Source organism: Pseudoalteromonas sp. T1lg24 (genome assembly GCF_002964745.1).
Classification (GTDB): Bacteria; Pseudomonadota; Gammaproteobacteria; order Enterobacterales; family Alteromonadaceae; genus Pseudoalteromonas; species Pseudoalteromonas spongiae.
On the sequence record NZ_PQCB01000033.1, the window covers coordinates 474,507 to 532,177 of the forward strand.

A 57,671-nucleotide genomic window follows, 5' to 3' on the forward strand; every position below is an offset into this window, starting at 1 on the left:
TTTCTACTGTGTTATCGGCTGACTCGCATAGAATAACTATACCACGCAGCCTCTGACTTGTATAAAACCCAATCAAACTGCTGTAAAAACGAACTTGAAAGGTCAACAGACCCTCGTGTTATTCAGTTTAGCGAAAGTACCTGCAAGCTGCATTGCAAAATGCAAATAAAGTCATATTTTCACCCATTTTTGGCTGGTACATAACTTGTATCACTTTCTGTAGAGAATTTGGTGAGGGCGTATTATGAAAATTGTATGTATAGGTGGTGGTCACGGTCTTTCACAGGTGCTCGATGCGCTAAAAAATATGCCATGTGAACTCACAGCAATTGTAACTACAACAGACAACGGCGGAAGCACAGGCCGACTGCGCCAAGACCCAAGCCAAATTGCCTTTGGTGATATTCGTCGCTGCGCTGAAACACTTGGCAACCCTGAAAATATGCTCACTATTTTGAGCGAACAACGTTTTGAACAAAACAACGACTTAAATGGTCACAGTTTTGGCAATATATTATTAAGCGCGCTAAGCCAAGTCACGCATAACACCAGCGACGCCATCAAGATTTTTTGTGCCATGCTGGGGGTAAAACACACCATTTTACCCATGGCTAACGGCCCAGTAGATTTAGTGGCAACAAGTGAAAGTGGCGAGCGTGTTTTTGGCGAGTGCCACGTCGATGCGCTTTCAACCTTTCCTAAGCACTTAAGTTTGTCTAAAGCGGTGGTTGCCAATCAACAAGCGGTAGAGGCAATTCTTCACGCAGATTTAATTTTACTCGGCCCTGGTAGCTTATTAACAAGTGTTATGCCTCCGCTTTTACTGAGCGATATTCGTGACGCGTTATGTCGCACTTCGGGCTGCCGTATTTTTATTGAAAATTTGGTACCTGAACACAGCGCTGTTGACTCAATTCCGGCAAATGAACAAGTAACGAAAGCCGTGGAAATTCTTGGTTATAAGTTTTTTGATGTGTGCTTAACCCCAGACGCATTTGAAGCGATGGACTTAAGAGCAATTGAAAAAGAACAGCACAGTAGCACACACAATAAGTCGCAGTTAAAGCACATTATTGAGCAATTACTGCCGTATCAAGATGACACACAGCCGAACTACAGTATTAAAGTGCATTAGGAAATAGGTATTGCAGCCATAGTGGCACTGTGTATTTCAGGTAGTAATGCACGCTCCGCAAAAAAGGCAGTGTCGTTATTTTTGGCATGGGCCTCAAGGGTTTCTGCAAGGGCACCAAGTTGGTCTGCACCGTATGAACGGGCACAGCTTTTTAAACTGTGGCTAAAACGCACAGCGTCGTTATCGAGGGTAGTAACGGCCATAATCTGTTCGGTGAGTTTGGTTGCTTCACTTTTAAATACTGCGAAAAGTTGGCCTAAAACATCTTTACCAACGTCGACTTCAAGTTGTTTTACAGTTGTTTGATTAAACATAGCATTCCTTATTGGGGAGGTATTTATGCGAAATCTTGTGCTCTTCTTAGATTCTAGCCTATTTGGCGGCATTGAATCGCATATTGTTGAATTAGTGAAACTAATGCAGCGTAACAACGTACCTGTGTCAGTACTGTTTTACCAAGACCATCACAATATGCAACTCTATAAATTACTTGAAGCCTTAAATTGCACTTACCAATGTTTAGATGGCAAACCACTTAGCTTGCATCAATATTTAAAACAGCACAGCAACACAGTGTTGCATACCCATGGTTACAAAGCGGGCATTATTGGTAGACTTACTTGCAAAGTAACCGGAAACTTATGTATTTCAACATATCATGCCGGTGAAAAAGGCGCAGGCCGAGTAAGGTTATACAATTGGCTTGATCATCTCACCAGTGGCTTTTCGCAAAATCTAGTTGTTGCCCAACATCTTAAAAACACGGTTAAAAACAGTGAATTTATTGCTAATTTTATCGTGCCAAATAACCCTAAACTTAAACCGTCCAATAGCGTATTGAATATTGCCTTTGTTGGACGACTATCATATGAAAAAGGGCCTGACCGTTTTGTCGCGCTGGCGCAGCATTTCACTCAGCAACCGCGTTTACAATTTCATGTCTATGGTGACGGCGATATGGCGTCTGAGCTTAAACGTAATGCACCAAAGAACATACAGTTTCACGGTCATCAAAGTGATAAGTCACTTTGGCAATCAATTGATGTATTGGTTATTTGTTCACGTGAAGAAGGGTTGCCAATGGTGCTGTTAGAGGCCATGGACAATAAAATAGTGTGTATTGCTAACCGAGTAGGGGCCATCGACAGCGTAATTGCACATAATCAAACCGGGCTGTTAACCGATGATCAAACCCAAGTCGCACTGGTTAATCGCTTAAAAACATTATTGTTTATGTCGCAGCAAGAACGTAATTACTTGATTAAAAATGCTACCAGCAAATTGCACCGTTTTTACTCAGGTCGCGAGCAATTTACTCAACTCAGTAAACTGTATTTCAAACCGTAAAGGTCAACATGCTCTCATTAACTAGTAACACCTTGCTCTTCCATTTGCTCCCAAGTTTTCATTTTTCGGTAGATGGTGGAAGGGCTAATATCTAAAAGCGCTGCGGCTTTTGGCACATTATCGTTGCACGAAGCTATCGCTTTTTCGATATAACGCTTTTCAACTATCCACAAAGGTTCAATATCGGAGCTGCGTAAAAGGTTAGTGGTTTCGATACTCGCGGCAGTTGATTGCGGCGTCATATTTGCCATTGGCTGCGCAGCAACCACTGGCTCTGTTGACATACTACTTTGTGGAAATGGCGGAAACATCCGCTTTTCTATCCATGGCTGGCTATTCAATACCACGGTGTTGCGGATCATATTTTCAAGCTGACGTACATTGCCAGGCCAACTATAGGCCATTAAATGTTGTTTAGCGTCATCACTTAGCCCTTCGAACGTTTGGCCTTCTTCTTTAGCAATACGTGAAAACAACGCCTCGGCTATTTGAATCACATCAGTACCGCGCTGACGCAGTGGCGGCAACTGAACAGGGATCACATAAAGTCGATAATACAAGTCTTCGCGAAAACGCCCTGCTTGCACTTCAAGCCATGGGTCGCGATTGGTTGCGCAGACAAATCGTACATCAACCTGTTGTTGTTGCTCACTGCCGACCTTTTGAAAGCAGCCAGTTTGAATAAAACGCAGCAATTTACTTTGTAAATTGAGATCCATTTCACACAATTCATCAAGAAACAGGGTGCCACCGTCGGCCATGCCTGCGGCACCTTCACGAGAGTTTGTTGCACCGGTAAACGCGCCTTTTACATGACCAAAAATTTCACTTTCAATCAAATCTTTTGGAATCGCCGCACAGTTTATCGCGATAAATGGTTTTTTACTGCGTTCACTGCATTGGTGTACCGCGCGAGCGCACAGCTCTTTACCGGTGCCACTTTCACCTGTAATAAATACCGTCGCTTTACTGTTAGCGGCATTGCTGATGATTTGATAAACCGATTGCATTGGCGCTGAGCTGCCAATCAATTCGCAAAATCGACCGTTTTCAAACCGTGATTGGTATTTTTCAACGGTTTCACTTAGCGAATTAAGCTTTAATGCGTTATTAACTGTGATACGAAAACGCTCAGCATCAACGGGCTTTTCAATAAAATCGGCGGCACCATAGCGAATAGCATCAACTGCTATTTCTTTACTGGCATGGGCGGTTAGCACCACGACTTTTGGTCTATCGTTAACGGGAAGTTGCGCTAAAATGTCCATACCGCTCATATCGGGCAGCATCACATCTAGCATGATCAGATCAGGTTTATTGCTTGCTAAATAATCTAAGGCCTCTTGTCCTGTGTACGCTACATCGCTGTGCATGCCAGTGGGAATAAGGTATGACTGGTACAACAGCGCTAACGATTCCGTATCTTCGACAATTAAGATCTTATTTGGCATAGGCAAACTCCTGATCACATTTAAGTATTTCCTTATTCTAATTAAGTACTAGTAGAGACGAATCGTCAATTTCTTTTGATAATCTTGGCAAACATTTATACCAAAGTTGACTTAAATCAGTGCCTATTGCGCTTATATTGGCAGTGTTAATCGCCTCAACTAGCTGCTGTAGCTCAAAGCAATTTTCATGATTTTCAAACAAACCATCGGTCGCCATTACCAGTGAATGGCCGTGCTCGAGCTGATAACATTCGCTGTGATATTCATAGTCTCGGTCGAGCCCAAGTAAGGGCTGGCTGTTACCGATGTTTGTTACTATTTGCTGCTGTGATAATACAATCGGTAGCGGATGCCCTGCGTTAATCAGTGAAATATGCCGCTCGTTAATTTCCAATGCGATAAACGTGACAAGACTCTGCTGCATAAAATCTTGGTTAGGTAAGCTCTTTGCCAATCCGTTAACAAAATCAGCAAGTGAATCCAATGGGCAGTTAAATAAACCCAGTACGTACCCTTTTAGTTGCAGCGCAACGCGGTTTGCACTTTCGCCATGACCCATAACATCGCCAAAGAACACATAGCTGCGATCTTGTTTGTTTACCGATACTAAAACATCACCGCCACTACCCGCAGCAACATTGCCAAATGAAATTGCCGATAGCGCTCCGAGCTCAAATTTATCTTTGTGGGCTGCCAACTCGCCTTTTGAAATATTAACCGAACGCGAGACACAACGGCTTTTAACTCGCTCACAAACAATTTCTAATTGCTCTTTTTTTACAGGCTTAACTAAATAGTCATCAACACCACATAAATGGGCCTTTAGCATGGTCTCTCGACTACCATCGCCCGAAATCACCACAATACCAATATTGTTTAGGTGACTTAGCTGTTTAATATTAGAGATAAATTCATCGGCCAACATGGCGTTTAAGTTCATATCAATTAATAGCAAATCAACGTTATGCGCCATCAAATATTGATACGCTTGATGCTCGTCCGTAAAAGCGTGACAGTCATAATCACGCTCTAAATAGGCGTTTACTAGCTGTAAGCTGGCGTGTTCATCATCAATAATCACGACACGGTTTTTCACTTTTTTAAGCGGTAAGGCAAAGCTAAAATGATTTTTACCGTGTTTTTCAAAATAACGAAAATCAGGAAAATAATGTTCGATTAACGCAAGCCCCATTCCCCCCTCGCGCAGTTCGCCATCTGCGAGGTCGGTATGTTGGCCTTTTGAATTAGCTGGGTGAAAATAACTAGTTGGATCGATTAACTCAATTTTAATGCTGTTGAGTGTGCGCCCTATGACTAAGGTAACCGCTTCGTCTTCCCCTTCACTGTGACGAATAAGATTAGTTAAATATTCGGTGACAACAAGGCCGGTGTTATCAATATCGTCGTTTTCAACATCCATAGTTGCAAGCAAGGTAAGTAAAATTTCACGCACTGAATGTAAGGTCGACCAAATTAAGTTAAAGCGCCTGTAAAACAATACATTCATTATTACACCCCTTGAAACAGCCACTGCTGACGATTAACGATATTGATCAAACGATGTTTCACTTTAGGTAATCGTCTAAAGCGACGATTAATGCTATCAATCAAACGCTCCCCAAGTGGTGGCATATACATTTGACTCACCACTATTTCAAAGCGCCTGCAGTGGGCTGATTTTAATTCACTAATTACCGCATCGAGTGTCTCTTGTGTTGTTTTACCAAGGGCAATATCTAACAGCAATAAATCGGTTACCGACATTAACAAGTGAAGCGGAAAATTCGCGTGATTGCGTTTACAAATTGGCGACATATCAAACAAAATATAGTCGAACTCTTGTTTCAGCATCAGAATCGCCATATCAAACACGTCTTTTTCGCGTACTAGCGCTAAGTCTTGTAATTGCGTGATGCTTAAAAAATAAAAGTCATCTATCGATTGCGCATTTAGCTGACAGCTAATATCACCAAATGACCATTTGGCTAATGCATTTGGCATACTAACAAGATCTTTCCCTGTTAGTGGGTTACAGGTATTCAGATCAATCACCAAAACCCGTTCGTTACGCCCGCTTAAACGTTTCGCCACACTGATTGCCAAAGACGTGGCACCTGAGTGACCATTAGGTGATGCAAATGCAATACAACGCGCTTTTTCACTATTAATGGACTCAAAAATAAGCTCAAGTTCTTGATACTGTTTTGGAATAATTCTCATAAGCTCACCGCCAATGCAATTACTGTTAAAATGTCGACTAATGAGTTTTTAGCACGCTGAGTAAAATCTTGACCTTGATCTGGAATATAGACCGTATCACCTGCACGCAGCAGCGGAATATTCGCTGAATTAGGCTGTTTGATAAACTTCTCTAAATCGAAGCGGCGCGATTGCTCTTTGCAACAGCCATGGTTAATCACCACAATTTTACTGATTAAGGCATCGGAAGTCGGTCCGCCTGCCTCGGCTAATACGTCAAGCAGTGACATTGAATCATCAAAGCTATAACGACCAGGCTGTTTAATCGCGCCCATAATGCGTACTACTTGGTCTTTTGGTTGGCGTAACCAGTCTTTGCTTTTTTCCGGTACGAAAATCGTATCGCCCGGTAATACGCGAGGGAACAAGGTTTCGTCGCCAGTTTCAAAGTATAGTGCTAAGTTAAGTTTACTAACGCGCGATTGCGTGCCGTTGCGATGCGTCACACGAATATTACGTAAGTCGGCATCATCCGTAGGGCCATCTGCCGCTGAGATAATATCAAGGAAATGTAAAGACTTATCAAATGCATAGCGACCCGGCGCGCCAACCTGTCCTAACACATAAATAGAACTTTTCGCATCTTGACGCACCCACTGCGACTTATTATCTTTCGGGTCGTGTGGTAACTCTTCAACAATAATGGTATCGCCAGCAATAATGGTTGGTAGTGGGTAGCTGTCACCGTCGCTATTTGCATATTCATCTAAACTAAAGCGCTGTAACAGCTGGCCTTGGCGAATGATTTTAATATCGTTTACATTAGCACCTTTTGTTGGCCCCCCTGCATGGGCAAATAAATCGGTAAAGTCCATTTCGTCACTCCATTCGTAGCGACCAGGGTGATGAATTGCGCCCATAATTTTCACTGCGCGGGTCGGCGCTACTTTTAGCCAACTTTTTTCATTTAAGTCGGTTTTCTCGGGCACAAAGATCACGTCACCAGGTGCAATATCAGGGATCGACACAATTTGATAACCTTCGCTATAAGCTTGTAAGTCGAACAGAATATTATTACCGGCTGGGGTTAATATTTTGATTTGGCGGGTTTCCGCAAACCGCGTTGGACCACCAGCATTGGCGAGAATATCTAAAAAGCCAATTTGATTACTTGCCTCATAAGCACCCGGCTTTTGCACTTCACCCATAATGTAGACGGTGCGCGCTGTGGTGTTAACATCATCTACCATAATCGGCACAAAAATCGTGGTGCCCGCGCCAATTTTTGGCAGCAAGCTAGTATCGCCTGAATCCAAGTACTGCTTCAAATCAAAGATAGTTGGCGTGTTGTTTTGAATAACGCGAATTTTAGTTACATCGGCGTAACGCGTTACGCCTTCAGCACGCATTAACGCATCAATAATATTCATATCTGGTTTATACGAAAAACTACCAGGGCTGTGCAGTTCTCCAAATAATGTTACTGCTTGACCTTGGCCGTCGGCATCACCTGCGCTTGAAAGTGTTTGCGCATCAAAGTCTATTTGCACATTACCTAAAAGCGGTGACACAGGTACAAACACGGTATCGCCTGAGCGTAATTTAGGTAATAACGCGACATCACCGCTATCAAGATACGCTTTGTAATCGAACGTGGTGGTGGTGTCATCACGGCGAATTTGCAGTTTATTGAGCTGGGCACCTGGCTTAATGCCATCGGCTTTCGCAATCACCATTTGAATGTTGCCATTAGCAGGAATACTTACTTGCGACGGGTTATTTACATAGCCAAGCACGGTAACCAGTAAATCACGTGAACGCACTTCTAAATAAAACTTACCAAGCGCTTTGTAAACGCCAGCAAGCTTGAGTTTAACTTCTGATTCAGCGCGTTTAGGCGTTTTACCTGCAAGTTTTACTTTGCCAATTTCAGGTAGTTCAACAAAGCCTTTATCGTCAACTTCAAAGGTGCTTTCAAATTCAACTTCACCCGGTACATTAAAATAGATTTTATTACCTACTTCGATTACCGCTTCGTCGTCGTTAGCAGCAAGCGAAAAGCTTAAAAACCAACACAGTAGCATTAAATAAATAGTGAATTTCATGACGATCACTCCTTATCTTCCAAAGCGCTTGTCCATTCGGTCAAAGGCTTTACCTTAGTGAGTTCTGCGGCTTTTGCCGAGGTTGCAAGAATATAGGCATTTACACGACGATCTGAGTGCTGCTTTTGCACTGATTCACCTTCGTTACTAAATGGCACTTGTGCACCTTGCGCTAACGTATTGACCTGTTCGGGGTTAACACCATAAAGGGTTAACCAGCTTTTTACGCTTTCAGCACGTTTGTATGCCAATTCAAAATTACTTACTTTGCTGCCTTTAATATCGGTGTGACCCACCAATAACACTTGTGTCGCAGGTAACATTTTCAATAATTCAGCACTTTGCGCTAATCGCACACGGTATTTTGGGGTCACTTCAAAACTATCAAAAGCAAACTGATTATCGCTATTAAGCAAATCTTCCAATTTCGTTAATAGTTTTTGGTCATCATTTTTGCTTTCAGCAATACAGTGCGTATTACTGATCACACGCTCAAAGTGATTCTCTAGCTGTTGTAACTGATGATAAAAGGTACGCATATCTAATTGCGCTTGCGAATACATATCCGCAGCTATTGTGCGGTTAATTCGCGTCAACATTAACTCGGCTTGATACAGCTGCCCAGGCATACAGTGCTTGATACCACGACTTTTTAGCCAGTCGAGCTTTAAAGAAAGGTGCTCGAATTCATTCATCACTTGAAATGGCAACGCACTTTCTAAGCCATCGATATTTTGTGGTGCATCAGGATGGTAAAGTTCTGCCCAGCCACCTCGACCTTCTTCAGGCCATGTAGTACATCCAGAACAAATACCAACAACACAGGCAATAGGCAGTAACTTATCCATAATGGCATTCCTTATTTAAGCAGCAGCTGAGCTAATAAATGGAATGGTGGCGTCAACACGTAGCAGCTTCATTAGCTTTTCCGGTTGACCTGACACATCAAGCAGCAACATTGAAATGCCACGCTGTTCAATGCGTTTGAACAAAAACACCATAGCACCAATACCTGACGAATCGATAAATTCGGTATTGCCAAAATCAAGCACCACCGAATCATGCTGTGTCGCAGCAAAACACTCAAAATGCTCGCGATATTTATCTACATTTAAGCCCGAAAAATCATGCGGAAGCTCAACCGTTAAGGTGTTGTTTTGCTCTTTAGTGGGAAGTAAGTTGTTCATAATCATATCCTCTTTTGAGACTATGACTAATAACAACCAAATAGAATGCCAAAATTTATTTACTTAAATTTCAGTAGGTTAAAATTTAAAAAATGTTTTAAATAGCAAAATGCAACAAGCTAGACGCAGCTCGTTGCATTTTGCAATGCTATTGTCCTTTACCAAGTACCACTACCTTAATGGTTTTAAATAAGATGTCGCATTCCATTTTAAGCCAGGTTGAAAACCGCGACATTGATAAAACGTACGAATAATCCCACGCAATTTTGTTGCGTACATCTTCTACACTTTCATCATAGCCATTCATTACTTGAGCAAGCCCCGAAATACCAGGTTTAATGCCATAGGTACGCTGAATAAAATACGGAATTTCACGTTCTAATTTAGTGTAAAAACTCGGGCGTTCTGGACGCGGGCCAATCAGCGACATATCACCTTTGAGTACATTCCAAAATTGTGGTAATTCATCGATGCGGGTTTTTCTTAAAAAGCGGCCAACACGCGTAATACGAGGGTCGTTACCCTGAGCCCACACGGCGCCGGTTGCTTTTTCGGCGTCAAAACGCATGCTGCGTAGCTTGTAAACATAGATTAAATCGGTTCTATCTTCGTTAATACGCCCGACACGTAATTGCTTGTAAATTACGCCTCCTTTTGAATCGAGTTTAATCGCAATACCAGCAAGCAATATAATTGGCGAGAATAAGGTTAAACCAATCACTGCTCCGAGAATATCAATACTGCGTTTGCAAAACGCAATCATTGAAACTCCCGGTTTAGATGACGACACTCTGCGCCAAGCTGTTTTGTATCGAGAAAGTGACACAATGCCAATCAAGCCCGCTAAGTAACTGGTTATTACATAGTTAACGGAATCAATTAAAGGTAAGGCTGTACGCCATTTAAACATCGCTTTTATCACTCCAATTAGGTTGATAAACAGCATGCTACCAAGCAGCAATTGCGCCGCGATATCACCTAACACAGCTAACATAGTTAATGCGGCAAGTGCGCCAAACAGCATTACGGGCATGACTCCACGCAGTACTTTATTAGAAAAAAAGCTGAACGTTTGCGCCAAACTAAACTGGTTTACACGCTTGAATATGGTGTTTAATTGCTGCCAATTTCCCGCGCCAATGCGAATACGACGGCTGAAATCTTGTGTTTGATTGTCTTGTTCGCATTCGATTATGGCGATCTGATCGTTAAAACTGGCGCATTGCTCTTTACCAAGCGCTGACACCAACTGCACAAAGTCATCGTTAATGGTTTTTGATAAAAGTGGTGTAACCTTGTGTGCACGCATGGCGAACATGGCTCCAGCAAACCCATTCACTGCACCAAGTTGCCCTTCAAGTCGACGTACGGCGTTTTGATATTGCCAGTACTTATCTAAACAGCCATGCGCTGAACTCTTTGGTAAATAGTTACCTGAAACCGCAACAACGTCTTTATTAACCATTGATTTAGCCACTTGCTCGAGGCAGTTAACACTCATCAATGCGCTTACATCAGTGAAAACAATAATGTCGTACTCATCGCGATAACGTTTTATTAGGGTATTGAGCGCATTCACTTTACCCGCGTTCACGGCAATTTCATCGTATGTACAATAAATAAATTGCTCGTGTAAATGCGCGCTAACACGTTTTACAACATCAGCGGTTGCATCAGTGCAGCCATCACCAACAATATGAATGCCCATTTTATCATTTGGATAAAGCTGCGAAGCCAAATTATGCAGTTTTTCTTCGATGTAATCGGCCTCATTGTAGGCCGCGATAAAAACCCCAATCGACGGCGTTTCTCGATGGCTAAGCGGCGTTTCATCAATCACCTGTTGCGGCGCTTTTGCCGCCAACATCGCCAGCAACTTTGGATAAATAAAATGATGGTAAATAAATAAAACAGCAACAAATATTATGATAAACCAAAGCATAACGAACTCCTTATACCATCGCGTGTTGATAGATTTTGTTGTAACGATTTGCCATCACTTTTAGTGTTGCTTGTGATAACGCATATTGACGAATACGAGTGCCATAATTCAGTGAAAGTGCTTTTAATAAATTTGGCGCAAGTAACTGTTCTTGATTTATAGGTAATACAAACCCATGTGGTGTATTCACAACCTCGCTAATCCCCCCCACATCACTAGCAACCACGGGGCGATTACAAGCCATCGCTTCTAAAATCGATAGTGGCAACCCTTCTCGCTCTGAATACAAGCAAAACACATCAATGGCCGAGTAAAAGCTTGGCATATCTGATACACACCCAAGCCAGTAAACCCTGTCTGCAACACCAAGTTGTTCCGCATACGCTTTCATTTTCTCAAGTTGACTGCCGCAACCCGCAAACACCATATGTACCTTATAAGGTAGTGTTGTGAGCGTTCGAAGCATGGACTTATGGCCCTTTCCCTCTTCAACACGGGCGGCACAGCCAATTAGCGTGTAATTATGTGGTAGCCCTAATTTTTTGCGAGCGCTGTAACGTGAGACTGGCGTAAAATAGTCTGTATCAATACCATTGTGCACCACATGAGCTGGTTTAATTTTGGCCTGTTTTTGAGCAAGCTCTGCGACCGCTTTTGCATCTGCCACTATGGTAATTGGGGTGCACTTACCAATCGCTTTCGTGAACATACGGTATTTGAAATCCGTTAAATACCACGCATCATGCAGGGTATGAATATGCTGTACTTTGGGTCTTAGCATTTTGGCTAAACTGGCGTACAACATGGGGCCAATATGGTGGCTGTGAATTACGTTAATATCAAACTTATCAATAAGAGCAACGAGCTTTTTAACTGTTTGCCAACTCACGCCCTGCGCTTTATTTAAACAGTAAAAGTTGTTTAATTCTTCCAGCTGAGGCCATGCTTTAATCGCCCCTTTTTTAGTGCCTTCCATCGCTACTAAAAACATTTTTGAATTTGTTATTTCACTACAGCAAAGGCCAAATGCCATTTTTTCAAGCCCGCCCACCTGTGGGTGCTGAATTAGTTGAATAATGTTATTCATAATGCCTCCAATTAGTCGATTCGATGTACAGTGACATCGTTCATAATGGGTAATTTGGTTAATACGCGTTGCCCTGCAATCGTTTCTATCGTTGCTTCATCGCGTACACGTAAGTCAGTGATCATGGCAACAAATGTGAGTGCCGCTGCGCTAAATAGGCCAAGTACAATGCCCAGAATGATGCTTACCACCAACGATTGATTAATCGGTGATGTTGGGCTGTATGCGCGTTCAATGGTTTTTACTTTATCAGGGCCCTCATAGCGTACTAATTGCCCTGTCACTTTTGACATTTCATAACGCTCAAGCATTTCGGAATACAAGGTTTGCTTCACTTGATAATCCCGTTGCAGTTGGCGCAGTGCTTTATCAATTTCGCTTGAACTTGAAAGGCGTGTTGAGACAACCGATAGCTGTTCGCTTAGCATCTCAATTTCATTCTTTAACTGTGCGACATTATTTTCAGCTTCTTCCAAGGTAATAAGCTGCGCAACCAGTAATGCGCTGTCTTTGGCGTTAGCACCTAACGGTAAACTATTGGCGATTTGCCACAGTGAATCTAAATCAGCCTCTTCAAATGGCTTTGCTTGACTCTCTATTTCTTGCTTGCGAATTTGTAAGGTTTCGAGTTCGCGTAATTTTGCCTGAACCTTGCTGTGCTGGTCTGTATAACGGGTGCGTAATAGCGCAATATCCGCCTCAATACGCATAATGCTATCAACTAAGCGGCCTTTCACAGGATTCGCTTTGGCAAGTTGTTTTTTGAGCGTAGCTAGGCGTGCTTTTGCGCCGCTTAGGTCGACTAATTTTTGCTGTTTTTCTTGCTCTAAACGCGCCAGGGTATCTTGGTTCACATTTAATAATTCAGGCAGCGCTTCACGGTTATCACGCTTAAACTTTGCTAATTTATCTTCAGCAAGTTCAAGTTGCAGGCGCAACTCTTCAAGTTGGTTTTTCAAAAATGTTTCTGACGTATCAAGGGATGCTTTGGTTGGCGCTAACAAACGCTCAATAAATTTCTCAACCAGTGCTTCAAGCACTGGTTTCATTTGTTCGCGTTTGTTCCATTTAAAGTGAATACGCACTAACTCATCGCCCACCAGTGAAATTGAAATGGCACTGGCTAATTTTTGCTGCATTTTTTCAACTTCAAGTTGATTGGTTAAGTCATCCACTAAACCAACCTCTTTTACTACTTCAGTTAAATTTTTACGACTTAGTACCAAAGTGCGTAGCGCATCCATACGGGCCGATAATTCAAATGAGAACTCAAGCTCATCTAAGAAAGGATTTAACAACGCAGACTCTTCAATCAAAATAGTCGCGTGATTGGTATATTGCTTTTCACTGCTAATTGAAATTGCAATCACAGCAATCGGCACAATGATCATCGGTAACGCAATAAGCTGCCAGCGCTCATACATGGTGTATAAGGCTAGGTAGATAAGCTTTTTAATTTGCGCAATCGTAAAAACCATTTCTAATCCTAATTCGCAAATTGCAACGCAATTTAGCGATTTGCTATATCAAAATGTGAAAAACACCGTTTTTTCACCCCTTTGATATAACTATCGCAAGTTCAGCGCCAACTATTGGGAGCATGAATTAAATAAACGACTTTTTAACCGCGCTGAAAAAATCGCGAAAGATGATGCTGTTCAAGAAATTGTTGCGTACCGAACTTTTAACGCAACTTTTTAAAAACGGATTGTAAAATCAAAAATATAAACTGATTGCTAAGAAATGTGATGGTGTAATTCGATAGCCAACCATGGCAGAAAAAACATAAGCACTTTAAACAGTGCTTATGTTAGTTGTTCCAGCACAAATGCTGCTTTTTGTTGCCAGCTATGTCTTGCGACGTGCTGCTGTGACGGTGTGCGCCAATCAAGAAATGGGTTTTTAGATATCACCATCGCGTGATCAACACGGGCAATAAAGCCGGCGTGATCTTTCGCAATGAGCACCATGTCTTTATAGCGTTCCACTGCGGGAAAATGGGTTGACACAATCGGTTTACCAGCGGCTAAATATTCTTTTAATTTTAGGGGGTTACACGCTTTTATTTGACCATTATCTAAAAACGGTAACAATGATACTTGCCAATGCTGAGAAAAACTCGCTAATTGATGATGAGCAATTTGCGAAATATAAGTTACATTCGGTAAAGCAATGAGCGCGCTAATATCAATATCAGCCTTTCCAATCAGTACCAAATGATAATTTGGCCTCGCTTTGGCAAGCTTTATCAACAAATCGACATCTAGCCACTTTGAGATTGAGCCATAAAAACCAATTACATTACTCAAGTTATGAAGTTGTGAATGTGGCTTTTTGATATCACTAAATAAATCATAATCAACGCCGTGTTCGAGCATTTGCGTTTTATGTTTGGGCATTTTATCGAGCAGCACTTTACTCACCACATAAATATTATGTGCCATGTGAATAAGGCGCTCTTCGCTTGCTTTTACCAAGTCGTAATCAACTCCTGCCAAGCTGGAAAAATCATCGCCACAATAATAAATTAAGCGGTCTTGTGGGCGCAGTTGAATCATATTAATGGCGGTAGGCACACTCACCCAGTAGATAATTGGTTCATGTGACGACAAGTCGAGAGTTTTGGCAACTTGACGCTTATTAAAACGCGTCGCCCACTTGTTATCATGCCAGGGCAAAATTAGGGGGTTACGCGCTTCAACGGGTAGTTTGTCGCTCGGTGCTTTAACGTTTCCAGCCATCATCAATTTAACCTTACCTAACACACGCTTAATATCGGTAAAATTAATTTTAGGTTTGCGCATACCTACGGAGTTAAACCAAGTTACATCGTATCGCTCGGCAATCACTTTAAAAATATGCTGGGTACTACTTGGATGACGCCCCCAGTCTTCTGCAAATACGACAAATTTCATAACTTGCTCCTTAATCTACACGCTTAATCACTTTGGCCGGATTGCCTGCAACAAGTGTAAAGTCGGCCACATCTTTGGTGACGACCGCATTTGCAGCAACTATCGCCCCTTTGCCAACAGTAACGCCTGCCAAAACCGTTGCACCAGTGCCTATCCAAGCACCTTGTTTTATAATGATATCGCCCGCTTGCTCTGGTAAATCGGGTTTACCTTTGGCGCGCTCGGCGTAATTTAACGGGTGACCAGGAAAGCCTGCTAAAAATACTTTTCCAGCTAAACGCACATCATCTTGTAACTCAATTTTTGTGCCTACGGAAAAGGCGTTTTGCCAACCCACATCCACATTATTGCCAATAATTAACTTTGCTATGCGACCCGAGTGATAACGGCCACAAAAGGTTGCAATGCCCGACATTCTGACATCGTCACCTAAGCTAATTGCAAGTGCACCAATAACTTGTGGCATACCGCACTGTAAGGTTAAGCGCTTTTTACTGCCGCTTACTTGGCTTTTAAACATGGGCGTAAAATAAAGAAACTGCAGTGTATTGTGCCAAATCGTTTTACTGCTTCGATGAAGTGCAAACAGTATTTTGTAAAATACTGGCACAACCGGCATTTCAATATGCTTAATTGCATAAAAGCTACCGCGACAAAATTTACCAAAGCCTGAATCACTGCTTTTCACCCAATTTTTAACATCAGCTATCATGACGATTCTCCTGCGTATCTTTACTTAACGTTTGCAGCATTTGTTCCAAAGCAATACTGAGCGATAAAATAATGTAGATAGGCCAGGTAAATGCCTGAGTTAAAAAAGTGCCAGACACCACAAAGCCAATTAATCCCGCCTTTAGCGCTTGTACGTTAACAAGCAAATTAGCTTGATGACAAAACTTCACTTTGGAGCCACTGCGCTTCAATGTGCGATAAATCGTTGCGATTAGCGTTGCAAAAAGCGAAATTCCGACAAATCCGGTTTCACCAAGCACTTGGAACCAAGTACTGTGCACCGCGTGATTTTTGCCATCCCAGTGCGGACTGTAAAAGAAGTAGTTAACGTAAAAGTTGTTTACCCCTACGCCGGTGAATGGGTTTGATAGCGCCATGTTAATTGCCGCCTGCCACGCATAAATCCGTCCCATGGCTGATTCATCAATACCGCTTTCTGCGGCCCCACCACTTTGTCTGTCGCTGATCCCCGCAGCGACCAAGAGCACCGCTAAACCAAACCCTAAAATAGACACTAATACCACGGGGTTTTTGATGGTACGCGCCAAAAAGTATGCAACAATCGCCATTACGCCTAATAACCCGCCTCGGCTTTGTGTTGCAATAATGCCGTACACCACCAAGCACAGTGCAATAAACGCAAATACACGGTAAATCGTTTTGCTTTCTTTATTAAAAAGCTCGGCACACAAAAACGAAACCGGAAACAAGAGCACCAAGGAAAGATCGTTTGGGTCGCCAATTTGCGATTGTAAATGACGCGAAATCGTAACCCGTGACCTTCTACTAAGCCAATACCATTAAGCTTGTTAGAGACGGCAACACTAGCAATTAACGCCCCACTCACCATAATACCAAGCCGGGCAATGCCGAACGCTTTTGGCGTATTGATCCACCAGCTAATAACAAACACCATAATCAATACTTTGGTTAGGGTTGAACTCCAATACTCAATGGCCATACCACGATTTGTCGCCATCATTACGCATAAGGTTAACCAAGCAAAAAAGAACATAAACGCACTGTGCGCTGGGTGCCAAAACGGTGTGAGCTTTTTACTTAAAAACAAATGCCACGCAATGCCGAATAGTGACGCCAAAGCCAATAATTTTGGGATCTTGAGCGGCATTAATACGGGGAACGCTTCGTGAATACGAAAATAACTAAATAGAATAAATAAAATGACAAAAATAACGCTAAATCGCACGGTGAAATACAGCGCGAACGGCAGCATCAATAGAGCAAAAGGTGCTGCAGGCCCCGCAACTTTAAACAGCCCGATTATGGTGACACTAATTAAAATACCGAGCAGCGCGAGTTTAATCGGCGATTTTGATAAGTGCTGTTGGCTAAGAGTATCCATACTTGCCTCCCACTTTACTGGGCTTTATCGCGCCACACTTTATTGCATATTTAAATGACAGCAGTAATGCGACGATTAGCAAGATTGCATTAAGCCAAATCGCATTACCTACAATACCGATTTGCACAAGCAATAAACCAAAACCAAGTAACACCGTACCGAGATGATATTTGAGCGGCGCGATACGCTGACTAATTATATAGAACGCTAAAAATCGCACTGTATGCCCAACAAAAAGCCCAGCAAACACGCCGCTAATGCCCTGGCTTCGGGTCAAAAACGCAATAATTAATATTGCTACTGTGGCACATATGCCGTTTATAAGTGGTACGTATTGCGCGTTTTTATCTAGATAACAGCCTAAATTCAGCAACTCCGCATAACTTTTAATAACTAATAAAATGCACAGTAAACCAATGTATTGGCTGCTGTTGTGATAGCTTTGTGGTAACAACCAACTAATAAGGAAAGGGGCAAATATCATCATTGCTAGTGCCAGCATAGTGATGATAAAGCACCCTGTAACAGCCCCACTCGCTGCTAATTCTGTGTTTTCAAAGTAATGTTTAAAACGGATTGGGAACCACCATAAGCGAAATGGCTCAAACGCTAACGACAATGCCAATGAAAATTGCGTTGCAATAAAATAGTATGCCAGCTGCGATGACCCTAAATAACTCGCAATAAACCAATTTTCAGCGCCACCGAGCCCATATAAACAAAGTGCTGACAACGCAATAAAGCCGCCGTAACGAACATGCTCTCTGGTTAATGGCTGCTGTTTTAGCAATAACAGCGAACGATGGTAAATCACTAAAGCTAAGGTAATAATAAAACTGGTGACACAGCCACTTATTAGCACTCCTAAAATACCGTAATCATTTAACAATAAGGTGTAAGTAAGCAGTGCTTGCACGACGCCTTGGGCAAGGGCAACACACATGTAGGGTTTTGATTGCTGCAATACGCGATAGCGCGTTAAGTAGATGGCCTGCAATGTAGTGAGTGCCAAATTAAACATCAAAAGGCAAAAGTACGACTTTTCAATTGGCAGCGGCATTAGAGCCAACCAGATATCCGCGCCAATGATTGCACAGAGCAAAAACACACAACTCACCAAAAACGTAAACTTAATACTACTGGCAATAAATGAGTCGAGCATCTCGTTTGGCAGCTTTACCGCAAAGCGAAAAATCACTTCAGCCATGCCAAAACCCAAGAAAATACTCAACATCGCGCCAATGCTGACGAGAAAGTTAAGCATGCCGTAGCTATCTGGCGCCAAAAAGCGCGTCACTATCGGCAACATCAGTAGGCTGATCCCTTTTAGCCCAGCAATGGCGATACCGTAATGGACAAACGCAGCATTAACTTTCATACGCCACCTGCTCAATTAAGCGCGATAACTTAACACCTTGTTTTATTGCATTAAAATGCCTGTTAACACGGTCTCGAGCAGCATTGCGCATTTTTATACGCTCGTTTTCAGGCAGTTGGCAAAAGGTTAAGATGGCTTGTTTTAACGCATCGCTATCTCTACTTGGTACAGTGTAGCCACAGCTACCATCGACAATTTCAGTACATCCCATAATATTGGTTGTAATTGTAGGTAACCCCATAGCCATGGCTTCTTTGAGTACTACCGGGCCGGTATCTTTATCGCCGTTATCAGCAATACAAAAAGGCGCAATAAACGCATCATATTGCTTTGAAAACGCGATAATTTCGCCTGATGTACGCTGCCCTAAAAAGCGCACCCAATTGTTAAGATGCAATTGATTCACCAAACCAACTAACTCCGCCAGCTTGGGCCCGCTGCCAATAATATCAAGTTGTGGTCGTTTCGAAGGTGGAATATCAGAAAGCGCATTGAGCGCAAACTCAATGCCTTTTTTATCAACCAAGCGGCCAACAAATAGCAGTTTTACCGTGCTGTTGTTCGGGTTGCCATAATGCTGAAACTTGTTAACGTCTACACCGCAATGCAACAAATGCACAGAATGGGTTTTAATGTTTTGCAGCAGGTTGTACATATCTTGGCAAACCGCCACATTAAAATCGCAAAACGCCAGCTTAGCATTGAGGTCGTTCGCGTTTACATATACATCATGTCCATGTCCGACACTCGACACACTAATTCCTGCATACTTGGCAGCAACAATCCCGTACGCCAAACTGCTGTGCATAAAATGGCAATGAATATGTGAGATTTGCTGTTTTTTAATCAGATAGTTAATCTGAAGACCAAAGTAAAGCAGTGATAAATTGCGTATCGCATGCTGACTTGATGCGGCTTTGTACGCATTTGCAACCCCTTGAATACTGGTGCAACATAACCCTTTAAGTGTGGTTGTAATGCGCTCGCGCTTTAGTTCGAATACGTCAAAATCAAAGTCACTCTCATGGTCTAAATGCTCCATCGTGATCACGCTAACTTTGTGACCTGCAGCACGCAACGCCTCGATTTCGGTGACCACAAAGGTTTCGGACGCGACCGGAAACTGTGGGACATAAATAGCAATATGTTTCATAACGCTCTCCTCACATTTATGTAAAGAGCACATCGCAATCTTTATGCCGATAAAAATACCATGTTAACCCCACTAAATTGCCGATTTGCAATCGACCATTCGCATTTTGCAAAGCAATTTTGCTTTTTGCATGCATTTTGACCCTGTTTAGCGCGGCACACACTTTGCGTAAGTACTCCAGACTATGGAGGATTTGTTATGTGTAAAGAAGTGTCGATTATCATGCCTAACTACAACTGTTTAGACTATTTACCAAAAGCCATAGACAGTGTGTTACAGCAGCAAGATGTGCGATTTGAACTGATTGTGGTGGATGACGGTTCCACTGATGGTTCGCTTGAATGGTTAAAAGCAGCTGAACAAAAATACAATCAGTTACGCGTTTTAACCCAGCCTAATCAGGGTGTTATCGCTGCACGTAATCGGGCAATTAAAAAAGCGAATGGTCAATTTATCGCGTTTTTAGACGCAGACGATTACTGGTACCCAACAAGCTGCGCAAGCAAGTAGACTATATGCTAGCGAATCCCAACTGCGGGCTAACTTTCACCAACTATCAGCACGTTGACACCACATACCAAGAAATCATTGATTGTTACTCATATTGGCCTGAATTTGCAGCCCATCGCACTCAAAACAACGGTGATTATCAGCCTTTGCACGATGCCCTTGGATTGCTAATAATTGCCAACGTAATTGGTACATCATGTGTCATGGTTAATAAAGACATTATCGAACGTGCAGGCGGGTTTGACCCGAGTCTTCGTAGCGCCAGTGATTGGGATTGTTGGCTTCGTATCGCGCTGATTAGCGAGGTTGGATTTAGTGAAGACATCACGATGGATTACCTAATGCGACCCAACTCAATCACCGCCAATAAGCAAAATCGCATTGATGCAATGGCCGAAATCACCGAACGCATCTGTACCTTAGGAAATGTCAGCCAAACCGTTCGCCGTAAAGCCAATGCCCGCTTACTGGAGTCTTACGGTGAAATGCATCGAGAAAATGGCAATTTAACCACTGCGATTTCATTTTCGTATAAGGCGTTTAAACAGTATCCACATAAACGCCATTTAAAACATCTGTGTTCTGATCTAAAACGGTTGGCGATTTTACGCGTGAATGCATTGTGCCAAGTATAAAAAAGTGTTTTATTATTAATAGGAAGGAGTGATATATGGCCCATATTTTACTGGTAGACGATGAACCAGAAGTAACCAATGCAATTGCGCGCTTACTGCGTAAAGACTACACCATCACAAAATGTAGCGAGCCAGAAAACGCACTTGAAATTGTAAAGCGAAATGACATTGATTTAGTGCTGTCTGATATTCGTATGCCAGTGATTGATGGCGTAGAGCTACTGTCACAGGTAAAAGCATATGATCCTGATATTGGCCGAGTGTTGCTCTCGGGGTATTCGGATATGGAGCTTTGCCAACGCGCGATAACTGATGATATCGCATCGATTATTTTGGCAAAACCATGGGACAACTTTGAGCTAAAAAACGTGCTGCGCTTAGTACTGAACGCACGTCAGTTACAAAAAGAAAATACCGAGCTTAGGCAAAAACTCAATCAACTTAGCCTAACATCACAGTGAGCGGGCGTACGCTCACTGTAAACGTTCATGTTATTCTGGGCGCTCAATGCCAAATGCTGATGTAATGCCTGAGTATTCGCCGCCCCCTAAACGCGCCAACGGATTTACCTTATCGGCGTCAACTTTAATGCGCTTCTTATGATCAAGCGATACAACTTCATCGCCTAAAAATAGGGTTTTAATTTCAACAAACACTAACGTTTGTGGCACTTCACCCATTTCTTTAATTTCATAAAGCTCGCAACCATAGGCAATATTGCAACCTGCCACCCGCGGCATAGAAAAGCCTTCAAATTCACATAGCGCAATATCATTAATTGCGACTTCTGACTGTCCATGATCTAGAGTTGCTGCGGTTTGCGTTACCAAATTGGCATCATCTACTGACGCAATATGGATGACACACTGCCCCGTTTCGATAATGTTTTTAACGGTATCTTTTACTTCACCTGTCGGCTTTTTGCCAACTGAAAACATCATTAAAGGTGGGTTACTCGATACTGCCGTAAAATAAGAAAATGGCGCTAAATTAAAATTAGCTTCGCCCGAATCAGTCATAACCCATGCAATTGGACGCGGAATAATGGTTTGCGTCATTAAGTGGTAAATTTGCGCTGGTGAAAAGTCAGAAAAATTAAGATTCATAACAAGGCTTTATAAAATAACAATTGAGGCAAATAGTAGCATATTCATGCGCCTAAAAAATACGGATGTATTGATAGCATGTTAGTCATTTTCAAATTTTTGAGGTAAAAGATCTTCTAGAAAAAACGCAGACAATTCAGAGCGCCCGCTTAATCCTGCTTTGGCATACACCGCCATTGATTGTGCTCTTGCTGTTTTTTCACTGGTGCCTCGAATTGCTGCAACGTCTTTTAAACTCATACCTTTTAAAAGTAAAAACGTCACTTCTTTTTCAGCGGGTGAAAGCTGCCAACGGCATAATTGTTCGTTGATTAAGTGCGAAAGACCATCAAGATATTCTTTTGAGCGTGTCCGCCATTCGGTTGCTTCTTGTCGTAAATTTTCGGTAAGCAAGCGTTGGTGGTGAAGTTGATGTTTTAAATTCACCATATCGCGAAAAATATAGCCTATACCCAGCAATGCCATTATTCCGGCTGAACCCTCAATCACTAAATGCCAGATAGCCACCCCTTCGTTAAGGTCGGTTGCAAGATCTACCGCGATCAGTAATGTAATGAGTAGCAAAGTAGTTAATAAAATTAGGCGGTCTTTGTTACTCATAGCGTGATTTACTCGTGTTCGTTGTAGTGGATATTACTTTCATGATGTTGCTCATGTTCGCTTTCAAACTCTTGCAAATGCCATGTTACACCAAACAATGATGTTGTTTTTTGGTTATGGTCAAAGTTTATAACTAATGTGCCTGTAAATGTGAACGTAATAATCAAACACATTACGCCTAGGTAAGCATGTGATTTCACGGACTCGACACCTGAAGGTATATTATTTTTATAGCCAGAAATCATACTCTTTGCGATAGGGTCTTGTTGTTTAACGGTGTGTACTAGCACCCCAAGAATATGCAACACCACAACCAGCATAAAAGCATTTGCAGCAAGTTCATGAAGCTCTTCAATTGCCTCATTAAACGGTCCGGTAGTCATTAAAATACCGCTAACAATCAGAAAAAATGCTAACAGCATCATCACAATTGCAGCCCAGCTTGAGGCTGGATTATGGCCAATCCATGACTTTTTATGCTTGGTAAGGCTCTCTTTAAGGTAGCAGATAAGCGTTTTTGGCTTTAAAACATAATCACTAAAGCGCGCATGTTTAGTGCCAATAAGTCCCCAAATAAAACGCCAGACTATACAAAGACCAAGTGTCGCTCCTGCAATCATATGGTAAGCAAAGATAGCTAATTCATCATCCACCAAATTCGCAATACTGAAAGCTACAATAAAACTAGCAGCAAATAGCCAGTGGAAAATCCGTGTCGGTAAATCATAGATACGAGTCATAAAATGCATCCTGTTTGTAACGTTAAAATACTTAACAAACAGTAACGAAATTGAACTTTGCTGACATTGGACAAACGCCCAACGGGGAGGTAATTGACGTAGGTCATTTGCCCTAAGAATACAAATAAACCTTATATTACATGAGTTTAAATTTTAAGAAAGGGTTGAAAAGTGCTGATGCAAGGTTATTGGTTAACGCCAACACTTTTAATGACAAACGGTTTTAATGCGTTTTTTTAACGCCGTAACGCACCATATCTTTGCCATTTTCATACACTTCTTGCGATACCCAACGACCTAGCAATAATTGATGCTTATCATCTAACACCGCAATAAATGGGCGACCATCACTGTTATTTGTAGCAAGTGCCACACCTTCAACATTTTTAAGGCCTAAGCCACCATTTTCAACTAACAGTAAAAACGCTTCTAGCTCGTCTAATGTATTTATAATGTCGTTATCTTTAATCATGTTTTTTGCTCTCAAACTAAAGAGTGCGAAGGGTAGCAGATTTCATCATTTGGATAAATTGCAGAACAAAAACAAGTTCAGCAAAAAATGTTTGGCTCAAAATTCCAAATATCGAACAAGGCCAACCGGCTTTAACTTGATAGATCTTTTTTTGGCAGCTTAATTGTGAATTCAGTAAATTCGAGCTCCTTGCTTTTACATTCAATAGCTCCATGAAGTTTGGCAGTAACAAGATTATAAACAATGCTCATTCCAAGGCCACTGCCGCCATTGCTGCGATTGGTGGTGTAAAAAGGCTCAAACACTTTTTCAAGCACAGTGTTTTTCATACCGACCCCATTATCGCGATATGAAATAATCACATGCTCGTCTGTTTCTGTGGCATCAATGGCAATTACGCCTTCTCTTTGTCCTTGGTCAAAGCCGTGAATAATCGAGTTGTTAACTAGATTGGTAAAAATTTGCCCAATAGCGCCCACTTCCACTTCCAATAAAAGAGACTCGTCAACGTGATTATTTATTGTAATGCCTTTATTTTTAAAAAGTGGTGTCAGTGAGGCAAACACATCATCCAAGTAAGCTTTTAAATGAATATTGCGAATGTCTTTATGCGATTGGTCAACAGCCACTTGCTTGAAAGACTGAATAAGGCCTGCGGCACGTTGCAAACTACTCGTTAACAGCCTTAACGACTCATCCATTTTTGAAAAATAGCGAGTAATCTCATTTCGTGACAGAGTTTCATCATTAAACATTTTTTCAATTGACTTGGTTTCACTCGCAATATAATCGCCAGAGGTTACTGCAATACCAAGTGGTGTATTAACTTCATGGGCAACACCTGACACTAAGCTGCCGAGCGAGGCCATTTTTTCAGCTTCAACTAACTGCTCAAAAGTGTCTTTCATCACTTTGGCATTTTCAGCTAAAATTTCATTTTTTTGAGTAAGCAAATTAAATTGCCCATCAACGGATTCTTTCAATAAGTTAATCAAACGCTTGCTATATAACTGCCTAAAATAGGCGTATGCAATCACCGCTATAAAGAGCAATATAAAACTCACCAGTGCAAACAAAGAAGACACTCTATTTACTTTACTTGCATGGCGCATAGCGGATTGTGTTCTTTGAGCTTGAAGTTGTAAAAAGGTGTTTACCTTTCCCATGATATACGCTTTTGCTTGCAAATATGCTTCACTATAAAGCAAATCTATCGCAGCCAAACGCGCTGGCGTCGCATTGTAGGGTATATTCTGGCTTTGCCCCTCTGCTACCAATGCAAACGCTTTTTGCTCAATTTCAACCAATTTATCTGATGCTGATTGCGCTTCATTAAGCATTTGCCTTTCTTCTTCAGTGATACCCACTTCGTTTAACATGGTTTGCAATGAAATTGCAGCGCTGTTTTCACTCGGGGCAACGCCGTTTTCAGGCATTAAGAAATCCCAATAAACACGCTGATAATACTTTGGCCGTGGTGCTTCGCCATTTCTAATAGCCAGAATTTGATTAAAAAAGGTTAAGTATTTTCCATTACCCGTTGCGGCATAGGCACGTGCCATCAAGGTCAAATTGTCAGAGCTAAGGCGCACTTGATTGCTAAGCAAAACCATTTGATAACGTTCTTGTTCTGTTTTCTCTAAACTCGCAAGGGAAAGAAAGGTGTAATAGGCAGATAAACCTGTTGTTAAAATAAGCAAAATAACCATTATAAAAAGCCATTTTGATTTACTAAGTAAATTTACACTGTTGGACTCAACAATTTTAAAAATTTCTTCAGCTTTACTATAGGCCACCCAATTACCTCAAAGCACTGTAAAAACAATTATCTAGGAAATGAGTATAGACAATAAATCTGCACTATGAGGGAAAGCTTATTTCTATCAACTTGAAACTAGCTTTGCTAATTTAAACCAGTACTGCGATATACCTATTAAATCACTTATAACCACGTTTTTTTCTTCAACATCTTTTTTAAAAACGATTATTCTTTTAAACAAGTAATCGCTTGAGCTTTAACAATTTTTAACTTGTTTGAAGACATCTCAGCGCTTAAGGTAGCAATCAAAATTTAAGTTAAATTTAGTTTTAACGTGTATTTGGGTTACATGGAGTAAATAAGATGCAACAAGGTACCTTAAAATCATCAACGGCAACCATTCAAAATGGTGTGACAAGAGCTGATGGCCAGTTTTCAGTGTCACAATACGGTATTTGTTTTAAACCATTTAACGAGAAATTAGGTTTAGGCCCGTATAACGTTGAACGAGGTTCAATCGCTAAAGTAGAAAAGTGCGTTGGCAAAGGGGCTGGCATTTTACCTATTACCTCAGATGCAATTCGCATTACGTGCACAAACAATGAAACCTATGAATTTATCATCAGTAATCCTGATGAGTGGGTGAATTTACTCTCGAACTAGTATTAACATATTTCAGCAGCGCCTTTGCTTTAGCTGCTGAAATACTTTTCCTTTAATCTCATCATAAAACGACTTTCCAGCGAATTGCCTTAACAACTGATCAAAAACACGTTTTTTAGCGTACTCAAAATATTCATTTTATTATTTTACACACCAATGACTGAATCTGATCAATCACGCATTATCGAAATGGCATGGGAAGATAGAACCCCATTTGAAGCCATCGAAACACTCTATGGGTTATCTGAGAAAAACGTAATTAAATTAATGCGCAGCGCATTAAAACCAGCCAGCTTTCGTTTATGGCGAGCGCGCGTAACTGGCCGCAACACTAAGCATTTAAAGCTGCGAAATTCGAGCATTTCACGTGGATATTGCAAAACCCAGTACAAACACCGTTAAATTAACACTCTCTAACCATGTATATGCAGTTTTCTAACGGTATACGCGTTGGGTACTGCGCTTTAATAAAACCCGATTTTTGATAGGCCGCAACTGCAGGTAAATTATCTGACAAAACAAACAGCGAAGCGCTATTTAACTGAAGTTGAGCTTTTCCTTCTTGAATCAAACTATTAATTAACCGCGCTGCGATCCCTTTACCACGAAATGCTGGGTTTACCACCAAACGCGCAAGGTGAACGCGCTCTAAGCGATTATAAAATTGCCCAAATGCGACAAACTCACCTTGTTCACAAAGCAAGCAAAATGAAGCTAGCTTCTCTGTGTTTAAATCTTGAAAGAAAGTTTCTTCTGTAAAAGGGTAACGGAACCCTGGGCCTGACCACTTCGCAAGGCTGGCTTCATCTTGAAACCAGCTCGTAAGTGGTTCTATGTGCGTTTTTGTAAACGGTACTAACATTATCGATTTTTCACATCATTATTTGCTTTACAATGTTTATCAATAAATGCCTGATGACTCAAACAATTATTCGCGGCCATAGCAATTTGCGCTTTCATTTGCGCCAAGTTTTCAGCAATAGCGCTTGAGTTAAAGTGGTCCAAACGTACATCGTAACGCGAAGGAGTAACGTTAAAGCCATAAAACATTGAAAGCCAACTTGCTTGCTGGAATGACTCATTATCATACATCACCACATGGCCACGATTTTTATACATGGCAATTTTGTGCTCAAGCGTTTTTGGAATGGGCATCTCTTGGCAGTAACACCAAAATGCGGTGTCGGTGCGCTGCGTTAATTTGTAGTGCACTAATAAAAAATCAACAATGCGGTCTAACTCATCATTATGCAAACGGTTAACTTCATCAATATCAGCTTGATTAAAAGACATATCTGGGAAGAAAGTCATCAGCTTAGCAAGCGCGGTTTGAATTAACGAAATGCCAAGTGACTCTAACGGCTCTAAAAAGCCAGCAGCTAAACCAAGGGCAAAACAGTTTTTATGCCAACTTACTTTACGCCTGCCAAGTGGGAATTTAAAGGTTTTTACATCCGTAATTGTGCGCCCTTTTACACTATCGAGCAGGCTTTGTTTCGCTTCTTCATCTGTCGTGAATTTGCTTGAATAAATATAGCCATTGCCCATTCGGTGCTGCAGCGGAATACACCATTGCCATCCTGCTTCTTTTGCAATTGCGCGGGTATAAGGCGTGGGTTCACCCACCAGTTCTGTTTGCACTGCAACAGCGCTGTCACAAGGTAGCAAATGACTCAAATCATCAAGGCCAATACCCATCGCACCTTCAATTAATACACCTTTAAAACCAGAGCAATCAATAAATAAATCGCCCTCAATGTGTTTACCATTATCAAGAGTTAGCGCTTGGATGAAGCCATTTTCAGCGTTGAGTTTAACTTCGCTCACATTGGCTAAAATATGGTTTACACCGCGTTTTGAACAAAACTCTGTTAAAAACTTAGCATATAACACCGCATCAATATGATAGGCGTAAGAATATTGCGCTAGAGGATTATTCTGATTGGGGTTTGGCTGCGCAAATCCGCCTTTTTTGGCAAGCTGTATTGGGAAACTGTAATCTTCAATATCAAGCTGTTTGCCTTCTGCATTGAGCTTGTTGATATATTGATGAAAATCCAAATTTTCGATCTGTGCGCCATAGGCTGCAAAAGGATGGAAAAAACGCTCGCCTTTTTGCGACCATTCTTCAAATTCAATACCAAGTTTAAACGTCGCTTGTGTGGCTTTAATTAATTCAGCATCGTTAATACCTAAATTACGGTTAAAATCGACAAAATTAGGAATGGTTGCTTCGCCTACTCCAACCGTATTAATGTTGGGTGATTCGATTAGCGTGAGCGACATGTCTTTGTCTTGAATGTAGCGCGATAAACTCGCCGCTGCCATCCACCCCGTTGTGCCCCCACCTACAATAACGATTTTTTTAACTGCTTGTGCCACGTTTCGTCTTCTTATGCTTATTTTTATTGTTTTCAATATAAACTAAACGGGCTTTAAAAACTAAGCCAATAGTGGCCGATTTTTAAGCCCTAAATGCGTGATTTGTATTAGGCTCCAACCCGTTTTAAAGGTTAAAGCCTGATTCAATTAACGCTTTTTGAAAAGTAATGTCATACGGTTAGATTCACCAACTGACTGGTACTGCTCTTTATTTTCCTTTGCATTAAGCGAAGGCGGCAGTGCCCATACGCCTGCTTCAACATTATCAATAATAATGCGGTCTTTCGCGTTATTGTGGAAATACGCCTCAGCTTCTAAGTCAAATCCAGCGGCTTTTGCCACTGCAATTACATGTGATTTTGGCAAATAGCCTTTTTTCGCTGTTGCTACCGGATCAAACCCTTCAGGTGCTTGATGCTGTACAACACCTAATTTGCCACCTTGTTTAAGCATCTGATTAAACTGACTAAATGCAGCAGCTAACTGATTACCATTTTGCAATCCGTGTAAGCCTCTAAAGGTTAACACTACATCTGCGTTTTTTGTTTTTTCATCGATTGACGCATTTGGATCAAAATCAGCGATAACAACATTGCCGTAAACTTTTTTGTTATCGCTTAATTTTTTCTCAAAGTTTTCGCGTGAGCGTTTACGGTATTTTGAGCTTGTCGTAATTGGGTAGTGAGCTGCTACAAGCTGCCCCTCTGCTGCAAGCATTGGCGCTAATACTTCAGTGTACCAGCCGCCACCAGGCATAATCTCAACCACTTTTGAATTAGCTTTCACACCAAAAAACTCAAGCGTTTGGTATGGCTTACGAAATGTATCGCGTGCTTGGTTTGCTTCACTGCGGTGGCTGTTATCAATACCTACAGGTGCACTAGCAACGGTAGAGAAAGAGAAAACGGCGGCAGCAATAAGTGAAAGAGGTAGTAATGTGTTTTTATAATTCATTTTAAATTACTCAATTAATAAACAATGTTTCTGTTATACAGATTTTTTACACAAATCGCTCACTTTTACGAAATATATTTCAATTTATTAATGAGTTAGCACATATTTAATTTAAATTTAACTAACCAAAGATCCCATATTCAAGACAGAAAATCGCATCATTGTTGCTAAAAAAACCACCTTTGATATATTGCATACAATATCCAAAATAAAAAGAAAGAATGTTATGACAACACACAAGCCTTTGCGCAGTCCATTTGGCAGCAGCTTTTACATTGCCAATATTATGGAGATATTTGAACGATTAGCATGGTATGGTTTTTTTACCGTATCGTCCCTTTATATGACCAGCCCTGTGCTGCAAGGCGGTATGGGGTTTAGTGATGAACAACGCGGTTTTTTACAAGGGCTTGTGCCATTTTGCATATACTTGTTGCCTGCATTAACTGGGGCATTAGGCGATCGCTACGGCTACAAAAAAATGCTGTTACTTGCCTTTGCCATGATGACCCCGTGTTATTACTTGCTAGGTCAAGTATCAAGCTATAGCGCGTTTTTCCTAGCCTTTATGGGTGTTGCAATTGGTGCTGGCATTTTCAAACCATTGATCACCGGCACGGTGACTCATGCAACCAACGATAGCAATCGCAGTTTAGGCTTTGGCGTTTTTTACATGATGGTCAATGTAGGCGGCTTTTTAGGGCCTGTTATTGCAGGTATCATGCGAGACACAAGCTGGGATATGGTGTTTATTATGGCCGCAGTGTGGATTGCTATTAACTTTATCCCTGTCACTTTATTTTATCGCGACCCAACTGCTGAAATTCGTAAAAACACCCCAGCCAAACCACTTAAAGATATTATAATCGAGATGCGTGAAGTACTGGGCAATGGTCGTTTTGCGTTACTTGTTTTTCCAGTCCTTATTGCGTTTATGTTACCCGGTACAAAATTAATTTCTGAGTCATTCGCTTACGGGTTTATTGCAAGTTGGCTATGTTTAAACTTGGTCTGGCACATATTAGCGCCAAAAGCTGGAACACATTGGTATAGCAGCAAAATAAAAATGGGTAATAAACCTTTTTTGTTACTTATTTTGATTTTGAGCGGGTTTTGGCTGGTTTATATGCAAATTTTTATTACCCTTCCGCTTTTTATTCGCGACTACGTTGATAGCAGTGATCTTGTGATGCTAGCGAATTCAATTCATGTGGGGTTTGGCGAAGCCGCTTCGTTTGTTAATGTGCCGCAGCTAACAACTGCAATCACTGCGCTTGCAAGCCAATTTGATTACAGCCAAGCAAACAGCTTTCATAAAGCCTATCTTGAATTAACTAACTACAATGTGCGCATTCCAAAAGAGGTATTACAAGCGCATTTACCAAGCTTAAGTACATTGTCTCAAGCTGAAATCGGCGCACTCGCAACCCAGTGGGCAAGTGATTATCGACAGTTTAAACCTGAATATATTGCAGCGGTAAACTTTGGCTCTATTGTACTATTACAAGTACTGGTATCAGCACTGAGCGCACGCTTTAAAACCTTTTATGTGACTATTGCGGGCGCTTTAATGATTGCCAGCAGTTATTTATTACTAGCAAATTCAGAGGCTGGAGCAATTGTAAGTGGCGCGCTTGCGGTAGCGGCTTTACTTATCTTTTCGCTCGGTGAAATGATGGCATCGCCAAAACAGCAGGAATACGTAGCCTCGGTAATGCCGAAAGACAAAGCAGCCATGTATCAAGGCTACCTTTACACGGCATCTGCCATTGGCTTTTTGTTTGCCGGTAAGCTCTCTGGTTGGGGTTACAACAAATGGGCTGTTGAAGCTAATGAACCCGCGAACTTTTGGCTATTATGTGCCGCTATTGCGTTTGTTACCGCACTCGCACTTTGGTTATTTAATAGTTTTGCCGCTGAAAAATTGGAGCAATCACAGCACAATTCAAAGCTTGTTAATAATTTAGCTTAGTGATGTGTGAATAATTCGGCAGGGTTTAAGTAAAACATTTTCTTATAACCCTGCGTTTCTGTGGTAAACCGCCACGGGTAAGGTATTAATGTAACGACCGAATAGTGGATATGTGCAGGCTTACCTTTGGCATTTCCCGAATCGCCCAAAGTACCAATAACCTCTCCCTTCGCGACTAACTGACCTGTTCTACTTTGGTTTTGCTCTAAATGCGCATAATAATGAACTCGCCATTTTGGCCCTAAAATCAAAACAACCTTACCGCCTTTAGGCAAAGTGCCAGAATAAATCACAATTCCTGCCGTAGACGCGATAACGGGCGTTCCTTTTTTGGCAAAAATATCGATACCTTTATGTACCCCTGAGCTGCCCCAAGGCTCATACCAAAAGGTTTTTGCATGCCAATCATTGTGTGTTGCACCTTGAACCGGGATTATTTGAGATACGGGCATAAATAGAATGCCAAAAAACAATACGGCTAGTATCAATACGCTTACTTTAGTTTTCGTCATAACTCATCTAGAGCGTATTTACCTTTGCGCCCTCGTTTTTCTCCTGGCTTTAATAAGATGCTTACTAGGTTGTGATAGAGGTTTTACTGTTTATACCAATCAGAACACAAAACGTAACCATAAGTTCATTAAGATGAATACTTTAGATAAGAACAATTGCATAAAATAACATTATTAAGGTGAATTAAATTGAAGCGCTTTAAAAACTGTTCGCTTTTCAACCAAAAAAGCGGTAACGTAATGCGCTAAATTTTTCGTCACCAATTTAAATTCAATAAAAACAATATCAAGGGAATGATTATGAAGTTTATTGTACTTCTAGGCCTATTTTTAGGCGGAATGTATTTTTATAGCAATGCAAGCTCACAACATATCGCCAACTACCAAGACCTTTTGGCAAAAGCTGAAACCAGCGATGTTAGCTTAGGTGAAATCAAACTCGGTTCTAACTTACTCGCATTACAATTTTGCAACGATGAGTCATACCAAACATCGGGCGGAAAAAGCGTAAAAGAGTGCTTAAAAACATACGCGAACATGCGTGGCATGTGTGAACAGCGTATTTTCAAAAACGATAATGAAATTATCGAATCCAAAGACAAGGTCGTTAAAATCGCACAACGCTACACAGCCTGTGTCGGTATTGACTAGCGTATAAAAAAAACAAACAAGATGTAAATAACGAAATGTTGTCAATTTAGGGCAGATAGGTAACTTAATTTGCTGTCATCAAATCAACAGATTATACACACTCCTGTGAGCTCAAAATTACTGTTCAGTGCTGGCATAATTGCGTTAGCAGCTGCCGCTTGGCATTTGCTCTGTATTATACCAATTCACTTAAATAGCTGATCATTCTAGCGGGTTAAATATCATGCTAACTGCGTTTGAATTTATCAATGTAGAACAACTACATAAGAAAAATTCCGCCTTGTTATCATTTCATTTATCCCGCGCTAGCTCTGATCACATACTTAACAGAATTGGTATGGGCGGTCCGACCTGGTATCTGTTTGCGCGTGCACCTGAATTTATAATCGCATCATCAAAACAACACACCCTGCTTGCACCTATTGCAACTACAATAGTTGCATTGTTAATGAGTGCATGTGCGATATTTGCATTCTCAGCAATGGGCATTATTCGTAGAGTTCCTTTTTTAAAATCTGCGTTAGTTGTTATTGCTATGATAAGCATACTGCGTGGTTTACTCGGTTTTACAATTGTCATTAAAGCAACACAAATCGACCTATGGCAATTCGTTGCCAGTAGCGTTTGGCTCTATGTAGGTTGCTGTTTTGCAATTGGCTTTGTTTCGCTGCATCGTTTTCAATCTTCAACTCACCAAAGCGTATAAAATTTAATAAATTCGCTTCAATTAAAAGCCTGAAGGCATTTTAGTTAGGCTTATTGCAGCCCGCTTTTTAGCGGTTAAATAAAAACCTATTGCAAATCGGTTTTATTAAATCTATTATACCGACTGTTAATCGGTTTTTAGTTTAAGGTGATCACAATGAAACTCGGCGATTTAGAAAAGTTGCTTTTACACTACCTTTGGCAACACGGTTGCTCTGACGTAAAAACCGTTTTTGCTCACTTTGAAAATACCCGCGGTGGCAGTTTAAACACCTACCAAAGCACCCTTGAACGCCTCTACAAAAAAGGTTTGTTATCGCGTCATAAAGAAGGGCATGCATTTCATTATAAAGCGCGCGTTGAGCGCCACGAGTTAATAGGCCAACTAATAAAATCAGTAACCACTGACTTTGTTGGTGAAGACGATGGTAGTAGCCTAATTGCCGCATTTAGTTCGATGTCTTCAGAGTTCAACGTTGAACAACTGGACAAATTAGAATCGCTGATCGAACAGCAAAAATTAAAACTTAAGCAACAAGGCTAAGTTATGAGCGCAGAACCCTTCACTTTATTATTAAATGTATTAGCCATTGCCATTGTGTGCTTTGTGCTGCATAACATTGCGGTGTCTGCGTTTGTCACATTATTAAGTACGCGTTTTTTAAAACTGCAGGTTAAATCTCGCAAAATTACCTTGTGGTTTTTAGCGACCTTACCCTGGTTTAGCGCCTTTTCAACCGCCGCCTATTTTGTTTACGCTGCCAATGGCCTGTCACCGTTTGAAAGCGCCTCAAGTATGGATCATTGGCATCATATCAACAGCTTTTCATGGCTTAGTTGGCACGGCGCAGTGACTGCATGCGCACTTGGCTTTTTGGTATACATAATTAGTTCAAGATTGCTAAAACTGCGTGCTCATCAGCATGAAATTAAAAGCTTAATGGCGCTTTCTCGTAAGCTGGATAACAACTCGTTCGAAATAGACTCAAGTGATGCCGCAGCATTTACTGCAGGTTTTATCAGCCCTAAGTGCTTTGTTACTAAAGGCATGCGCGAGCAAATTAGTGAAACTGAATACCACATAGTAATGCAGCACGAACTTGCCCATGCAAACAAGCGTGATCCATTTAAAAAATGGTTATTTGCCCTGCTGGCGGCGTTTTTTATACCAAAAATTAAACAGCGTTTAATCCTGCATATGACCTTAGCAATGGAGCAAGATGCAGATAACGCCGTGGTATCAAACACCACATCATCGCTCGATATTGCGGGCACCCTTGTAAAAGTAGCAAGACTCAATGCCACAGGCAGTACCCTTAAAAATACCGACATGGTGGCTAACTTTGGCGCCGATGTGCTAGAGCAACGTGTGTATTTTTTACTTGGGCAATTATCGCTAAAACCGGTTAATCACTTGCTTATGATGCTGCTCGCAATTGCCGCATTTTTTCTATGCTTGACCTCAGTCGATAGCATTCACCACTTTATCGAAACCTTTACGAGTCATTAATATCATGGACTTTAAAGGTATTTCTGAAAATTCTAAAAACCGATTAGCAATCGGTATAAAACCTAAATTTTAGGGGTGAGCATATGCTTATAAAATTTGTCACAACAAGAAAACCGATTAACAGTCGGTTATTGATAGGGTTAAACCTTGTCGTTGCGAGTCTATTACTCGCACCAAAGGGTGCGAGCGCAAACGAAGTCGTGAGCTTAAAAACCGCCATCAGTAAGACCATGCAAAACCACCCTGATTTAACGCCGCTAATTTATTTGCAACAAGCACATCAAGGACTTATTCAACAAGCTGGGGTTGCAAGCCCAGTTACCCTTGATATGAGTGTTGAAGATGCACTTGGCACTGGCGATTATCAGGGCTTTTCCAATAGCCAAACAAGTTTGAGTATTGCGTGGTTGCTCGATGGTGAGCAAGTGGATGCACGAGTGAATCTCGCCAAACAACAGGGGTTGATTTATGCCGTTGAAAAAGAGGCAAAAGCGCTCGATTTAGCAGCCGAAACGGCCAATTTGTTTATTACCTTATTAGCGCAACAAGCCAAGTTAAAACTGGCAACTCTGGCGGAAAAACAAGCCAAAAAAGCCCTGTCAGAGATTACCAAACGGGTAGAAGCAGGCCGCGTAAACAGTATTGATAAATACCGCGCAAAAGCTGATTTAGCAAAGCAAACATTAGTAGTTGAAGATCTTTACTTTGAAATTGAAGCAACAAAATCACAGTTGGCAGCCCAATGGCAAGGCACTACTGAGTTTGATGTCACGGGCGATTTAACCCAATTACCCAACGCCCTTTCACTGGAAGATGCCAAAGCACAATTAAAAAACACGCCACGTTTTTCACTCTTTGCATCAAAACAGCGGGTAATCTCATCAGAAATTGCACTATCACAAGCTGAGAGCAAACCCGCATGGCAAATCAATACAGGCATTACGCGCGACCAAGCACTTAATGACGTTTCACTAAGTGCTGGCGTTTCAATTCCGTTAGGGGGTGCGTCTCGTAGCGAAGGGAAAATTGCATCACTTAACGCCAGTAAACAGCAGCAAGCTGCTGAGGCAAAAGCCTGGCTTGCGCGTGCCCAAACACAAGCGTTACTACTTAACCACAAGCTAACCCACAATACCCATATTGCCAATGCGCTTTTAAAAGAATCACTTCCCGCCCTCGAAACCGCAAGTAAACAAGCCGAGCTTGCCTATCAACAGGGGCGCTACCGATACACCGATTGGTACGCAGTAAAACAAGAGTTATTACAAGCCCGATTGGAGCTGATACAAGCCTACACCAATATTCAACGATTCAATGTTGAACTTGAGCGCTTAACCGGCGCGAGCCTAACAATTAAGTGAGATTGCGATGAAATTATCAAATCTATTAAATGCATTTTTAGTGAGCCTATTACTCACTGTGCCAAATTTTGATGCGGTTGCCGGAAGCGACCACGACCACCAGCAAGAAGGTAGCGAGCACAGCGAAGCAGTTACAGGTGCAAACGGTGGACGACTTTTCAAAACAGGTGACTTCTCTTTGGAGCTGCAACTAGTTGAACAAGGAACAGCACCCGAATACCGCGTATTTGTAAAAGATCACGAAAGAACAGTCGCACCCGTTGATGTGGACGTTACCGTTACCCTTAGCCGATTAGGTGGCAAAAAAGACACCATTTCATTTAAACCAGATGGCGCCTTTTTAAAGGGTACGTCACCGATTAACGAGCCTCACTCATTTAGCGTTGAAATAAGCGCCACTTATCAAGGTGAAGTCTATGAGTGGCATTTTGATAATTTTGAAGGGCGTACTCACATAGCCGCCCCCATTGCTGAGCAGCTGGGCATTAACACCAATACCGTGCAAACAAAAACACTGACAAAAACTTTGCCGGTGTATGGCAAACTGGCCCTGCCTGCAGGGGCTAAACGCCAAATAAGCGCGCGTTTTGATGGTGAAATTACCAAACTCACTGCAATACTGGGTATGCAGGTGAAAAAAGGTCAGCACATAATGACCATTCAAAGTAACGACAGCTTACAAAGTTACCGCGTTATTTCACCGATAAATGGCATTGTAACTAAACAAAACGTGGGGCTTGGTGAGCAAACGGCTGGGCGCAGCTTAATAGAAATTACCGATATGACTGAGCTTGTTGCAGAGTTACAAGTTTTTCCAAACGACGCAGCAAAAATCCGCCAAGGCGCAGCAGTAAGCGTTAATGTAAGTGGTTTAAATACGCCAATAAATACCACCATTAAAGACAGCCTTTTTTCAGTTGCTGGCAATCAAGCAAAAACCTATCGCGCCTTCATTCCCAACCCCAATAACCAACTGCAAGTAGGACAATTTGTTAGCGCCGACATCACCCTTGAAAGCTTTACGGTACCGATGGCAATAGAGAAAAAAGCACTGCATGCATTTCGTGATTTTAATGTGGTATTTGTCAAATTTGGCGACCAATTTGAAGTTCGCATGTTGACCCTTGGTCGCAGCAGCGGTGAGTGGGTTGAAGTGTTAAGTGGCATTGATGTAGGCAGCGAATACGCCACCGACAACAGTTATATCTTAAAAGCCGACATTGAAAAGTCAGGCGCGTCACACGACCACTAAAAGTGAGTAATTACTTATGCTAGAGTCCATTTTAAAATTCGCTATTGAGCGAAGTAAGTTAGTACTTGCCATGGTAATGTTAGTTGCAGCACTAGGGGCTTGGCAGTTTACCAAACTGCCCATCGATGCCGTGCCTGACATTACCAATGTTCAAGTCGTTATCAATACCGAAGTGCCCGGTTACACCCCGCTGGAAGTAGAGCAACGCGTTACTTACGTGCTTGAAACCGCACTGGCTGGCGTGCCCAACTTAAGTTACACACGTTCTATTTCACGTTATGGTTTATCACAAGTAGTTGCCATATTCAGTGATGACACCGATATCTATTTTGCCCGCCAATTAGTAAATGAGCGTTTGGTTTCGGCAAAATCTGAGTTGCCCTTTGGTGTAGAGCCAGAGCTTGGCCCAATTTCCACAGGGCTGGGTGAAATTTTTATGTTTACGGTTGATGCATTGCCAGGTGCACTTAACCCCGATGGCAGCCCAATCACCGCAACCGATTTACGTACCGTGCACGACTGGATCATTCGCCCGCAACTTGTGCAAGTAGAAGGCGTTGTTGAAGTAAACCCAATTGGCGGCTTTGAACGCGAAATTCAAATTGCCATAAAACCTGAAAAACTGTTGGCATTTGGCATATCACAACAAGATGTAATTGATGCTATTGGCAGCCATAACCAAAACCGTGGAGCGGGTTTTATTGAGCGCGATGGTTCGCAGTGGTTAGTGCGCATTCCTGGTCAATTAAGCGATTTAACCCAGCTTGAAAATGTACCCGTAACGAATTTGCAAGGTGCGGTGATCCGCATTAAAGATGTTGCCGATGTGATTGAAGGTAAAGAGCTACGCTCAGGTGCAGCGACACAAAATGGCCATGAAGTGGTGCTCAGTACCGTCTTTATGTTAATTGGTGAAAACAGTCAAAAAGTGGCAAAAGAGGTAGGCGAACGCTTAACAGAAATAAGTAAAAGTTTACCGCAAGGGGTGGTGATTAACCCTGCGTACGATCGCACAAAGCTGGTGAATAAAACCCTCGATACCGTTAAAACCAATTTGCTTGAAGGTGCACTGCTGGTCATTGTGATTTTGTTTTTATTACTCGGTAATTTTAGAGCAGCACTTATCACCGCGATGGTGATCCCATTTGCCATGTTAATGACCATTACAGGCATGGTACAAAGTAAAGTAAGTGCTAACTTAATGAGTTTAGGCGCGCTCGATTTTGGCCTACTGGTTGATGGCGCAATTATTATCGTAGAAAACTGTATGCGCCGCTTAAGCCAAGCTCATAATGGTCAAAACCAAGCGCAAACCTTGCCATTAAACGAGCGTTTGGCCTTGGTATTTGATGCCACCCGTGAAGTGATCCGCCCTGCCCTGTTTGGTGTGTTTATTATTACCGCAGTGTATTTACCGATTTTTGCCCTAACTGGCGTGGAAGGCAAAATGTTCCATCCGATGGCAATGACAGTTGTAATTGCTCTAGTGAGTGCGATGGTTTTATCAATTACGTTTGTGCCTGCATGTATTGCTCTGTTATTTAAAAAGCCGGTACAAGAAAAAGAAAATATCGTAATGAAGGCAAGCACTGCGCTTTATCAGCCAATCTTAACCTTTGTGCTAAAAATGCGCTGGTTAGTTGTTGGCTGCGCTCTTGCGCTAATGGCATTTGCTGGTGTTATGAGTACCAAACTCGGCAGCGAATTTGTGCCAAATTTAGATGAAGGTGATATTGCTATGCATGCCATGCGCATACCGGGCACTTCACTTACTCAGTCGATAAAAATGCAAGAACTACTAGAGCAAAAAATTGCTGAAAAAGCTGAAGTGTTAAGTGTATTTTCAAAGATTGGTACACCCGATGTGGCCACCGACCCTATGCCGCCAAGCGTTGCGGATGTGTTTATTATGCTAAAACCGCGTGCTGAATGGCCCAATCCAACGAAGCCAAAAACCCAACTGGTAGCTGAGCTTGAGCAACTAGTTGAAACCATTCCAGGTAATCGTTATGAGTTTTTACAACCGATTCAAATGCGCTTTAACGAACTGCTCTCAGGAGTGCGTTCAGAGCTTGCGATTAAAGTATTTGGCGATGATTTTGATACCCTTGCGATTGTTGGCCAGCGCATTGAAAGTGCAATTGAAAGCGTTGCTGGCATTCGCGATGTGCAAGTGGAAAAAATTAAAGGCTTGCCCATTTTAACCATCAACCCCATTGATCACATGTTAGCGCAATATGCTCTAACCAAAGCCGATTTACAACAGCAAATTGCTATTAGCATGGGCGGTGTGGATGTTGGTAAGTTTTATCAAGGCGATCGCCGTTTTGATATTGTGGTGCGTTTACCCGATGATAAACGCCGTGATATTGATAATCTTAAACACCTACCCATTACCTTAGCTAATGGCGATTATGTGCCGCTGTCAGAAGTCGCGAGCATTGAAAAAGTAAACTCGGCAAATCAGGTTAACCGTGAAAATGGTAAACGCCGCATTGTGGTAACAGCCAATGTGCGTGGCCGCGATTTGGGCGGATTTGTTAACGATGTGCAAATGGCGATTGAAAAAAATGCTGATATTCCAGCAGGTTACTGGGTAGAATACGGCGGAACTTACCAAAAACTGCAATCAGCAACCAAGCGTTTAACCTTAGTTGTACCCTTAACTTTAGCGATTATTGTGGCGCTTTTGTTAATCGCCCTTGGCTCATTTAAAGATTCAATGATTATCTTCAGCGGCGTGCCTCTGGCGCTTACGGGGGGTATTTTTGCACTATTCCTGCGAGATATTCCGTTTTCGATTTCAGCTGCTGTGGGCTTTATTGCCCTGTCTGGCATTGCGATTTTAAATGGCTTAGTAATGGTGTCGTTTATTCGTGAGTTAAGAGCAAATAAGCTTGGTTTAAATGACGCCATTATAACTGGGGCGCTAAAGCGATTGCGCCCAGTACTTACCACCGCCCTTGTTGCCTCGCTTGGCTTTATTCCAATGGCACTTAACACTGGCATTGGTTCAGAAGTGCAAAGACCGCTTGCGACTGTGGTTATTGGCGGGGTGATTTCATCCACCTTGCTAACACTTTTTGTTTTGCCAGCGCTTTATCGCATATTGCATAACAAGGACTGACTATAAATATGCTATGCCCTCTATTGAGGGCATCTTTGCGCCTAGCCTATAAACGTAAGAATCTGTAATAAATTTAAATACTTTCTTACACAAGACTAACGTGTTTATTGCCATCTTCACGCTTTTTAAACTAGCACTATGTTATTATCGCGCTAGATTTTTTTGGGGTAGATTGAAAGTAGGCATATTATGATTAAAAATTCAGGGAAGGTAGCACTTATTGTAAGTGCGCTGTGTTTTGGGGCAATTGGCTGTAGTGAATCAATCACAGATGATTTAGACGATGCATTAACCCATGAAGCAGAGTTTTCGTTTATCAATGCAATGGATTACAGTGTCGACTTTCATTTGCAAAAACGCACCATCACCGCAGGTTCAAGCGGCTTATTTGATAGTAAAAACCGCGTGGCTGGTAATGTTCAAGTTAATGGTTATTCAAGCGAATACAGCTATGACTTCCCAGCGGTAATGAACATGGTAAACATTGGTATGCGCTCAGCTATGAGCAGTCAAAATGAAGTAAAAATGCATACAACGCTAAGCGACGATGACGAACATTGGGTAATCGCTTGGCAAAATGGTGTTGAAAAACACATCACCTTACTTAAGAAAAAAGAACGTGATAACGCCAACACCTTCAACGTACGCATTTTCGCTAATGGTGTTTACCCCGTTACATTAAAAGGTAGCCAAGTGATGACCACTGAGCGCGGCAAAGTATCTGACTTTTTAACTCTCGATAATTGCGCCCTAGATTTAACCATTAATGGCCGCGCAATCGATTTATGCACCGGTGACTTTGGTGAGTCTTACTTACTGGTTGTAAATAGCGACGGCAAGCAAGTGTTAGTCGAAGAATAACGACGCGAATAAATAAGCGCTGAAAAAACCGATGCACCTGTATCGGTTTTTTGTTTATACAAGACGAAAACTAACCGTTAGCCACTCACACAATTCCTTTATCCCGAAATAAAACCAAAAATCACCGCGATTGACCAAACATCACAAAGCAAAAGAATCCTCTCCTCAATTGCCTATTATTTAACTCAAGCAACACGCTTTACTCAAACTTAAATAGGAAATTGAAAAATGAATACATCAAACGCAATCGAGATTTTAATGGCAGCTGGTTTAACAACATTTGTAGTAGCTGGTCTTGTAACTGCAGGCATGACAACCGCAATTATGGCAGGTGCAGCAATTGGCGGCACATACATGTTAACTAAATAACTTTAAAACTACTCGGAGATAAAAAATGAACAACGTATTTGATATTGTAATGACAGCAGCTTTAACCGCGTTTGTGGTAGTTGGTTTAGTAACCGCAGGTATGACAGCGGCGATTGTAACGGGTGTTGCTGTGGGTGGTAGTTACTTATTATTTAAGTAATGTAATCTAAGCCATAATAACTAAAGGATATTTGCCTATGACAAAAACCCAAATAATGTTCTATACCTTCAAAAAGCAAACAAAATAGCCTTTCTATACAATTACATAGAAAGGCTATTTTGTTTTCTTTTTCCTAACGTTAAAGCGCAACCTGATAAGTGAAACCATGTGAGATGATTCACTGCGCAATTGTTTTATCATTTTTAATTTAAATACACGGATGCGATTTCGTAAGGTGTCACGTTAACTAAACTGCGGACGGCCTGTTTTTAACCATAAGAGTTGTCTCACTTCCATAAAGCAAAACTTAACCTTCATTCGCTTTAAAACCCGATACAAAAAGTTGAAAAAGCAGTATATGCTAGGTTACAAAACACACAAAATCGTGTACAAAATATTGATGGTTTTTAGAACGTGTTGATCTTTACACTCAAATAAATACTAAAACACCTAACACTACATTTTTAATTTAAATAGGGAATGTAACTATGAGCGATAAACCAGAACAAACGGAAGAAAACAAAAAATCGACCTTAGTAAAAGCTACGTTAATTGGCTTTTTTGTTGGTGTGGGGTTTATGCTAACAGCCGTGTTTGTAAACTTTGCGATGCGTTAATAAACAAAAAACGGCTAACGCCACATAAATAACACATCACTGGCACTCACAACCTCCGTGGCTGACGAGCATGCTTGAATGAACCTAAAACTAACTACGTTTAGCGCAATTATAAAATGCAGCAAGGTGCGTTAACGCACCTTTTTATTGTGACTTACCTTTTGCGCAGCATAGCAACTCTCCTTCAATTCAAAATCATTCATCACTTAATAAAACCAAATATCACCGCGATTGACCAAACATCACAAAGCAAAAGAATCCTCTCCTCAATTGCCTATTATTTAACTCAAGCAACACGCTTTACTCAAACTTAAAGGAAATTGAACAATGAATACATCAAACGCAATCGAAATTTTAATGGCAGCTGGTTTAACAACATTTGTAGTAGCTGGTCTTGTAACAGCAGGCATGACAACCGCAATTATGGCAGGTGCAGCAATTGGCGGCACATACATGTTAACTAAATAATTTTAAAACTACTCGGAGATAAAAAATGAACAACGTATTTGATATTGTAATGACAGCAGCTTTAACGGCGTTTGTGGTAGTTGGTTTAGTAACCGCAGGTATGACAGCGGCGATTGTAACAGGTGTTGCTGTAGGTGGAAGCTACTTGTTATTTAAATAAAATGAAGTGAAACCAACATTTAAGGAAACATGCCTATGGTAAAAACAAAAAAGTTAATTTATATCTTCAAAAAACAATTAAAATAGCCTTTCTATTCAATTAAATAGAAAGGCTTTTTTATTTGGCGAAATGCTAGCTTGCTAAATCAAAGCGATCCGCATTCATTACCTTAGTCCATGCCGCAACAAAGTCATCTACAAACTTCTGACCATTATCATCTTGTGCATAAACTTCTGCATAAGCACGCAAAATTGAGTTTGAGCCAAACACTAAATCAACGCGCGTAGCTTGCCAAGCATCTTCTTTAGTCGCTCTATCACGCAGTACGTATTGATTATCGCCTGTTGGCTGCCACTCATAACGCATGTCTGTTAGATTGACAAAAAAGTCGGTAGTAAGTTGCCCAACGCGATCGGTAAACACGCCTGCTTCAGAATCACCATAATTACAGCCTAATACCCGTAAACCGCCCACCAATACCGTCATTTCTGGAGCTGTTAATCCGAGTAGTTGAGCACGTTCCAGTAATAACTCTTCTGGGCTTGCTGCAAATTTTTGCTGCTGCCAATTTCTAAAACCGTCATGTACAGGCTCTAAATAAGCAAACGAATCTACTTCGGTCATCTCTTGAGATGCATCACCACGGCCTTTGTTAAAGGTTAGACTTGCAGTAAAGCCGGCTGCACTTGCCGCCTGTTCAATTGCAACATTACCCGCAAGTACAATCACATCAGCAACACTCACATTATGTTCATCTGATATTGCTTGATACACGCTTAGCACCTTAGCAAGTTTTTCAGGCTCGTTGCCTTGCCAATCTTTAGCCGGCTGCAAGCAGATATGCGCGCCATTCGCGCCGCCGCGTTTATCTGAGTGACGGAAAGTACGCGCGCTGTCCCATGCAGTTGTCGCCATTTCAGCAATAGATAAACCGCTGGCTTTAATTGCCGTTTTAACCGCTTGTTCATCATAAGCCGTATTGCCAGCTGGAATTGGATCTTGCCATGTTAAGTCTTCTTTTGGCACATCAGGGCCGATATAACAAGCTTTTGGCCCCATATCACGGTGTGTTAATTTAAACCATGCACGTGCAAACACCTCAGAAAAATAAGCTGGGTCGTTATAGAATCGCTCTGAAATTTTGCGATATTCTGGGTCAACCTTCATGGCCATATCAGCATCGGTCATAATGGGATTATTGCGTTTGCCGTTGCCATCAACCGCGAGCGGCTTATCCTCTTCTTTAATCGCGACAGGTTCCCATTGCCATGCACCTGCAGGGCTCTTTTTAAGTTCCCACTCATGGTTAAGTAGTAATTCGAAATAGCCGTTATCCCACTGAGTAGGATTAGTTGTCCATGCACCTTCAAGGCCACTGGTTATTGCATCTGCACCTAAGCCGTTACCTTCTTTATGATTCCAACCGAGGCCTTGTTCGTTAATATCAGCGGCTTCTGGTTCAGGGCCAAGTTTCGCGGCATCGCCATTACCATGACATTTACCTACGGTGTGGCCACCTGCAGTAAGCGCCACCGTTTCTTCATCATTCATCGCCATGCGGGCAAAGGTTTCGCGTACATCATGGGCGGTTTTTTGTGGGTCTGGCTTACCATCAACCCCTTCTGGGTTAACATAAATTAAGCCCATCATTACTGCGGCTAGTGGATTTTCTAGGTCGCGCTCACCTGAATAACGACTATTGCCATTTTCTGATGGAGCAAGCCACTCTTTTTCTGCGCCCCAGTAGGTATCTTTTTCTGGGTGCCAAATATCTTCGCGGCCAAACGCAAAGCCATAGGTTTTAAGTCCCATCGACTCATATGCAATGGTGCCAGCATACGCAATTAAATCCGCCCAGCTTAACTTGTTACCGTACTTTTTCTTGATAGGCCAAAGTAAACGACGCGCTTTGTCGAGGTTGGTATTATCTGGCCATGAATTAAGCGGTGAAAAACGCAAATTACCAGTGCCTGCACCACCGCGACCATCGGCAACGCGATAACTGCCCGCAGCATGCCATGTCATACGGATCATTAAACCGCCATAGTGGCCCCAATCAGCAGGCCACCAATCTTGGCTGTCAGTCATAAGTGCGGTTAAATCTGCTTTCAGCGCTGCAAAATCAAGCTGCTTTAATTGTTCTCGGTAATCATAGTCGCTACCGAGTGGGTTAGTTTTAGAATCGTGCTGATGCAAAATATCGAGATTGAGGGTATTAGGCCACCAATCTGTGTTCGATTTTCCAGTTTGCGTAATACTTCCTGATGTAAATGGGCATTTACTTGATGACATCGCGCATCTCCTTTGTTTGTCTGACGGGTTCATTGAGACGACATTTTTTATTAAAACGACTAACGAGCAGCGTTTTTTCACGCTGAAAAGAAACTGTGTGCCAATTGCCTATATGAAAAAATGCTAGGCAAGAATGCAGGGGAAGCATTCTTAATTGAGATAACCGAACCACTCATACCTCAATTAAACGCATCAAAATGACTTTATTTTGCTCGTTAAAATCAGTTAACAATTCATGTCGGTGAACGTAAAAATATTTATACGCTCAATTAGTTATACAGGATCAAATGCTGTTTTGCAGTGCCAAGATCAAAAAAACATCAAAATTCATAATCTAGCAAATACTTAAATTACGGCTTTAACCCGCATAGCACTTGTCTTTTAATTCATTTTCAAAAAGCTGCTGTAGCAACACAATATCATTGGTTCTTACATAATTCGGCCGAACCACAAGCGCTATGGTACGATGCGGGCCTGGCTCATTTAAATGTACCGCAGCAAGCTCACCTTCATTTTTGACGAGTTGATCAAGTGCCATCTGTGGTACTAAGGTTGTGCCTAGTTTGCCGGCAACCATTTGAATTAATGTGTGTAAACTGGCTGAGTCTAATTGATTGTCATTGTTGGTATTTTCTAATTTACAAGCAGCAAGCGCATGCTCTTTTAAGCAGTGACCATCTTTAAGCAGCATTAATTTGTCGAGATCGAACTCATTGGTTGTAATTTCACGCAAGTTTAGTGCACATTCGTCTTTGTGGCTTACCCAGTAAAAGTCTTCTTGCCAAAAATTAAATGCCATTAGACCATCAATATCGTATGGCAGGGCTAAAATTGCTGCGTCAAGCTCACCTTCTCGCAGTTTTTCAACCAATACATGTGATTGGTCTTCAACGATTTTCAGCTTAAAGTCGCTATATTCAGTGCGCACTTTCGGCAATACCTTTGGCAGTAAAAAAGGGCCAATTGTCGGTATTACACCAATTGTCATCGGGCTTGCTAGCGGCGCTTTATTGGACTTTGCCAGCAACGTCAGTTCGTCTACTTCAAGCTTAATGCGCTTGGCTTTTTCAAGAATTAGCTTGCCTTCGTCAGTAATAAACACATGTTTATTGTTACGCTCAAAAATAGCCACACCTAATTGTTTTTCTAGCTCATGTACCGCGGTACTAAGCGTTGATTGCGAAACATGGCAATTGTCTGCGGCCTTTTTAAAATGAAGCGTTTTTTCAACGGCTAAGGCGTAATGAAGCTGTTTTAGTGAAATCATTATAGTTCTTATAAATCGAATGTTTTTTTAATAATAATCAATTTATGCGAAATGACCATATCACTAACTCTGTCGTTTCTTTCACTCACTACCAAATGAAAACAAAAGAACTTATTAATCAACAACTTATAGTGTCATTCAAAAATACCGATGGTGATCATATGTTTTTTTGATTAGCGTTTTCATAGCCAATATGGCAGGAAAAATGTCTACATAACAACAATCTAAAAAAGCGAATATCAACTTAGTTATTATCAAATTTAGTTATTTAAATTCCCTTCTATACTTTGCTGCGTTAATACACCCATAAATCATAAGGGGAATTCAAAAATGAAATCCGTTCAGATATTAAAATATACTTCTATTGCCGCTGTTGTAGCACTATCTTTAGGCGCAACATCTGCAACCGCTAAAGACACAATGAGCAAGCCAAAAGGCGCGATTGGCATGGGCAAAGTAATGCCTAACCAAGCGAAATCAAACCTATTTTGGTGGCCAAACCAACTCGATTTAACACCACTTCGCGATCACGATGTACGCTCAAACCCATTAGGTGAAGACTTTAATTATAAAAAAGCGTTTACACAGCTTGATATGGATGCGCTTAAAAAAGACATCGATTTTGTGCTTACTGACTCACAAGAATGGTGGCCTGCCGACTGGGGTAACTATGGCCCATTTTTTATTCGTATGACGTGGCATGCCGCAGGCACTTACCGCACGCTTGATGGCCGAGGTGGCGCGGGCGGTGGTCAACAACGCTTCAACCCATTAAACAGCTGGCCAGATAACGGTAACCTAGATAAAGCACGTCGCTTACTGTGGCCTGTTAAACAAAAATACGGTGAGCTTATTTCTTGGGGTGACTTAATTGTACTTGCAGGTAACGTAGCATTAGAAAACATGGGTTTCAAAACTTACGGTTTTGCTGCAGGTCGTGATGATGACTGGGAACCTGATATGGTTTATTGGGGTCCAGAAGTTGAAATGCTAGCAAGCGATCGTCGCGATAGCGATGGCAAACTAAAGCGCCCACTGGCTGCAGTTCATATGGGCTTAATTTACGTAAACCCTGAAGGCCCAGGTGGCGTACCCGATCCTCTTGGTTCAGCTAAAAATATCCGTGAATCTTTTGGCCGCATGGCAATGAATGACGAAGAAACGCTGGCACTTATTGCCGGTGGTCATACATTCGGTAAGATGCATGGTGCGCACAAAGCAAGTAAATGTGTTGGCAAAGAGCCAGGTGCAGAGGCCATTGAAGAGCAAGGCTTCGGCTGGAAAAACAAATGCGGTAAAGGCCATTCAGAAGACACAGTTACCAGTGGATTAGAAGGGGCGTGGACACAAGCACCAACCAAATGGACATCACTATACCTATCAAACTTACTTAATTTTGAGTGGAAACAATCACGTAGCCCTGCTGGTGCGATTATTTGGGTACCTACCGATGAATCGTTACATAAATCAGTTCCGGATGCGCACGTTAAGGGCAAGTACAATCCACCTGTGATGAATACGGCAGATTTGGCGTTAAAATTTGACCCAGAATACCGCAAAATTGCAGAGCGCTTCTTGGCAGATCCTGAAGAATACCGCCTTGCATTTGCCAAAGCATGGTTTAAATTAACGCACCGCGATATGGGTCCACTTGATAATTACTTAGGTGACGAATATCCAAAACAAGCACATATTTGGCAAGATCCTATCGACAAGCCAGATTACAAACTAGTAAGTGATAAAGACGTTAAAAAGCTAAAAGCGCAAATTTTAGAGTCAGGTCTTTCAGTTTCAGAGCTAGTAGCAACAGCATGGGCGTCAGCATCAAGCTACCGTGATTCTGATATGCGCGGTGGTGCAAATGGTGCACGTATTGCACTTGCGCCACAAAAAGATTGGCAAGTAAATAACCCAGCACAAACTGCAAAGGTCATTGCCAAACTTACTGAAATTAAAGATGAATTTAATGACCGAACTTTTGGTCGCAGCAAAATTTCACTTGCTGATATGATAGTACTCGGCGGTGCAGCTGCAGTTGAAAAAGCAGCTAAAAATGCTGGGGTTAAAGTAAGCGTACCATTTGTTGCTGGGCGTGGTGATGCGACCCAAGCACAAACAGATGTAAACTCATTTTCGCTACTAAAACCAAGTGCTGACGGTTTTAGAAACTACTATGAAAAAGGTTATTACAAATCACCAACCGACGCCTTAGTAGATAAAGCAGACCAGCTTGCATTAACGGTACCTGAAATGACGGTATTAGTTGGCGGTATGCGCGTGCTAAATACCAATACAGACGGTTCAACCAACGGTGTATTTACAGATAAAAAAGATACACTAAACAATGACTTTTTTGTCAACTTGCTTGATATGTCTACTCAGTGGCAAAAAGCAGGCGATGTGTACCAAGGTAAAGACCGTAAAACTGGCGCTGTTAAATACACAGCAACACCAGTTGATTTAATCTTTGGTTCTTCATCTGAGCTACGTGCTGTTGCTGAAGTATATGCGTTTGATAATTCAAAAGAACGTTTTGTAACGACTTTGTAAAAGCATGGACAAAAGTAATGCAACTTGACCGTTTTGATATTAAATAACGAGTGAAGCTACAATCAAACAAAGGCGCATTTAGCGCCTTTTTTCATATTTAAAATACACGGCTCTAATAACAACACGGCCCCTTTTGCTTGTTAAATATAACGACTTAAAGATATTTTTAACCTTACTCAGCAAATTTAGTAAATATGGCTAAACTCAAATGTAATGAGTTATAAAATTCTACTTACAATGAAACGGTTAGCACTGATATTTTCACTTTGCGTTTTCTTAGTTTCTTGCCACGAACAAAATACGCAAATACTGCGCATTGGCACCAATATTTGGCTAGGCTACGAGCCTTTTTACATTACACGTCATAAACACCCTGATCTAATGAAGCACATTAAACTCATTGAATACCGCAATGCGTCTCAAGTGCTCAATGGCATTATTAATAACTCGATCGACGTAGCGGCTGTTACGTTAGATGAAGCCGTTAAAATAAAAGCGCTCGGCTTTAATATTGAAGTGATTTGGATAGTCGATTATTCCAATGGCGCAGATACTTTAATAGCTAAACCAAACATTACCAATGTAAATCAATTACGCGGTAAACGCATTGGTGCCGAAACATCCGCGTTGGGGTTATATTTTCTATCTCGTTTTTTAGAGCTTAACAACTTAACCATTAATGATATCGACATTGTGAACTTAGAGGCTAATCGTCATGTGCAAGCCTATCAAAACAATCAAATTGATGCGGTTTTTACCTATGAACCCAGTAGCAGCAAGTTACTCGAATTAGGCGCAAATAAATTATTTGATAGCAGCCAAATACCAGGCGAAATAGTTGATGTATTAGTATTAAACAAAAGTACGATATCCAAAGAAAAAAAGCGCTATTTAAACTCGTTTTTAACCTTAAACGACCGCACAGTGATGCATATCAGTAAAGATATCATGCCCTATGTCAACTCCTTAAACCAACGACTTCACTTAAGTGAAACACAGCTTATTCAAGGTTATTCGGGCATTTCATTACTCTATGGGCAAGACGTCACTGATTGGTTGGAAGACAAGGACAAACATCAACAACTCATTAGTAGCTACAATTCGGTGTTACTTACACAAGGAAAAATCGACAAGCCGTGTCATTGCCGCACATTAATCAATCCAGATTATGCTAAACAGGTGTTTAATGAGAATTAAACTCTGGTTATTTGCATTAATCGGCATTGCAGTTTCGATGCTAGTCGTTGGCATATTTTTTCTTACCGTTGTTGAGAAAGTGGCAATTAAGAACATAGTAGAACAAGAGCAAGCCTTACTAGAACATCAAGCTGAACTGATGGCATCAAACCTGAGTCACGGCGACATTGAACAAGTAAAAAACTGGGCCACATTAACCGCAGAGCTACAAAATGTGCGTTCGACTTACGTTGTCTCACACGACAAAACAGTTATTGCATCAAATACGATTTCGCACGAAGGACAGCAATTGCTCGATATTGATAGCGCCGCGTTTATTTTTCTTGGTAGCGATAAGCTCTATAAAATTGACGATTATGTATTGTACTTAGCTGCGCCAGTGCTTGAAAAAGGCACTAAAAACGCATTACACTATTTAGTATTAGAAAAATACATTTACCCTGAGCTGCATCATTTTGCGGTGCAGGTACAATACACGACCTTAATCGCAACAATCATTTTTTTAGTTTTTTCAACCTCCTATTTTGTCGTGATGCGCAACGGCTACATTTTTAAACTTAAACAATTTTGCGCCGCAATTACGGGCTTTAATGATGGTAAAACTGCAATCCGAATTAGTGAAGATAAAGACATTTTTTATCGTTTAGCCTGCACACTCAATGACTCATTTGCACTAAATGAGCATTTAGGTGAAATGCTTGACGAAAAGGCTAATTTAGCAAATTTAGTAAGTGATCTTGCACCTGATGCGGTAATTGAAACCAACGAACAAGGTACTATCTTAAAAGTTAATAATAGCTGTTTATCTTTGTTTGGTTACAACACCAAAGAAGAACTCATTGATCAAAATATCGCTATCTTTATTCCTCCTAAATATCAAAAAATGCACCATGATTCATTTATGAAATCGCATAATTTAGAGTCAGTGCTTAAAACTATTCGCAATGTAGAAGCAATGCGACAAAACGGCACTGTATTTCCTGTAGAAATTACCATTTCGCGCTATCACACGTTGAAAAACAATCACTTTGTTGCATTTATTCGCGATAGAACCCAAGAGTTTGCCGATAAAGAAGCGATCGAACACCTTGCTTATTTTGATCAACTTACAGAGCTTTACAATCGCAATGGTATAAAAGCACACCTAAAAAGTGCCTACTTTCCAATGCAAATTAGCGTAATTGAATTACTGTACCTTCGCGATATTAATGATATTCACGGGCAGCATATTGGCGATTGCTATTTGCAAGCATTTACAAAGGCATTAAAGGAAATAGCGCTTGATAATATGCAACTTGCACGAATAGGCACATCTAAATTTATCGTATGTCATCACGCCGGTGGCAAAGAAGAAATAAAGCAAATGCGCAGTTTAATTAATAAAGAGTTAGTGATTCAAAATATGGTGCTAAAAGCCAAATTTAACCGCTGCATAAGCTCGCTAGATTGTGCCGACAGTTTTGATTCAATTGTCGAACAATCCGAGCTATCGCTGCGAGGCGCCAATGGTGAAGTAAACAAAGTAGTGAGAATCGACCCAGAATTCCATAAAAACGTAAAACGAGAAGCAACGTTAAAACGCGAGCTGATAAATGCGCTTGAAAACGACGGTTTATACTTTCAATATCAACCTAAATTTGACGCCAAGACCCTTAAAGTAAAATCAGCGGAAGCCTTGATTCGATGGACACTCGACGGCAACTTTATTTCACCCGCCGAGTTTATTCCAATTGCCGAAAAAAAAGGGCTAATGCCATTAGTCGATAGATACGTTATTCACAGCGTGTGCAAACAGATCCGCAGCTGGATAAACCTTGGTAAACCCATAGTGCCCATTTCAATAAACTTATCGGCGCGCCATTTATTTGAGCAGACTACCATCGCTTACATTTTTCAAAAAGTGGGCGAATTTGATATTCCTCATAACTTTCTTGAGATAGAAGTTACTGAGTACGGGCTTATAAAAGACTACAAAAAAACAGCTATCAATATGATGCGATTAGAGCAAGCAGGCATAGAGGTGGCAATTGATGACTATGGTACAGGCAACGCCAACTTAGAAACCGTATTATCGCTGCCGATCAAACACCTTAAAATTGACCAAAGCTTTATTAAACTCGGTATGAAAACAGATAAAGGCAAGGTGGTACTCGAAAACATCTTCTCATTAGCCAAGTCGCTAAAAGTAAAAACCACCGCAGAAGGAGTAGAAAACCAAGAGCAACTGGACTACGTAAAAGAAGCACAATGCGATGATATTCAAGGTTTTTTACTTTCTAAACCATTGCCTCTCGAAGCGTTTGAAGCGTTAATCTGTGACAGTGAAAAAGCTAATACAACAATATTGCAAAGGTAATACCTAACCCTATTTCAAGCCAATACGTTTTTATAAACCAAAAAAAAAGCCCACAAAAGGTTGTGGGCAAATGGTGTACTTGTGTAAAACAACTACTTGGGAAAACTAACTTTGAACAAATTCTAAAAAACAATTCGTTGAAGTTGAGGCTAGTATGCCGATAGTAAACTTAACCTAAAATTAACGGCTCTCCGATAACTACACTTTTTGTAATAGCGCGATGTGCTTGACCTGCAAACTAAAATCACCCGCTTGTTTATTACTTATCATAAAACCAAGCGAGCGCACATCATCAAAACGAAGTTGATAGTCCGACTCAAACTGCCTACCGCGAAACATTAAAACAAAGTCTTGTTCAGATAAATTAAAGGTATGCTCAATACCTGCCTCAGTTTTAAAGTGATAAACAAACGCAGGACCATCATAATACCCATCCACTCGCAAGCGCAGTTGATATTGTTTGCCATCACCTACAACCTTAAAGCTAAGTGTATCTGTACTGGTATTTTCAAATGAAATAGGCGCTCGAAATGATGCAAAACCACCATTATTGGCAAGTGATACATCACCCGTAAAGGTTAAGTTGTTATCGCCAACAATTACGCGGCTATTTGAAACGCCACCCATCACCGAGTCGTTTATCACCATCCATTCAAGTTGGTTAAGATTTATATTAGCGTGAGCGTTTGCTGCCATAAACAACAAACCCGTTGCAAGAGACGATTTCATTGAACACCTAAACTGTTTTAAGGGTAAGTAGCAATACGCTTAAAACAGCTTTTAGGTTTAATAAAACAAACATTAGCTAGCGAGTGGTAACCAAACTCACTTTTGCCTATTTAATATTAGGCAGTGTAAATTGGTCCGCATCAAGATGGGCTGGAAACTTTTCTTTGAACCCAGTCAACGCCGATTTAGTCAGTTCAACTGTGATTATTTGCGCTTGGTTATCCTCAGCGGCAACGAGCGTTTCACCCGTAAAATCATAGGCAGCGGTACCGCCATTATGTGCAACACCGTTACCATCATTTCCCACGCGGTTGGCAGCGAGCACATAACATTGATTTTCAATTGCCCTAGCTTGCAGCAAGGTATCCCAAATACGACGACGTGCTGCAGGCCAGTTTGCCACATTAACCATCACATCATAATCGTTGCGACTACGCTGAAATACTGGAAAACGTAGGTCGTAGCATACCTGAGGTAACAACCTAAAACCATTTATTGTAATGATTTTGCGCTCTACACCCGCTTTTACAAAATCACCTTCGTTGCCTAAACAAAACAGATGGCGTTTATCATAAAATTCCACCGCGCCATTTGGCCAACACCAGTAAAAGCGGTTCGCTTTTTTACCTTGTTGGTTCACTAACACTGAGCCCGCTACTACCGCATTTAAGCGTTTTGCTTGTGCCAACATCCAATCTAAAATTGGCCCTTTCTTTGGCTCTGCCACGTCTAAATTAATGGCAAAACCTGTAGCAAAAGTTTCGGGCAGTAAAATTAAATCAACCGAATCTAGATTGCTCAGTTGCTCGCTTAAGGAGTTTAAATTTTTATTAACGTCAAGCCATGCAATATCACTTTGCACTAAGGCGACTTTTAAGCTGTTATTTATAGCTGACATAACTTCTCCGCAGCAGCGATTAAGGTGGCGTCTTCCTTAGCAAAACATAAACGAATCACACGATCGCCAGGGGCATTTTCATAAAACACACTAAGAGGAATAGCAGCAACACCAACTTCTTTTACTAAATACTCGCAAAATGCCACATCATCTAACTCTGAGATGGCGGAATAATCAAGCAGTAAAAAATAGGTACCTTCACTTGGTAACAGTGTAAAACGGCTATTTGCTAATGCATTACTTAATACATCGCGCTTATGCTGATAAAACGCACTTAATTCATCAACATGATTTGGCTGCTCTTTAAGCATATCGGCTAATGCCAGTTGCGCAGGTGTAAAACTAGAAAACGTCACATACTGGTGAATTTTACGAAACTCCACCATTAGCTTTTCAGGAGCCACACAGTAACCCATTTTCCACCCCGTGCAGTGGAAGGTTTTACCAAAACTCGAAACCACAAAACTGCGGGCAAACAGTGCATCATCACCAAGCGCACTTAAATGTGCGGCGCCATCAAAGCAAATATGCTCGTAAACTTCATCGCTGATGAGGTACAAATCATGCTGTTCAAGCAGTAGCTTTAACGCATTGATGTCTGTTTGTTTTAGCGTTTTAGTACTTGGGTTATGTGGCGAATTAATAATAATCGCTTTGGTTTTATCGGTAATTGCACCAGCTACCTGCTGCCAATCTATTTGGTAATTGGGTGCCGTTAGCGCGATATGAACCGCTTTACCACCAGCAAGTTCAATTGCTGGCTGATAAGAATCATAGGCAGGATCAAACACTATCACTTCATCATCTAGGCTTACGAGTGCCTGAATTGCAACGTAAAGTGCCTCTGTTGCACCTGATGTAACGGTTACCGATGCCTCTGGTGAAATAGTTAAAGCGTATTTACGCAGTACCAAGTCGGCAATTTGTTGTTGTAATGCGGGTACACCACTGGATGGCGAATATTGGTTAAATCCTTGTGCACTGTAAAAGTTAAGTTTGTTTTTTAGCGCTTCAGGCGTATCAAACTCTGGAAAACCTTGTGATAAATTAAGCGCTTGGTGTTCATTTGCCAATGCAGTCATTTGCGAAAATATACTGACGCCTAAATTTGGTAATTTACTTTGCACACGATACCTCTAATCTTGATGGTGCTTTAACAAAAGCGATGCTATCATTGCCCAAAACGGATGTATAGCCGTCTAAATGTTTTTAATTTATATTTTCGAGTAACCTATTATGCATAATGATGCCGCAAAAAGTGCATTGATTGAAGCGGGTCGTTGGGTCAGCGATAAAGGCTGGGTACCGGCAACTGGTGGTAATTTTTCAATTAAAACAGACACGGGATTTGTTGTGACCGCAAGTGGCCATGATAAAGGATACCTTGCCCCTGAACACTTTTTAGAGCTCGATCAGCAAGGCGCAATTTGCAAAGGTCAAGGAAAGCCATCTGCCGAAACGTCACTTCATTTAAAATTGTACCAACTTCAGCCAAGCACTGAATGTGTATTACATACCCACTCTGTGGCCGCGACTGTGTTATCGCGTTTTATAAAAGGTGATACCTTGGCAATTCATGGCTATGAAATGCAAAAGTCATTACGCGGTATCACCAGTCATGAAAGTACACTTACTATTGCCATTTTTGATAATGACCAAGATATTGACCGCTTGGCAGAGCTTGTTGCAAAACGCCACGAACAAGAGCCAGTGATTCACGGTGTGCTTATTCGCGGTCATGGTTTATATGCTATGGGCAACAGTGTGGCTGAAACACGTCGCCACATTGAAGGGTTGGAGTTTTTATTCGCATGCGAGCTTGAGCGCATTAAGTTGGAGTCATCACTATGATTAAAGCCATCATTACCGATATTGAAGGCACAATTACCCGCATTTCATTTGTAAAAGATATTTTGTTTCCGTATGCGGCAAAACATATTGCTGCGTTTGTTGAAGAAAACCAAAGCGATGCCACGGTAAAAGCGCAAATTGATGCAGTAAGAGCGGAAATTGCTAAGCCAGATGCCTGTCTTACTGAGGTCATAGATGCGCTGCAACATTGGATTGCAACGGATCAAAAAATTACCCCACTTAAACAATTGCAAGGCCTAATATGGCAAACGGGTTATCAACAAGGTGATTTCACAGGTCATATTTACCCAGATGCCTATGACTTTTTAAACCAGCAAAAAGACGCGGGCATAAGCCTTTTTGTTTATTCGTCTGGCTCGGTAAAAGCACAGCATTTGTTGTTTGAACATTCTGACTATGGTGATATTCGCCCACTGTTCAGCGATTATTTTGATACCCATGTTGGCGGTAAAAAAGACGCAAGTTCATACACCAATATTCTTGAAAAGATTGGTTTTGCAGGCTCTGATGTGTTGTTTTTAAGCGACATCGTTGAAGAGCTTGATGCCGCTAAAAGTGCGGGCATGCACACCTTGCAGTTATGGCGTGATAACCAAGAAAAAAGCGACCAACACCCAGCAATTGACGATTTTAACCAATTTGATGAAGCATTATTTGTATGAGCAAACTAACTATTTACCGTCACGACGATGCAGTAAGCGCGCTGCTACAGAGCGAAAACTTTACTGAAATTCAGCAACAACTTAATCAAGTAGGTGTGGTATTTGAGAACTGGCAAGCAGCATTTGAAATTAACGAAAGCCACAGTTCAGATGATATTTTAAACGCCTATGACGCTGATATTAAACGTGTGCAACACGACGGCGGCTACCAAACGGTGGATGTAATTTCACTTGCTAAAGGTAATCCAGCGGCAGCTGAATTAAGACAGAAGTTTCTATTTGAGCATACGCATAGCGAAGACGAAGTG

Annotated in this window: 55 protein-coding genes and 1 pseudogene (1 of these 56 only partly in view); 27 read left to right on the forward strand and 29 right to left on the reverse strand. The window is 41.4% G+C overall.

Annotated features, from left to right (window positions below; genetic code table 11):
• Positions 1-244: 244 nt before the first annotated feature.
• Complete coding sequence (locus C2M30_RS14210; RefSeq protein WP_105172107.1) at positions 245-1,135, forward strand: gluconeogenesis factor YvcK family protein; 891 nt, start codon at positions 245-247, stop codon at positions 1,133-1,135.
• Here the strand turns inward: C2M30_RS14210 and C2M30_RS14215 are convergent.
• Complete coding sequence (locus C2M30_RS14215; RefSeq protein WP_158683453.1) at positions 1,132-1,449, reverse strand: Hpt domain-containing protein; 318 nt, start codon at positions 1,447-1,449, stop codon at positions 1,132-1,134. The genes C2M30_RS14210 and C2M30_RS14215 overlap by 4 nt on opposite strands.
• A 25-nt stretch (positions 1,450-1,474) precedes the next feature.
• On the opposite strand from C2M30_RS14215, the gene C2M30_RS14220 reads away from it, so the two are divergent.
• Positions 1,475-2,482 carry a glycosyltransferase family 4 protein gene (locus C2M30_RS14220; protein ID WP_105172108.1) on the forward strand — a complete coding sequence of 336 codons (1,008 nt, stop codon included), beginning with the start codon at positions 1,475-1,477 and terminating at the stop codon, positions 2,480-2,482.
• Positions 2,483-2,499: 17 nt separating this feature from the next.
• Here the strand turns inward: C2M30_RS14220 and C2M30_RS14225 are convergent, their stop codons facing one another.
• The 14 genes from C2M30_RS14225 to C2M30_RS14290 form a co-directional block, all read right to left on the reverse strand.
• Positions 2,500-3,933 carry a sigma-54-dependent transcriptional regulator gene (locus tag C2M30_RS14225; protein ID WP_105172109.1) on the reverse strand — a complete coding sequence of 478 codons (1,434 nt, stop codon included), beginning with the start codon at positions 3,931-3,933 and terminating at the stop codon, positions 2,500-2,502.
• Positions 3,934-3,970: 37 nt separating this feature from the next.
• Positions 3,971-5,440, reverse strand: coding sequence for a SpoIIE family protein phosphatase (locus C2M30_RS14230; protein WP_105172110.1), 1,470 nt, complete (start codon positions 5,438-5,440; stop codon positions 3,971-3,973).
• Between the two features lie 2 nt (positions 5,441-5,442).
• Positions 5,443-6,153, reverse strand: a complete 711-nt coding sequence (locus C2M30_RS14235; RefSeq protein WP_105172111.1) for an AAA family ATPase — start codon at positions 6,151-6,153, stop codon at positions 5,443-5,445.
• Positions 6,150-8,237: an SLBB domain-containing protein gene (locus C2M30_RS14240; protein ID WP_105172112.1), complete on the reverse strand. Its 2,088-nt coding sequence runs from the start codon at positions 8,235-8,237 to the stop codon at positions 6,150-6,152. Before C2M30_RS14240 ends, C2M30_RS14235 begins: the two co-directional genes overlap by 4 nt.
• A 5-nt stretch (positions 8,238-8,242) precedes the next feature.
• Positions 8,243-9,085 (reverse strand): OmpA family protein, encoded by an 843-nt coding sequence (locus C2M30_RS14245; protein WP_105172113.1) that lies wholly within the window; start codon positions 9,083-9,085, stop codon positions 8,243-8,245.
• 15 nt (positions 9,086-9,100) lie between these two features.
• Positions 9,101-9,424: an STAS domain-containing protein gene (locus C2M30_RS14250; RefSeq protein ID WP_105172114.1), complete on the reverse strand. Its 324-nt coding sequence runs from the start codon at positions 9,422-9,424 to the stop codon at positions 9,101-9,103.
• A gap of 148 nt (positions 9,425-9,572) precedes the next feature.
• Positions 9,573-11,366: a sugar transferase gene (locus C2M30_RS14255; RefSeq protein ID WP_105172115.1), complete on the reverse strand. Its 1,794-nt coding sequence runs from the start codon at positions 11,364-11,366 to the stop codon at positions 9,573-9,575.
• A 10-nt stretch (positions 11,367-11,376) separates the two neighbouring features.
• On the reverse strand, positions 11,377-12,453 hold the full coding sequence (locus C2M30_RS14260; protein ID WP_105172116.1) for a glycosyltransferase: 1,077 nt from the start codon (positions 12,451-12,453) through the stop codon (positions 11,377-11,379).
• Positions 12,454-12,464: 11 nt separating this feature from the next.
• The gene (locus tag C2M30_RS14265) at positions 12,465-13,931 is read right to left on the reverse strand and encodes a GumC family protein (RefSeq protein ID WP_105172117.1); all 1,467 of its coding nucleotides are present in this window, start codon (positions 13,929-13,931) and stop codon (positions 12,465-12,467) included.
• Between the two features lie 327 nt (positions 13,932-14,258).
• Positions 14,259-15,368, reverse strand: a complete 1,110-nt coding sequence (locus C2M30_RS14270) for a glycosyltransferase (RefSeq protein WP_105172118.1) — start codon at positions 15,366-15,368, stop codon at positions 14,259-14,261.
• Between the two features lie 10 nt (positions 15,369-15,378).
• On the reverse strand, positions 15,379-16,080 hold the full coding sequence (locus tag C2M30_RS14275) for an acyltransferase (protein ID WP_105172119.1): 702 nt from the start codon (positions 16,078-16,080) through the stop codon (positions 15,379-15,381).
• Complete coding sequence (locus tag C2M30_RS22160; protein ID WP_442792814.1) at positions 16,070-16,816, reverse strand: O-antigen ligase family protein; 747 nt, start codon at positions 16,814-16,816, stop codon at positions 16,070-16,072. Before C2M30_RS22160 ends, C2M30_RS14275 begins: the two co-directional genes overlap by 11 nt.
• 633 nt (positions 16,817-17,449) lie before the next feature.
• A complete protein-coding gene (locus C2M30_RS14285) occupies positions 17,450-18,841 on the reverse strand; it encodes a lipopolysaccharide biosynthesis protein (protein ID WP_105172120.1) in 1,392 nt (463 codons plus the stop codon).
• Positions 18,831-19,994, reverse strand: coding sequence for a glycosyltransferase (locus C2M30_RS14290; RefSeq protein ID WP_105172121.1), 1,164 nt, complete (start codon positions 19,992-19,994; stop codon positions 18,831-18,833). The genes C2M30_RS14285 and C2M30_RS14290 overlap by 11 nt, the downstream gene beginning before the upstream one ends.
• Before the next feature lie 198 nt (positions 19,995-20,192).
• Here C2M30_RS14290 and C2M30_RS22065 point away from each other — a divergent pair, with 198 nt between their 5' ends.
• From C2M30_RS22065 to C2M30_RS14300, 3 genes are read left to right on the forward strand one after another with little or no spacing between them, the layout of a single operon-like run.
• The gene (locus C2M30_RS22065; protein WP_325050767.1) at positions 20,193-20,504 is read left to right on the forward strand and encodes a glycosyltransferase family 2 protein; all 312 of its coding nucleotides are present in this window, start codon (positions 20,193-20,195) and stop codon (positions 20,502-20,504) included.
• Between the two features lie 5 nt (positions 20,505-20,509).
• Positions 20,510-21,139: a hypothetical protein gene (locus C2M30_RS14295; RefSeq protein WP_325050768.1), complete on the forward strand. Its 630-nt coding sequence runs from the start codon at positions 20,510-20,512 to the stop codon at positions 21,137-21,139.
• Positions 21,140-21,174: 35 nt separating this feature from the next.
• Positions 21,175-21,600 carry a response regulator gene (locus tag C2M30_RS14300; protein ID WP_100914769.1) on the forward strand — a complete coding sequence of 142 codons (426 nt, stop codon included), beginning with the start codon at positions 21,175-21,177 and terminating at the stop codon, positions 21,598-21,600.
• A 30-nt stretch (positions 21,601-21,630) separates the two neighbouring features.
• Here the strand turns inward: C2M30_RS14300 and C2M30_RS14305 are convergent, their stop codons facing one another.
• The 5 genes from C2M30_RS14305 to C2M30_RS14325 form a co-directional block, all read right to left on the reverse strand.
• Positions 21,631-22,245, reverse strand: a complete 615-nt coding sequence (locus C2M30_RS14305) for a flavin reductase family protein (protein WP_105172122.1) — start codon at positions 22,243-22,245, stop codon at positions 21,631-21,633.
• A gap of 81 nt (positions 22,246-22,326) precedes the next feature.
• A complete protein-coding gene (locus tag C2M30_RS14310) occupies positions 22,327-22,845 on the reverse strand; it encodes a helix-turn-helix transcriptional regulator (protein WP_105172123.1) in 519 nt (172 codons plus the stop codon).
• Positions 22,846-22,853: 8 nt separating this feature from the next.
• A complete protein-coding gene (locus C2M30_RS14315) occupies positions 22,854-23,585 on the reverse strand; it encodes a cytochrome b/b6 domain-containing protein (protein ID WP_158683455.1) in 732 nt (243 codons plus the stop codon).
• Between the two features lie 223 nt (positions 23,586-23,808).
• Positions 23,809-24,057 (reverse strand): hypothetical protein, encoded by a 249-nt coding sequence (locus tag C2M30_RS14320; protein WP_105172125.1) that lies wholly within the window; start codon positions 24,055-24,057, stop codon positions 23,809-23,811.
• Positions 24,058-24,188: 131 nt separating this feature from the next.
• Entirely contained in the window at positions 24,189-25,766 is a 1,578-nt protein-coding gene (locus C2M30_RS14325) for a sensor histidine kinase (protein ID WP_158683457.1), read from the reverse strand.
• Between the two features lie 413 nt (positions 25,767-26,179).
• Here C2M30_RS14325 and C2M30_RS14330 point away from each other — a divergent pair, with 413 nt between their 5' ends.
• Both C2M30_RS14330 and C2M30_RS14335 read left to right on the forward strand, forming a co-directional pair.
• Positions 26,180-26,479 carry a hypothetical protein gene (locus C2M30_RS14330; protein ID WP_105172127.1) on the forward strand — a complete coding sequence of 100 codons (300 nt, stop codon included), beginning with the start codon at positions 26,180-26,182 and terminating at the stop codon, positions 26,477-26,479.
• 156 nt (positions 26,480-26,635) lie between these two features.
• Positions 26,636-26,881 (forward strand): TIGR03643 family protein, encoded by a 246-nt coding sequence (locus C2M30_RS14335; RefSeq protein ID WP_105172128.1) that lies wholly within the window; start codon positions 26,636-26,638, stop codon positions 26,879-26,881.
• Position 26,882: 1 nt separating this feature from the next.
• Here the strand turns inward: C2M30_RS14335 and C2M30_RS14340 are convergent, their stop codons facing one another.
• The 3 genes from C2M30_RS14340 to C2M30_RS14350 all read right to left on the reverse strand — a co-directional run bounded on the left by C2M30_RS14340 (position 26,883) and on the right by C2M30_RS14350 (position 29,815).
• Positions 26,883-27,341: a GNAT family N-acetyltransferase gene (locus C2M30_RS14340; RefSeq protein ID WP_105172129.1), complete on the reverse strand. Its 459-nt coding sequence runs from the start codon at positions 27,339-27,341 to the stop codon at positions 26,883-26,885.
• Positions 27,341-28,861 (reverse strand): tryptophan halogenase family protein, encoded by a 1,521-nt coding sequence (locus C2M30_RS14345; protein WP_105172130.1) that lies wholly within the window; start codon positions 28,859-28,861, stop codon positions 27,341-27,343. The genes C2M30_RS14340 and C2M30_RS14345 overlap by 1 nt, the downstream gene beginning before the upstream one ends.
• 147 nt (positions 28,862-29,008) lie before the next feature.
• On the reverse strand, positions 29,009-29,815 hold the full coding sequence (locus C2M30_RS14350; RefSeq protein ID WP_105172131.1) for a class I SAM-dependent methyltransferase: 807 nt from the start codon (positions 29,813-29,815) through the stop codon (positions 29,009-29,011).
• A gap of 226 nt (positions 29,816-30,041) precedes the next feature.
• On the opposite strand from C2M30_RS14350, the gene C2M30_RS14355 reads away from it, so the two are divergent.
• On the forward strand, positions 30,042-31,787 hold the full coding sequence (locus tag C2M30_RS14355; protein WP_105172132.1) for an MFS transporter: 1,746 nt from the start codon (positions 30,042-30,044) through the stop codon (positions 31,785-31,787).
• Here C2M30_RS14355 and C2M30_RS14360 read toward each other — a convergent pair.
• Positions 31,784-32,299 carry a M23 family metallopeptidase gene (locus C2M30_RS14360; RefSeq protein WP_105172133.1) on the reverse strand — a complete coding sequence of 172 codons (516 nt, stop codon included), beginning with the start codon at positions 32,297-32,299 and terminating at the stop codon, positions 31,784-31,786. The genes C2M30_RS14355 and C2M30_RS14360 overlap by 4 nt on opposite strands.
• Positions 32,300-32,599: 300 nt before the next feature.
• Between C2M30_RS14360 and C2M30_RS14365 the strand changes: the two genes are divergently transcribed.
• The 13 genes from C2M30_RS14365 (at position 32,600) to C2M30_RS21985 (ending at position 43,540) form a co-directional block, all read left to right on the forward strand.
• On the forward strand, positions 32,600-32,950 hold the full coding sequence (locus tag C2M30_RS14365) for a hypothetical protein (RefSeq protein ID WP_105172134.1): 351 nt from the start codon (positions 32,600-32,602) through the stop codon (positions 32,948-32,950).
• A gap of 223 nt (positions 32,951-33,173) precedes the next feature.
• Positions 33,174-33,656: a hypothetical protein gene (locus tag C2M30_RS14370; protein WP_234004742.1), complete on the forward strand. Its 483-nt coding sequence runs from the start codon at positions 33,174-33,176 to the stop codon at positions 33,654-33,656.
• 156 nt (positions 33,657-33,812) lie between these two features.
• Entirely contained in the window at positions 33,813-34,199 is a 387-nt protein-coding gene (locus C2M30_RS14375; RefSeq protein WP_010558239.1) for a BlaI/MecI/CopY family transcriptional regulator, read from the forward strand.
• Between the two features lie 3 nt (positions 34,200-34,202).
• On the forward strand, positions 34,203-35,165 hold the full coding sequence (locus tag C2M30_RS14380; RefSeq protein ID WP_105172135.1) for a M56 family metallopeptidase: 963 nt from the start codon (positions 34,203-34,205) through the stop codon (positions 35,163-35,165).
• An 83-nt stretch (positions 35,166-35,248) separates the two neighbouring features.
• A complete protein-coding gene (locus C2M30_RS14385; RefSeq protein ID WP_105172136.1) occupies positions 35,249-36,526 on the forward strand; it encodes a TolC family protein in 1,278 nt (425 codons plus the stop codon).
• A 7-nt stretch (positions 36,527-36,533) separates the two neighbouring features.
• Entirely contained in the window at positions 36,534-37,778 is a 1,245-nt protein-coding gene (locus C2M30_RS14390; RefSeq protein WP_105172137.1) for an efflux RND transporter periplasmic adaptor subunit, read from the forward strand.
• A 16-nt stretch (positions 37,779-37,794) separates the two neighbouring features.
• Positions 37,795-40,905 carry an efflux RND transporter permease subunit gene (locus C2M30_RS14395; protein WP_105172138.1) on the forward strand — a complete coding sequence of 1,037 codons (3,111 nt, stop codon included), beginning with the start codon at positions 37,795-37,797 and terminating at the stop codon, positions 40,903-40,905.
• Between the two features lie 189 nt (positions 40,906-41,094).
• Complete coding sequence (locus C2M30_RS14400; protein ID WP_105172139.1) at positions 41,095-41,766, forward strand: hypothetical protein; 672 nt, start codon at positions 41,095-41,097, stop codon at positions 41,764-41,766.
• Positions 41,767-41,994: 228 nt separating this feature from the next.
• Positions 41,995-42,135 (forward strand): hypothetical protein, encoded by a 141-nt coding sequence (locus tag C2M30_RS21505; RefSeq protein ID WP_157813533.1) that lies wholly within the window; start codon positions 41,995-41,997, stop codon positions 42,133-42,135.
• Positions 42,136-42,160: 25 nt separating this feature from the next.
• On the forward strand, positions 42,161-42,295 hold the full coding sequence (locus C2M30_RS21975; protein WP_267884436.1) for a hypothetical protein: 135 nt from the start codon (positions 42,161-42,163) through the stop codon (positions 42,293-42,295).
• A gap of 488 nt (positions 42,296-42,783) precedes the next feature.
• Entirely contained in the window at positions 42,784-42,912 is a 129-nt protein-coding gene (locus C2M30_RS21980) for a hypothetical protein (RefSeq protein WP_267894206.1), read from the forward strand.
• 327 nt (positions 42,913-43,239) lie between these two features.
• Positions 43,240-43,380 (forward strand): hypothetical protein, encoded by a 141-nt coding sequence (locus C2M30_RS21510; RefSeq protein WP_157813533.1) that lies wholly within the window; start codon positions 43,240-43,242, stop codon positions 43,378-43,380.
• A 25-nt stretch (positions 43,381-43,405) separates the two neighbouring features.
• On the forward strand, positions 43,406-43,540 hold the full coding sequence (locus C2M30_RS21985; protein WP_267884436.1) for a hypothetical protein: 135 nt from the start codon (positions 43,406-43,408) through the stop codon (positions 43,538-43,540).
• A gap of 132 nt (positions 43,541-43,672) precedes the next feature.
• Here C2M30_RS21985 and katG (C2M30_RS14410) read toward each other — a convergent pair whose 3' ends face one another.
• Positions 43,673-45,832, reverse strand: coding sequence for a catalase/peroxidase HPI (gene katG, locus C2M30_RS14410; RefSeq protein WP_105172141.1), 2,160 nt, complete (start codon positions 45,830-45,832; stop codon positions 43,673-43,675).
• Positions 45,833-46,190: 358 nt separating this feature from the next.
• Positions 46,191-47,099, reverse strand: coding sequence for a hydrogen peroxide-inducible genes activator (locus C2M30_RS14415; RefSeq protein ID WP_105172142.1), 909 nt, complete (start codon positions 47,097-47,099; stop codon positions 46,191-46,193).
• A 330-nt stretch (positions 47,100-47,429) separates the two neighbouring features.
• Here C2M30_RS14415 and katG (C2M30_RS14420) point away from each other — a divergent pair.
• The 3 genes and pseudogenes from katG (C2M30_RS14420) to C2M30_RS14430 all read left to right on the forward strand — a co-directional run bounded on the left by katG (C2M30_RS14420) (position 47,430) and on the right by C2M30_RS14430 (position 53,202).
• Positions 47,430-49,696, forward strand: a pseudogene (gene katG, locus C2M30_RS14420) (catalase/peroxidase HPI).
• A gap of 166 nt (positions 49,697-49,862) precedes the next feature.
• The gene (locus C2M30_RS14425; RefSeq protein ID WP_105172143.1) at positions 49,863-50,846 is read left to right on the forward strand and encodes an ABC transporter substrate-binding protein; all 984 of its coding nucleotides are present in this window, start codon (positions 49,863-49,865) and stop codon (positions 50,844-50,846) included.
• Positions 50,836-53,202 carry an EAL domain-containing protein gene (locus C2M30_RS14430; RefSeq protein WP_158683459.1) on the forward strand — a complete coding sequence of 789 codons (2,367 nt, stop codon included), beginning with the start codon at positions 50,836-50,838 and terminating at the stop codon, positions 53,200-53,202. The genes C2M30_RS14425 and C2M30_RS14430 overlap by 11 nt, the downstream gene beginning before the upstream one ends.
• Positions 53,203-53,400: 198 nt before the next feature.
• Here C2M30_RS14430 and C2M30_RS14435 read toward each other — a convergent pair whose 3' ends face one another.
• The 3 genes from C2M30_RS14435 to C2M30_RS14445 all read right to left on the reverse strand — a co-directional run bounded on the left by C2M30_RS14435 (position 53,401) and on the right by C2M30_RS14445 (position 55,911).
• Positions 53,401-53,931 carry a CIA30 family protein gene (locus tag C2M30_RS14435; protein WP_105172145.1) on the reverse strand — a complete coding sequence of 177 codons (531 nt, stop codon included), beginning with the start codon at positions 53,929-53,931 and terminating at the stop codon, positions 53,401-53,403.
• 106 nt (positions 53,932-54,037) lie between these two features.
• Positions 54,038-54,829 carry an amidohydrolase gene (locus C2M30_RS14440; protein ID WP_105172146.1) on the reverse strand — a complete coding sequence of 264 codons (792 nt, stop codon included), beginning with the start codon at positions 54,827-54,829 and terminating at the stop codon, positions 54,038-54,040.
• Positions 54,817-55,911, reverse strand: a complete 1,095-nt coding sequence (locus C2M30_RS14445; protein WP_234004795.1) for a methionine aminotransferase — start codon at positions 55,909-55,911, stop codon at positions 54,817-54,819. The genes C2M30_RS14440 and C2M30_RS14445 overlap by 13 nt, the downstream gene beginning before the upstream one ends.
• A 154-nt stretch (positions 55,912-56,065) precedes the next feature.
• Here C2M30_RS14445 and C2M30_RS14450 point away from each other — a divergent pair, with 154 nt between their 5' ends.
• The 3 genes in view from C2M30_RS14450 to C2M30_RS14460 are tightly spaced (each overlapping or abutting the next) and all read left to right on the forward strand, a layout consistent with a single transcriptional unit that may run on beyond the window.
• Positions 56,066-56,680 (forward strand): methylthioribulose 1-phosphate dehydratase, encoded by a 615-nt coding sequence (locus C2M30_RS14450; RefSeq protein ID WP_105172148.1) that lies wholly within the window; start codon positions 56,066-56,068, stop codon positions 56,678-56,680.
• On the forward strand, positions 56,677-57,363 hold the full coding sequence (mtnC, locus tag C2M30_RS14455) for an acireductone synthase (protein ID WP_105172149.1): 687 nt from the start codon (positions 56,677-56,679) through the stop codon (positions 57,361-57,363). The genes C2M30_RS14450 and mtnC overlap by 4 nt, the downstream gene beginning before the upstream one ends.
• Positions 57,360-57,671 carry the 5' portion of a 1,2-dihydroxy-3-keto-5-methylthiopentene dioxygenase gene (locus tag C2M30_RS14460; RefSeq protein ID WP_105172150.1) on the forward strand. It continues 231 nt past the right edge of the window, so 312 of the gene's 543 nt are visible here — the first part of the coding sequence; the start codon lies at positions 57,360-57,362; its stop codon lies beyond the right edge, outside the window. Before mtnC ends, C2M30_RS14460 begins: the two co-directional genes overlap by 4 nt.

Bases quoted from the DNA above. Each gene is read 5' to 3' on its own strand.
- C2M30_RS14290 (WP_105172121.1), bottom strand. From the start codon at position 19,994: ATGAAACATATTGCTATTTATGTCCCACAGTTTCCGGTCGCGTCCGAA.
- C2M30_RS21505 (WP_157813533.1), top strand. From the start codon at position 41,995: ATGAATACATCAAACGCAATCGAGATTTTAATGGCAGCTGGTTTAACA.
- C2M30_RS14265 (WP_105172117.1), bottom strand. From the start codon at position 13,931: ATGGTTTTTACGATTGCGCAAATTAAAAAGCTTATCTACCTAGCCTTA.
- C2M30_RS14355 (WP_105172132.1), top strand. From the start codon at position 30,042: ATGACAACACACAAGCCTTTGCGCAGTCCATTTGGCAGCAGCTTTTAC.
- katG (WP_105172141.1), bottom strand. From the start codon at position 45,832: ATGTCATCAAGTAAATGCCCATTTACATCAGGAAGTATTACGCAAACT.
- C2M30_RS14380 (WP_105172135.1), top strand. From the start codon at position 34,203: ATGAGCGCAGAACCCTTCACTTTATTATTAAATGTATTAGCCATTGCC.
- C2M30_RS21985 (WP_267884436.1), top strand. From the start codon at position 43,406: ATGAACAACGTATTTGATATTGTAATGACAGCAGCTTTAACGGCGTTT.
- C2M30_RS14240 (WP_105172112.1), bottom strand. From the start codon at position 8,237: ATGAAATTCACTATTTATTTAATGCTACTGTGTTGGTTTTTAAGCTTT.
- C2M30_RS14210 (WP_105172107.1), top strand. From the start codon at position 245: ATGAAAATTGTATGTATAGGTGGTGGTCACGGTCTTTCACAGGTGCTC.
- C2M30_RS14235 (WP_105172111.1), bottom strand. From the start codon at position 6,153: ATGAGAATTATTCCAAAACAGTATCAAGAACTTGAGCTTATTTTTGAG.
- C2M30_RS14330 (WP_105172127.1), top strand. From the start codon at position 26,180: ATGCAACAAGGTACCTTAAAATCATCAACGGCAACCATTCAAAATGGT.
- C2M30_RS14340 (WP_105172129.1), bottom strand. From the start codon at position 27,341: ATGTTAGTACCGTTTACAAAAACGCACATAGAACCACTTACGAGCTGG.
- C2M30_RS14270 (WP_105172118.1), bottom strand. From the start codon at position 15,368: ATGAAATTTGTCGTATTTGCAGAAGACTGGGGGCGTCATCCAAGTAGT.
- C2M30_RS14390 (WP_105172137.1), top strand. From the start codon at position 36,534: ATGAAATTATCAAATCTATTAAATGCATTTTTAGTGAGCCTATTACTC.
- C2M30_RS14245 (WP_105172113.1), bottom strand. From the start codon at position 9,085: ATGGATAAGTTACTGCCTATTGCCTGTGTTGTTGGTATTTGTTCTGGA.
- C2M30_RS14300 (WP_100914769.1), top strand. From the start codon at position 21,175: ATGGCCCATATTTTACTGGTAGACGATGAACCAGAAGTAACCAATGCA.
- C2M30_RS14385 (WP_105172136.1), top strand. From the start codon at position 35,249: ATGCTTATAAAATTTGTCACAACAAGAAAACCGATTAACAGTCGGTTA.
- C2M30_RS14220 (WP_105172108.1), top strand. From the start codon at position 1,475: ATGCGAAATCTTGTGCTCTTCTTAGATTCTAGCCTATTTGGCGGCATT.
- C2M30_RS14255 (WP_105172115.1), bottom strand. From the start codon at position 11,366: ATGCTTTGGTTTATCATAATATTTGTTGCTGTTTTATTTATTTACCAT.
- C2M30_RS14375 (WP_010558239.1), top strand. From the start codon at position 33,813: ATGAAACTCGGCGATTTAGAAAAGTTGCTTTTACACTACCTTTGGCAA.
- C2M30_RS21510 (WP_157813533.1), top strand. From the start codon at position 43,240: ATGAATACATCAAACGCAATCGAAATTTTAATGGCAGCTGGTTTAACA.
- C2M30_RS21980 (WP_267894206.1), top strand. From the start codon at position 42,784: ATGAGCGATAAACCAGAACAAACGGAAGAAAACAAAAAATCGACCTTA.
- C2M30_RS14445 (WP_234004795.1), bottom strand. From the start codon at position 55,911: ATGACTGCATTGGCAAATGAACACCAAGCGCTTAATTTATCACAAGGT.
- C2M30_RS14370 (WP_234004742.1), top strand. From the start codon at position 33,174: ATGCTAACTGCGTTTGAATTTATCAATGTAGAACAACTACATAAGAAA.
- C2M30_RS14260 (WP_105172116.1), bottom strand. From the start codon at position 12,453: ATGAATAACATTATTCAACTAATTCAGCACCCACAGGTGGGCGGGCTT.
- C2M30_RS14430 (WP_158683459.1), top strand. From the start codon at position 50,836: ATGAGAATTAAACTCTGGTTATTTGCATTAATCGGCATTGCAGTTTCG.
- C2M30_RS14215 (WP_158683453.1), bottom strand. From the start codon at position 1,449: ATGTTTAATCAAACAACTGTAAAACAACTTGAAGTCGACGTTGGTAAA.
- C2M30_RS14335 (WP_105172128.1), top strand. From the start codon at position 26,636: ATGACTGAATCTGATCAATCACGCATTATCGAAATGGCATGGGAAGAT.
- C2M30_RS14325 (WP_158683457.1), bottom strand. From the start codon at position 25,766: ATGGTTATTTTGCTTATTTTAACAACAGGTTTATCTGCCTATTACACC.
- C2M30_RS14250 (WP_105172114.1), bottom strand. From the start codon at position 9,424: ATGAACAACTTACTTCCCACTAAAGAGCAAAACAACACCTTAACGGTT.
- C2M30_RS22065 (WP_325050767.1), top strand. From the start codon at position 20,193: ATGTGTAAAGAAGTGTCGATTATCATGCCTAACTACAACTGTTTAGAC.
- C2M30_RS14285 (WP_105172120.1), bottom strand. From the start codon at position 18,841: ATGAAAGTTAATGCTGCGTTTGTCCATTACGGTATCGCCATTGCTGGG.
- C2M30_RS14305 (WP_105172122.1), bottom strand. From the start codon at position 22,245: ATGAATCTTAATTTTTCTGACTTTTCACCAGCGCAAATTTACCACTTA.
- C2M30_RS14350 (WP_105172131.1), bottom strand. From the start codon at position 29,815: ATGAATTATAAAAACACATTACTACCTCTTTCACTTATTGCTGCCGCC.
- C2M30_RS14425 (WP_105172143.1), top strand. From the start codon at position 49,863: ATGAGTTATAAAATTCTACTTACAATGAAACGGTTAGCACTGATATTT.
- C2M30_RS14365 (WP_105172134.1), top strand. From the start codon at position 32,600: ATGAAGTTTATTGTACTTCTAGGCCTATTTTTAGGCGGAATGTATTTT.
- C2M30_RS14230 (WP_105172110.1), bottom strand. From the start codon at position 5,440: ATGAATGTATTGTTTTACAGGCGCTTTAACTTAATTTGGTCGACCTTA.
- C2M30_RS14295 (WP_325050768.1), top strand. From the start codon at position 20,510: ATGCTAGCGAATCCCAACTGCGGGCTAACTTTCACCAACTATCAGCAC.
- C2M30_RS14440 (WP_105172146.1), bottom strand. From the start codon at position 54,829: ATGTCAGCTATAAATAACAGCTTAAAAGTCGCCTTAGTGCAAAGTGAT.
- C2M30_RS14400 (WP_105172139.1), top strand. From the start codon at position 41,095: ATGATTAAAAATTCAGGGAAGGTAGCACTTATTGTAAGTGCGCTGTGT.
- C2M30_RS21975 (WP_267884436.1), top strand. From the start codon at position 42,161: ATGAACAACGTATTTGATATTGTAATGACAGCAGCTTTAACCGCGTTT.
- C2M30_RS14310 (WP_105172123.1), bottom strand. From the start codon at position 22,845: ATGAGTAACAAAGACCGCCTAATTTTATTAACTACTTTGCTACTCATT.
- C2M30_RS14435 (WP_105172145.1), bottom strand. From the start codon at position 53,931: ATGAAATCGTCTCTTGCAACGGGTTTGTTGTTTATGGCAGCAAACGCT.
- mtnC (WP_105172149.1), top strand. From the start codon at position 56,677: ATGATTAAAGCCATCATTACCGATATTGAAGGCACAATTACCCGCATT.
- C2M30_RS14225 (WP_105172109.1), bottom strand. From the start codon at position 3,933: ATGCCAAATAAGATCTTAATTGTCGAAGATACGGAATCGTTAGCGCTG.
- C2M30_RS14320 (WP_105172125.1), bottom strand. From the start codon at position 24,057: ATGATTAAAGATAACGACATTATAAATACATTAGACGAGCTAGAAGCG.
- C2M30_RS14275 (WP_105172119.1), bottom strand. From the start codon at position 16,080: ATGATAGCTGATGTTAAAAATTGGGTGAAAAGCAGTGATTCAGGCTTT.
- C2M30_RS14360 (WP_105172133.1), bottom strand. From the start codon at position 32,299: ATGACGAAAACTAAAGTAAGCGTATTGATACTAGCCGTATTGTTTTTT.
- C2M30_RS14450 (WP_105172148.1), top strand. From the start codon at position 56,066: ATGCATAATGATGCCGCAAAAAGTGCATTGATTGAAGCGGGTCGTTGG.
- C2M30_RS14415 (WP_105172142.1), bottom strand. From the start codon at position 47,099: ATGATTTCACTAAAACAGCTTCATTACGCCTTAGCCGTTGAAAAAACG.
- C2M30_RS14315 (WP_158683455.1), bottom strand. From the start codon at position 23,585: ATGACTCGTATCTATGATTTACCGACACGGATTTTCCACTGGCTATTT.
- C2M30_RS14395 (WP_105172138.1), top strand. From the start codon at position 37,795: ATGCTAGAGTCCATTTTAAAATTCGCTATTGAGCGAAGTAAGTTAGTA.